Origin of the sequence: Lysobacter sp. (genome assembly GCF_035655815.1) — a bacterium.
Lineage (GTDB): Bacteria > Pseudomonadota > Gammaproteobacteria > Xanthomonadales > Xanthomonadaceae > Lysobacter_J.
The window spans coordinates 1-56185 of the sequence record NZ_DASRTS010000007.1 but is presented as its reverse complement, the minus strand read 5'-3'; the positions used below and the strand labels follow the sequence as shown (position 1 = coordinate 56185).

General features: G+C 68.7%; 54 protein-coding genes (1 of these 54 cut by a window edge). 20 read left to right on the top strand and 34 right to left on the bottom strand.

What is annotated here, in order from left to right; all coding sequences use genetic code 11:
- The 8 genes from VFE83_RS01180 to VFE83_RS01145 form a co-directional block, all read right to left on the bottom strand.
- A protein-coding gene (locus VFE83_RS01180) for a nitrate reductase subunit alpha (RefSeq protein ID WP_324903033.1) crosses the window boundary here: on the bottom strand, positions 1-3572 show its 5' portion. 184 nt of this gene lie to the left of the window's left edge; only the first 3572 of its 3756 coding nucleotides appear in the window; the start codon lies at positions 3570-3572; its stop codon lies off the left edge, out of view.
- A gap of 47 nt (positions 3573-3619) precedes the next feature.
- Positions 3620-5041, bottom strand: coding sequence for a NarK family nitrate/nitrite MFS transporter (locus VFE83_RS01175; RefSeq protein ID WP_324903032.1), 1422 nt, complete (start codon positions 5039-5041; stop codon positions 3620-3622).
- Positions 5042-5209: 168 nt separating this feature from the next.
- Entirely contained in the window at positions 5210-5542 is a 333-nt protein-coding gene (locus tag VFE83_RS01170) for a hypothetical protein (RefSeq protein WP_324903031.1), read from the bottom strand.
- A complete protein-coding gene (locus VFE83_RS01165; RefSeq protein WP_324903030.1) occupies positions 5539-6018 on the bottom strand; it encodes a molybdenum cofactor biosynthesis protein MoaE in 480 nt (159 codons plus the stop codon). The genes VFE83_RS01170 and VFE83_RS01165 overlap by 4 nt, the downstream gene beginning before the upstream one ends.
- A gap of 1 nt (position 6019) precedes the next feature.
- Positions 6020-6262, bottom strand: coding sequence for a thiamine biosynthesis protein ThiS (locus VFE83_RS01160; protein ID WP_324903029.1), 243 nt, complete (start codon positions 6260-6262; stop codon positions 6020-6022).
- 7 nt (positions 6263-6269) lie between these two features.
- Positions 6270-7544 (bottom strand): gephyrin-like molybdotransferase Glp, encoded by a 1275-nt coding sequence (glp, locus tag VFE83_RS01155; RefSeq protein WP_324903028.1) that lies wholly within the window; start codon positions 7542-7544, stop codon positions 6270-6272.
- A 288-nt stretch (positions 7545-7832) separates the two neighbouring features.
- Positions 7833-8597, bottom strand: a complete 765-nt coding sequence (locus tag VFE83_RS01150) for a cyclic nucleotide-binding domain-containing protein (RefSeq protein WP_324903027.1) — start codon at positions 8595-8597, stop codon at positions 7833-7835.
- A gap of 3 nt (positions 8598-8600) precedes the next feature.
- Complete coding sequence (locus tag VFE83_RS01145) at positions 8601-9881, bottom strand: hypothetical protein (protein ID WP_324903026.1); 1281 nt, start codon at positions 9879-9881, stop codon at positions 8601-8603.
- A 211-nt stretch (positions 9882-10092) separates the two neighbouring features.
- On the opposite strand from VFE83_RS01145, the gene VFE83_RS01140 reads away from it, so the two are divergent.
- Positions 10093-10647, top strand: a complete 555-nt coding sequence (locus tag VFE83_RS01140) for an isochorismatase family cysteine hydrolase (protein ID WP_324903025.1) — start codon at positions 10093-10095, stop codon at positions 10645-10647.
- Positions 10648-10659: 12 nt separating this feature from the next.
- Here VFE83_RS01140 and VFE83_RS01135 read toward each other — a convergent pair whose 3' ends face one another.
- The 9 genes from VFE83_RS01135 to VFE83_RS01095 form a co-directional block, all read right to left on the bottom strand.
- A complete protein-coding gene (locus tag VFE83_RS01135; RefSeq protein ID WP_324903023.1) occupies positions 10660-12525 on the bottom strand; it encodes a carboxypeptidase regulatory-like domain-containing protein in 1866 nt (621 codons plus the stop codon).
- Positions 12522-14717, bottom strand: coding sequence for a hypothetical protein (locus tag VFE83_RS01130; protein WP_324903021.1), 2196 nt, complete (start codon positions 14715-14717; stop codon positions 12522-12524). Before VFE83_RS01130 ends, VFE83_RS01135 begins: the two co-directional genes overlap by 4 nt.
- Positions 14714-15877, bottom strand: coding sequence for a BatA domain-containing protein (locus VFE83_RS01125; RefSeq protein ID WP_324903020.1), 1164 nt, complete (start codon positions 15875-15877; stop codon positions 14714-14716). The genes VFE83_RS01130 and VFE83_RS01125 overlap by 4 nt, the downstream gene beginning before the upstream one ends.
- Positions 15874-16788 carry a DUF58 domain-containing protein gene (locus tag VFE83_RS01120; RefSeq protein ID WP_324903019.1) on the bottom strand — a complete coding sequence of 305 codons (915 nt, stop codon included), beginning with the start codon at positions 16786-16788 and terminating at the stop codon, positions 15874-15876. The genes VFE83_RS01125 and VFE83_RS01120 overlap by 4 nt, the downstream gene beginning before the upstream one ends.
- 11 nt (positions 16789-16799) lie before the next feature.
- Complete coding sequence (locus tag VFE83_RS01115; RefSeq protein WP_324903018.1) at positions 16800-17795, bottom strand: MoxR family ATPase; 996 nt, start codon at positions 17793-17795, stop codon at positions 16800-16802.
- A gap of 160 nt (positions 17796-17955) precedes the next feature.
- The gene (locus tag VFE83_RS01110; protein WP_414674667.1) at positions 17956-18657 is read right to left on the bottom strand and encodes a DUF4159 domain-containing protein; all 702 of its coding nucleotides are present in this window, start codon (positions 18655-18657) and stop codon (positions 17956-17958) included.
- A complete protein-coding gene (locus tag VFE83_RS01105) occupies positions 18654-20279 on the bottom strand; it encodes a TldD/PmbA family protein (protein ID WP_324903017.1) in 1626 nt (541 codons plus the stop codon). Before VFE83_RS01105 ends, VFE83_RS01110 begins: the two co-directional genes overlap by 4 nt.
- 126 nt (positions 20280-20405) lie before the next feature.
- The gene (locus VFE83_RS01100; RefSeq protein WP_324903016.1) at positions 20406-21740 is read right to left on the bottom strand and encodes a TldD/PmbA family protein; all 1335 of its coding nucleotides are present in this window, start codon (positions 21738-21740) and stop codon (positions 20406-20408) included.
- Positions 21741-21762: 22 nt separating this feature from the next.
- A complete protein-coding gene (locus VFE83_RS01095; RefSeq protein ID WP_324903015.1) occupies positions 21763-23391 on the bottom strand; it encodes a TldD/PmbA family protein in 1629 nt (542 codons plus the stop codon).
- 316 nt (positions 23392-23707) lie between these two features.
- Here VFE83_RS01095 and VFE83_RS01090 point away from each other — a divergent pair, with 316 nt between their 5' ends.
- The 3 genes from VFE83_RS01090 (at position 23708) to VFE83_RS01080 (ending at position 24993) form a co-directional block, all read left to right on the top strand.
- Complete coding sequence (locus VFE83_RS01090; protein WP_324903014.1) at positions 23708-23992, top strand: DUF4031 domain-containing protein; 285 nt, start codon at positions 23708-23710, stop codon at positions 23990-23992.
- Between the two features lie 79 nt (positions 23993-24071).
- Complete coding sequence (locus VFE83_RS01085) at positions 24072-24308, top strand: DUF3297 family protein (RefSeq protein WP_324903013.1); 237 nt, start codon at positions 24072-24074, stop codon at positions 24306-24308.
- A 109-nt stretch (positions 24309-24417) separates the two neighbouring features.
- On the top strand, positions 24418-24993 hold the full coding sequence (locus tag VFE83_RS01080; RefSeq protein ID WP_324903012.1) for a DUF3016 domain-containing protein: 576 nt from the start codon (positions 24418-24420) through the stop codon (positions 24991-24993).
- A gap of 10 nt (positions 24994-25003) precedes the next feature.
- Here the strand turns inward: VFE83_RS01080 and VFE83_RS01075 are convergent, their stop codons facing one another.
- From VFE83_RS01075 to VFE83_RS01060, 4 genes are all read right to left on the bottom strand, one after another.
- Entirely contained in the window at positions 25004-25765 is a 762-nt protein-coding gene (locus VFE83_RS01075; protein ID WP_324903011.1) for an ABC transporter permease, read from the bottom strand.
- Positions 25762-26235: a hypothetical protein gene (locus VFE83_RS01070; RefSeq protein ID WP_324903010.1), complete on the bottom strand. Its 474-nt coding sequence runs from the start codon at positions 26233-26235 to the stop codon at positions 25762-25764. The genes VFE83_RS01075 and VFE83_RS01070 overlap by 4 nt, the downstream gene beginning before the upstream one ends.
- Positions 26232-27185 carry an ABC transporter ATP-binding protein gene (locus tag VFE83_RS01065; RefSeq protein WP_324903009.1) on the bottom strand — a complete coding sequence of 318 codons (954 nt, stop codon included), beginning with the start codon at positions 27183-27185 and terminating at the stop codon, positions 26232-26234. Before VFE83_RS01065 ends, VFE83_RS01070 begins: the two co-directional genes overlap by 4 nt.
- Positions 27186-27279: 94 nt before the next feature.
- Positions 27280-27546, bottom strand: a complete 267-nt coding sequence (locus tag VFE83_RS01060) for a DUF2798 domain-containing protein (protein ID WP_324903008.1) — start codon at positions 27544-27546, stop codon at positions 27280-27282.
- Between the two features lie 186 nt (positions 27547-27732).
- Between VFE83_RS01060 and VFE83_RS01055 the strand changes: the two genes are divergently transcribed.
- Positions 27733-28107, top strand: a complete 375-nt coding sequence (locus VFE83_RS01055) for a YciI family protein (RefSeq protein WP_324903007.1) — start codon at positions 27733-27735, stop codon at positions 28105-28107.
- Between the two features lie 621 nt (positions 28108-28728).
- Here the strand turns inward: VFE83_RS01055 and VFE83_RS01050 are convergent.
- Positions 28729-29118 carry a GFA family protein gene (locus VFE83_RS01050; RefSeq protein ID WP_324903006.1) on the bottom strand — a complete coding sequence of 130 codons (390 nt, stop codon included), beginning with the start codon at positions 29116-29118 and terminating at the stop codon, positions 28729-28731.
- Between the two features lie 357 nt (positions 29119-29475).
- On the opposite strand from VFE83_RS01050, the gene VFE83_RS01045 reads away from it, so the two are divergent.
- The 4 genes from VFE83_RS01045 (at position 29476) to VFE83_RS01030 (ending at position 31084) form a co-directional block, all read left to right on the top strand.
- Entirely contained in the window at positions 29476-29823 is a 348-nt protein-coding gene (locus VFE83_RS01045) for an RcnB family protein (RefSeq protein ID WP_324903005.1), read from the top strand.
- Between the two features lie 157 nt (positions 29824-29980).
- The gene (locus tag VFE83_RS01040; protein WP_324903004.1) at positions 29981-30187 is read left to right on the top strand and encodes a hypothetical protein; all 207 of its coding nucleotides are present in this window, start codon (positions 29981-29983) and stop codon (positions 30185-30187) included.
- A 17-nt stretch (positions 30188-30204) separates the two neighbouring features.
- Positions 30205-30381, top strand: coding sequence for a hypothetical protein (locus VFE83_RS01035; protein ID WP_324903003.1), 177 nt, complete (start codon positions 30205-30207; stop codon positions 30379-30381).
- Between the two features lie 115 nt (positions 30382-30496).
- Positions 30497-31084, top strand: coding sequence for a hypothetical protein (locus VFE83_RS01030; RefSeq protein ID WP_324903002.1), 588 nt, complete (start codon positions 30497-30499; stop codon positions 31082-31084).
- Between the two features lie 45 nt (positions 31085-31129).
- On the opposite strand, the gene VFE83_RS01025 is transcribed toward VFE83_RS01030, so the two are convergent.
- The 3 genes from VFE83_RS01025 to VFE83_RS01015 all read right to left on the bottom strand — a co-directional run bounded on the left by VFE83_RS01025 (position 31130) and on the right by VFE83_RS01015 (position 33221).
- A complete protein-coding gene (locus tag VFE83_RS01025; RefSeq protein WP_324903001.1) occupies positions 31130-31321 on the bottom strand; it encodes a hypothetical protein in 192 nt (63 codons plus the stop codon).
- 128 nt (positions 31322-31449) lie between these two features.
- Complete coding sequence (locus VFE83_RS01020) at positions 31450-32433, bottom strand: NAD(P)-dependent oxidoreductase (RefSeq protein ID WP_324903000.1); 984 nt, start codon at positions 32431-32433, stop codon at positions 31450-31452.
- Between the two features lie 80 nt (positions 32434-32513).
- Positions 32514-33221 (bottom strand): SDR family oxidoreductase, encoded by a 708-nt coding sequence (locus VFE83_RS01015; RefSeq protein WP_324902999.1) that lies wholly within the window; start codon positions 33219-33221, stop codon positions 32514-32516.
- A 195-nt stretch (positions 33222-33416) separates the two neighbouring features.
- On the opposite strand from VFE83_RS01015, the gene VFE83_RS01010 reads away from it, so the two are divergent.
- The gene (locus VFE83_RS01010) at positions 33417-33890 is read left to right on the top strand and encodes a hypothetical protein (RefSeq protein WP_324902998.1); all 474 of its coding nucleotides are present in this window, start codon (positions 33417-33419) and stop codon (positions 33888-33890) included.
- 412 nt (positions 33891-34302) lie between these two features.
- On the opposite strand, the gene VFE83_RS01005 is transcribed toward VFE83_RS01010, so the two are convergent.
- Complete coding sequence (locus tag VFE83_RS01005) at positions 34303-35271, bottom strand: YafY family protein (protein WP_324902997.1); 969 nt, start codon at positions 35269-35271, stop codon at positions 34303-34305.
- Positions 35272-35409: 138 nt separating this feature from the next.
- On the opposite strand from VFE83_RS01005, the gene VFE83_RS01000 reads away from it, so the two are divergent.
- The 6 genes from VFE83_RS01000 (at position 35410) to VFE83_RS00975 (ending at position 41878) form a co-directional block, all read left to right on the top strand.
- Positions 35410-36021: a hypothetical protein gene (locus tag VFE83_RS01000; protein ID WP_324902996.1), complete on the top strand. Its 612-nt coding sequence runs from the start codon at positions 35410-35412 to the stop codon at positions 36019-36021.
- Between the two features lie 23 nt (positions 36022-36044).
- Entirely contained in the window at positions 36045-39080 is a 3036-nt protein-coding gene (locus tag VFE83_RS00995; RefSeq protein ID WP_324902995.1) for a molybdopterin oxidoreductase family protein, read from the top strand.
- On the top strand, positions 39077-39292 hold the full coding sequence (locus VFE83_RS00990; protein WP_324902994.1) for a hypothetical protein: 216 nt from the start codon (positions 39077-39079) through the stop codon (positions 39290-39292). The genes VFE83_RS00995 and VFE83_RS00990 overlap by 4 nt, the downstream gene beginning before the upstream one ends.
- Positions 39293-39298: 6 nt before the next feature.
- Positions 39299-40132, top strand: a complete 834-nt coding sequence (locus VFE83_RS00985; RefSeq protein WP_324902993.1) for a 4Fe-4S dicluster domain-containing protein — start codon at positions 39299-39301, stop codon at positions 40130-40132.
- A 9-nt stretch (positions 40133-40141) separates the two neighbouring features.
- On the top strand, positions 40142-41116 hold the full coding sequence (locus VFE83_RS00980) for a dimethyl sulfoxide reductase anchor subunit family protein (protein ID WP_324902992.1): 975 nt from the start codon (positions 40142-40144) through the stop codon (positions 41114-41116).
- 105 nt (positions 41117-41221) lie between these two features.
- Positions 41222-41878 (top strand): DUF481 domain-containing protein, encoded by a 657-nt coding sequence (locus VFE83_RS00975; RefSeq protein WP_324902991.1) that lies wholly within the window; start codon positions 41222-41224, stop codon positions 41876-41878.
- Positions 41879-41894: 16 nt separating this feature from the next.
- Here VFE83_RS00975 and VFE83_RS00970 read toward each other — a convergent pair whose 3' ends face one another.
- The 5 genes from VFE83_RS00970 to VFE83_RS00950 all read right to left on the bottom strand — a co-directional run bounded on the left by VFE83_RS00970 (position 41895) and on the right by VFE83_RS00950 (position 45804).
- The gene (locus tag VFE83_RS00970; RefSeq protein ID WP_324902990.1) at positions 41895-42248 is read right to left on the bottom strand and encodes a hypothetical protein; all 354 of its coding nucleotides are present in this window, start codon (positions 42246-42248) and stop codon (positions 41895-41897) included.
- 102 nt (positions 42249-42350) lie between these two features.
- Positions 42351-43268 (bottom strand): hydroxymethylbilane synthase, encoded by a 918-nt coding sequence (hemC, locus tag VFE83_RS00965; protein WP_324902989.1) that lies wholly within the window; start codon positions 43266-43268, stop codon positions 42351-42353.
- A 43-nt stretch (positions 43269-43311) separates the two neighbouring features.
- Positions 43312-44052: a LytTR family DNA-binding domain-containing protein gene (locus VFE83_RS00960; protein WP_324902988.1), complete on the bottom strand. Its 741-nt coding sequence runs from the start codon at positions 44050-44052 to the stop codon at positions 43312-43314.
- 86 nt (positions 44053-44138) lie between these two features.
- Positions 44139-44837 (bottom strand): alpha/beta hydrolase, encoded by a 699-nt coding sequence (locus tag VFE83_RS00955; RefSeq protein ID WP_324902987.1) that lies wholly within the window; start codon positions 44835-44837, stop codon positions 44139-44141.
- 40 nt (positions 44838-44877) lie between these two features.
- The gene (locus tag VFE83_RS00950) at positions 44878-45804 is read right to left on the bottom strand and encodes an energy transducer TonB (protein ID WP_324902986.1); all 927 of its coding nucleotides are present in this window, start codon (positions 45802-45804) and stop codon (positions 44878-44880) included.
- Between the two features lie 113 nt (positions 45805-45917).
- On the opposite strand from VFE83_RS00950, the gene VFE83_RS00945 reads away from it, so the two are divergent.
- From VFE83_RS00945 to VFE83_RS00930, 4 genes are read left to right on the top strand one after another with little or no spacing between them, the layout of a single operon-like run.
- A complete protein-coding gene (locus VFE83_RS00945) occupies positions 45918-46289 on the top strand; it encodes a DUF2946 family protein (RefSeq protein WP_324902985.1) in 372 nt (123 codons plus the stop codon).
- A 55-nt stretch (positions 46290-46344) separates the two neighbouring features.
- Complete coding sequence (locus tag VFE83_RS00940; RefSeq protein WP_324902984.1) at positions 46345-47622, top strand: TolC family protein; 1278 nt, start codon at positions 46345-46347, stop codon at positions 47620-47622.
- The gene (locus tag VFE83_RS00935) at positions 47619-48872 is read left to right on the top strand and encodes an efflux RND transporter periplasmic adaptor subunit (RefSeq protein WP_414674666.1); all 1254 of its coding nucleotides are present in this window, start codon (positions 47619-47621) and stop codon (positions 48870-48872) included. Before VFE83_RS00940 ends, VFE83_RS00935 begins: the two co-directional genes overlap by 4 nt.
- A gap of 31 nt (positions 48873-48903) precedes the next feature.
- The gene (locus tag VFE83_RS00930; RefSeq protein ID WP_324902983.1) at positions 48904-52074 is read left to right on the top strand and encodes a CusA/CzcA family heavy metal efflux RND transporter; all 3171 of its coding nucleotides are present in this window, start codon (positions 48904-48906) and stop codon (positions 52072-52074) included.
- Positions 52075-52582: 508 nt separating this feature from the next.
- On the opposite strand, the gene VFE83_RS00925 is transcribed toward VFE83_RS00930, so the two are convergent.
- From VFE83_RS00925 to VFE83_RS00915, 3 genes are all read right to left on the bottom strand, one after another.
- Positions 52583-53173 (bottom strand): hypothetical protein, encoded by a 591-nt coding sequence (locus VFE83_RS00925; RefSeq protein WP_324902981.1) that lies wholly within the window; start codon positions 53171-53173, stop codon positions 52583-52585.
- A gap of 9 nt (positions 53174-53182) precedes the next feature.
- Positions 53183-55369 (bottom strand): xanthine dehydrogenase family protein molybdopterin-binding subunit, encoded by a 2187-nt coding sequence (locus VFE83_RS00920; RefSeq protein ID WP_324902980.1) that lies wholly within the window; start codon positions 55367-55369, stop codon positions 53183-53185.
- Positions 55370-55553: 184 nt separating this feature from the next.
- Positions 55554-56015, bottom strand: a complete 462-nt coding sequence (locus tag VFE83_RS00915; RefSeq protein ID WP_324902979.1) for a (2Fe-2S)-binding protein — start codon at positions 56013-56015, stop codon at positions 55554-55556.
- Positions 56016-56185: the final 170 nt, after the last annotated feature.

The following is a 56185-nucleotide window of genomic DNA, read 5'->3' as shown; positions in this document are numbered from 1 at the left end:
CGCGTCACGGAGTTGTGGATGCCGCCGCGCGTGCCGGTGATCTGCGACCCGGGCGTGTTAACGATGCGCTCCTGCGCGTGGTACATCATCGCCATGCCGTCCATGACCCGCTGGCTGACGACCGCGCGCGCGGCGATCGCGCCGTTGACGTTGAACAGCTCGATCCAGTCGTTGTCCTCGATGCCCGCCCGGCGCGCGTCGTTCTCGCTCAGCCAGACGATCGGTCCGCCCCGGGACAGCGTCAGCATGATCAGGTTGTCGGAATAGGTGCTGTGGATGCCCCACTTCTGGTGCGGCGTGATCCAGTTGAGGACGATTTCCTGATGGCCGTTGGGGCGCGTGCCCAGCAGCGGAAGCACAGTGCGTGTGTCGACTGGCGGCCGGTAGCCCATGAAGCCCTCGCCGAAGGCGAGCATCCACTCGTGGTCCATGTAGAACTGCTGGCGCCCGGTGAGCGTGCGCCAGGGAATGAGTTCGTGGACGTTGGTGTAGCCGGCGTTGTAGCTGACGTGTTCGTCTTCCAGCCCTGACCAGATCGGCGAGGAAATGATCTTGCGTGGCTGGGCCTGGACGTCACGGAAGCGGATTGCCTCGTGCTCCTTGCCGCGGGCGAGATGAGTGTGGTCGCGGCCGGTGAATTCACCCAGCGACTTCCACGCCTTGACGGCCACGTGGCCGTTGGTCTCGGGTGCCAGGTGCAGGATCACTTCGGCGGCGTCGATGGCCGATTCGATGCAGGGGCGTCCTTCGCCCACGCCTTCCTGTGTGCTGCGGTGGTTGAGCTGGCCCAGGAACTCCACTTCTTCCCGCGTATCCCACGACAGGCCCTTGCCGCCATTGCCCAGCTTGTCCAGCAGCGGGCCCAGCGAGGTGAACTTGCGGTAGAGGTTGGGATAGTCGCGCTCGACCACCGCCATCGCCGGCATCGTCTTTCCCGGAATGGGCTCACATTCGCCCCGCTTCCAGTCGGTGACGCCGAAGGGCATGGCGAGTTCGCCGGGGGTGTCGTGCAAGATGGGCGAGAGTACGAGGTCCTTTTCCACGCCAAGCACGCCGGGCGCCAGTTCGCTGACGGTGCGGGCGATGCCCTTGAAGATGTCCCAGTCGCTGCGCGCCTCCCATGCAGGATCCACCGCCTTGGACAGCGGATGGATGAAGGGGTGCATGTCGGACGTGTTGAGGTCGTACTTCTCGTACCACGTGGCGGTGGGAAGCACGATGTCGGAGTACAGCGCCGTCGTGCACATGCGGAAGTCCAGCGTCACCAGCAGGTCGAGCTTTCCTTCGGGCGCGTCGTCGCGCCATACGACCTCCTGCGGCTTGACGCCACCTTCTTCGCCCAGGTCCTTGCCCTGCACGCCATGCCGGGTGCCCAGCAGGTGCCTGAGCATGTACTCGTGGCCCTTGCCCGAGGAGCCGAGCAGGTTCGAGCGCCAGATGAACATGTTGCGCGGATGGTTCTGCGGCGCATCCGGATCCGCGAACGCGAAGTCGAGGTTGCCCTCCTTGAGCTGCTGCACCGCGTACTGCACCGGGTCGACTCCGTCTGCCTGGGCCTGCCTCACCAGTTGCAACGGGTTGACATTGAGTTGCGGCGCCGACGGCAGCCACCCCATGCGTACAGCACGCAGGTTGAAGTCGACCAGCGAGCCGCTGTACTTCGACGCATCCGCCAGCGGGGACACGATCTCCGCCACGTCGAGCTTTTCGTATCGCCACTGGTCCGAGTTGAAGTAGAAGAACGAGGTTCCGTTCATCTGGCGCGGTGGACGGCACCAGTCGGTGGCGAACGCCAGCGGAATCCACCCCGATTGTGGACGCAGTTTCTCCTGGCCGACATAGTGCGCCCAGCCACCCCCGCTCTGGCCGACACACCCGCACATGACGAGCATGTTGATCAGCCCGCGGTAGTTCATGTCGTTGTGGTACCAGTGGTTCATCGCCGCACCGACGATGATCATGCTGCGGCCGCGCGTCTTGTCCGCAGTGCGTGCGAACTCGCGCGCGATCCGGATGACTTCGGCACGCGGCACGCCGGTGATGCGTTCCTGCCAGGCCGGGGTTCCCGGAACGTCCTCGTCGTAGCTGGAGGCCACGTGCTCGCCGCCAAAGCCGCGGTCCAGCCCGTACTGCGCCATGAGCAGGTCGTACGTCGTGGCGACGAGGGCGTCGTCGCCGTCGGCCAGGCGGACGCGGCGCACCGGAACATTCCTGCGCAGCACTTCCGGATGCGGGCTAGGGGTCCACATCGCATGCCCGGCTCCGCCAAAGTACGGAAAGCTCACCGCTTGAAGTCCGTCGTGCACGTCGGCCAGGCTCAACCGCAGCAGTACGTCGCGTCCGTGGCTTTCGCGCGGTTCGATGTTCCACTTTCCCTTCTCGCCCCAGCGGAATCCGACGGATCCGTTGGGAACCACCAGCGCATCGCTGCCCTCGTCGTAGGCCAGCGTCTTCCACTCCGGGTTGTTGGATTCGCCAAGTGCGCCGTCGATATCGCTGGCCCGCAGGTAACGGCCCGTTACGAGGGAGCCATCGTTCCGCCGGTCCAGGCGGACCAGCATGGGCATGTCCGAGTAACGCCGGCAGTAGTCCTGGAAGTAGGCGGAAGGGCTGTCGAGGTGGAACTCCCGCAGGATCACGTGACCGAATGCCAAAGCGAGGGCCGCGTCGGTGCCCTGCCTGGGATGCAGCCACACGTCGGTCAGCTTGGCGACTTCGGAGTAGTCCGGCGTGATCGCGACCGTCTTGGTACCGTTGTAGCGCGCCTCGGTGAAAAAGTGCGCGTCCGGCGTACGCGTCTGGGGCACGTTCGATCCCCAGGCGATGATGTAGCGACTGCTGTACCAGTCGGCCGATTCCGGCACGTCGGTCTGCTCGCCCCAGACCTGCGGCGACGCCGGTGGCAGATCGCAATACCAGTCGTAGAAGCTCAGGCACGCTCCGCCCAGGAGCGACAGGTAGCGGGCGCCAGCCGCGTAGCTGACCATCGACATCGCCGGGATCGGCGAGAAGCCGATCACGCGGTCCGGCCCATAACGCCGCACGGTGTAGAGGTTGGCGGCCGCGATCAGTTCGTTCGCCTCGTTCCAGTCCACCCGTACGAAGCCGCCCATGCCGCGCTTGCGCTTGTAGGAAGTGGCCTTGGCCTCGTCCTCGACGATGCTGGCCCAGGCATCCACGGGTGGGAACGTCCGGCGTGCTTCGCGCCACAACCGCAGCAGCGCGCCGCGCACCAGCGGATATTTCACGCGATTGGCGCTGTACAGGTACCACGAGTAGCTGGCGCCACGCGGACAGCCACGCGGTTCGTGGTTGGGCAGGTCGGGCCGCGTGCGCGGGTAGTCCGTCTGCTGCGTCTCCCACGTCACCAGCCCATTCTTGACGTATACCTTCCAGCTGCATGAGCCGGTGCAGTTCACGCCATGGGTGGATCGCACGACCTTGTCGTGCTGCCAGCGCTGGCGATATCCATCTTCCCAGCTGCGGTCTTCGCCGCGCGTTTCGCCGTGGCCGTCCGCGAAAGGTTCCGACGCGCGCCGGAAGAAGCTCAATCGGTCCAGGAAGTTGCTCATGGCTCAGGCTCCGGGGATACGGCGATCACGACAGGAGAAGCGGCGGATCAGCACGGTGCCTCCGCGCCCTTGCGGAAGTACCACCACCAGGTGATCACCACGCACGCCACGTAGAAGGCGACAAACCCGTACAAGGCTGCGTGCGGACCTCCGGTCATGGCGATCGACGTGCCGTAACTCCTGGGGACGAAGAAGCCGCCATAGGCCGCGATGGCCGAGCTGAAGCCCACCACGGCTGCCGATTCCAGGCCCGCCTGGCGCACCGCGAACTGGCGTGCCTGCTCATCGGCGGCGGCAACGCCGCGCTCGTGGAATGCGCGGAAGATCACTGGGATCATGCGGAACGTCGACGCGTTGCCGACGCCGGTTGCGACGAACAGCAGCATGAACATCGCGAGAAAGCCGGCGAAGTTGCCGCCACTGCCATGCGATGGCAGGAACCAGATCACGCCGAACACGCCGGCGATCATCGAGAGGAATACCCAGAACGTCATCGGCGCACCGCCGGTCTTGTCCGACAGCCAGCCGCCAACTGGGCGCGCCAGGGCGCCGACCAGCGGACCCAGCCACGCGTACGACAGCGGGTTCACCTGCGGAAACTGGGTCTTGATCAGCATCGGGAAGCCGGCGGAGAACCCGATGAATGAGCCGAACGTGCCCAGGTACAGCACGCACATCAGCCAGTTGTGCTTGCGGCGGAAGATCGCCGACTGCTCGGCCAGCGAGGATCTGGCGGCGGCCAGGTCGTTCATGCCGAACCAGGACAACAGCACGCACAGCAGCAGGAACGGCACCCAGATGAAGCCGGCGTTCTGCAGGTAGAGGATGCCGGCTGGCGCCTTCTGCGTGGCGGCGGTCACGACTCCGCCGCCACCGAGCGCGCCGAAGATGCCGCTTGCGATCACCAGCGGCACCACGAACTGCGTCGTGGAGACGCCCAGGTTGCCCAGGCCGGCGTTCATGCCCAGCGCATAGCCCTGCTTTTCCTTCGGGAAGAAGAAGGAGATGTTGGACATGCTGGAAGCGAAGTTGCCGCCGCCCAGTCCGCACAGGAGCGCGATGGCGACGAAATGCCAGTAGGGCGTTGCGGGGTCCTGCACGGCAACACCGAGCCAGAGGCATGGAAGGATCAGCGAGGCGGTGCTGATGGCCGTCCAGCGTCGCCCGCCGAAGACCGGCACCATGAACGAGTAGAAGATGCGCAGCGTCGCACCGGAGAGCGCGGGCAGCGCCGTCAGCCAGAACAGCTGGTCGTCGGTGAATGCGAAGCCGACGTCCCTCAGCTTCACCACGACCGCGGACATCAGCATCCAGACCGCGAAGGCCAGCAGTAGCGCCGGAATGGAGATCCAGAGGTTTCGCGTTGCGATGCGCTGCCCGGTCTCGTGCCAGAAGGTCGGGTTTTCCGGGCGCCAGTCCAGGAGGGTAGCGGCATTTCGGGAGGGATGATCGGAAGTCGTCGTGGACATGAGGAACACCCAGATGAGTGGAGGCCTCTGTCTCGTCGGCGGATGCCGCATCGGAATCGGGCCGATGCGAACTATCGATTCAGCCTCCTTGGTGGGCATTGATTGCAATCAACCGCATCCCACATTGCTCCTTTGTCGCAGCGATACGCGTGCATCGCGACCAGCGTTTCAACCGCGACGCATACGCACGCTGTCCCTCACGTCCACGTCGAAGCGGATCGCGAGCGCGCAACGTTCGCCATGGATCTCAAAGCGGATTCCGTCGCGCGACGGCAGCTCGCGCGCGTGATCGACGATCTGTCCGATCGGCAACGACAGACTCCATTCCAGCCAGTCCACTGCGAACCGCGGTGGCCCGGCATGCAGCCGAACAACGCGTCGAAGGGCGCGTCCATTGGGCAGCCTGGTCACGTCGGCGATAGCCTCGCCGGACAGCAGGCGCACCAGTTCGGATTCGTCCACGCGGAACCGGATCACACCTGTTTCGATCTGCACCCTCATGGTTCGGCGTCCTCGTTTCCGTGTGGCTGCTCGCCGCACAGCGAGCAGCCTTCGCTCCACTCGCTGTCTCCATCTGCGTAGTGCTCCAGCTTCCAGATCGGCGCGGAGTGCTTGAGCTGCTCGATCGCGCTGCGGCAAGCGCGGAAGGCCTCGTCGCGGTGGATCGTGCCCACCGCGATCACCACCGCGATGTCGCCCACGGCGAGGCGGCCACATGCGTGCGCCATGTACAGGCGCACGTCTGACCCGACCAGTCCGGTCAGCTTGCGGCGGATCTGGCGGAAGACGTTGAGGGCGAGTGGTTCGAAGATTTCATAGGTAATGCCCACGACGTCGCGCCCGCGGTTTTGGTTGCGAACGCGGCCCACGAACATGTTGATGCCGCCGTATCGCGGGTCGCAGACATGTGCCAGCGCGGCCGCCGGGTCGAGCCTGGCGCGGGCTGGGTCCACGATCCGGAAGCAGTCCTCGTGCATGTCAACCGCCGCTCACCGGCATCAGCACCGCGATCCGGCCATGGGCCGGCACGGGGTCGCGATCGCGCAGCAACGCCATGTCGTCGGCGAAGGCGCAACATTGCAGCGTTCCGGGTTGATATCGCGCCCAGCCCTGGAGGGCATGCGCCTCGAGGACACGACGCAGATCGGCGATGCATGCGCCGTCGCGGATCGTGAGGTGCACGCTGCCTTCTGGTTCCATCGCCCGCAGCGCACCGAACAATTCGATCTCAATCCTCATCGTCATTCCCAACGTGATCGATCTTCATCGCAGCGCCTGACGCGCCATGCACTGCGACCGGCGTGCCCTGGGCGATGGTTTCATCCGAACCGGCCACCACGATCCATGCGTTTGCCCTTGTCAGCGGGGCGATGCGGAACGACTCCTGGCCCGGCAACGGGTGTACCCAGAGCCGACCGTCCGCGTGTAGGCGGACGCTCGCCTTGAGGAAGTGCAGCCAGCCCGCCCATGCTCGTACCGGCTTGGCGAGCGGGAGTTGCCAGGGCCGCTCGACAGGAAGGCCCATGAGTTGGCGCAGCGCGGGCTCGACGAAGAAGCGCAGACCCGTGGCGGCCGACACGGGGTTGCCCGGCAGCCCGAAGAAGTGGGTACCGCCATCGAGCTGCGCGAAGAGGATCGGCTTGCCGGGCCGGACCCGCACCTTGTGGAAGACGATCCGCGCTCGCAGGGCGCGCAACGTGTCGGGGATGAAGTCGTAGCGTCCCATCGAGACGGCTCCGGTGCTCACGATCATCTGCGCACCAGCGGCGAGCGCCCGGCCGATGACGTCGACGAATGCCGCGGTCTCGTCGCCCACCGTTTCCGCAGAAACCACGCGCGCGCCCATCTGGACAAGGCGGTCGCACAGGAACACGCGGTTGGTGTTGCGGATCTCGCCGTCGCGCAACGGCCGCGCCGGGTCGTCTACCAGTTCGCGACCGGTGCAGATCACGGCGACCGCCGGCTGCGCGACGACGGCAACCTGGCACGCGCCCGCGCCGGCGAGCAGCATGCGCTGGGCGGGGCCGACCCATGTCCCGGACGGCAGCAGCACCTGGCCGCGGGCGACGTCATCGCCACGGCGACGAACGTGCTGCCCAAGCTTCGCGGGCGGTGTCAGCCTGACCCGCAAGGCACGGCCCTCGCCGTCGCAGGCGAGCACTTCCGACTGTTCGACAGGGACGACCGAGTCCGTGCAGGCCGGCAGTCGCGCGCCGGTCATGATTTCCCAGACGCCCTCGCATTCTTCCGTGCGCCCGGCGCCGGCCGCCTGCTCCCCACATACCTCCAGCACCGCATCCGGCCGGGTGAAAAGATCCGCCAGGCGCAGCGCGAAGCCGTCCATGGCCGCATTGTCGAACGGCGGCAGATCGCCCGGACTGATCGTCACGCCCGCGGTGCAGCGTCCCAGCGAGTGCGCGAGGTCCACCGTGTCGCTGGGCAGGCGACGGCACTGGCTGGCGATGAGCGCCAACGCTGTTTCGTAGGGTATGGGCTCGGCCATGGCTTCCTCGATGGCGGATATCCGCGTGAGCCGCCGCTGCGACCGTGCCGATCCGACAGCGGGGCCGTCAACATTCGTACCCGGCGCGACGGGGGGCATGTGCGCGGCAGCCAGTGACGAGTCCGCTTCCGCAAGCCGGCGCGTCGGGGCAAGGGCACGGTGTTCGGGCGCGCCCGGCACCGTGCCGGGCGGCGCATTCTGTGATGCGCTGCGGGCGCGTGGCATTGACTGCGATCAACCGCTGCGACCCGTGCTGTCGCGGGTGTCGGCGCCGCGATGTCGCGACGGCTACGGAACGACGTTTGCGATCGCGCCGATGCGACGCCGGTCGAGCAGCTCGATCTCGCGCTTGTCGATCCGCGCCAGCCCGTCATCCTGGAATCGCTTGAGCACGCGGCTGACGGTTTCGGGTGCGAGGCGAAGGTAATTGGCGATGTCGATGCGCGACATCGTGAGTTGGAAGCGCTTCTCGGAAAAGCCGCGCATCGCCAGGCGACGCGAGAAGTCCATCAGGAACACCGCCATGCGCTGGTCCGGCGACCAATCCCCCATCATCAGGGTTGCGTTGCCGATCTCGCGGCTGATCAGGCGGAACAGTTGCTGCTGCAGGTCCGGCACGCGCGTGGCGAGCGCGGAGATCCTGTCGAACGAGAACTGGCAGATCATCACCGTGTCCAGCGCCACCGCGGTGCAACGGTAGTGGCTTTCGTCGATGGCGCTGAGCCCGATCACCTCGCCGGGCAGGTGGAACCCGAGCACGTGCTCGCGCCCCTCGCGGTCGATCACGCAGGTCTTCACCGTGCCCGCGCGGACCGCGGCGATGGACTTGAAGCTGTCGCCCTTGCGGAAGATGACGTCGCCGGCCTTCAGCGGGCCGACGTGGTCGATCAGCTCGTCCAGTTGGGCCAGGGCCTCCACGCCGATGCCCTGGGACAGACAGACATGCGAGAACGCGCATGCCATGCAGAAGTTCAGCCGTGCATCGTCGACCGCTCCGTCGCAGGCGGTGGCAGCGCACTGGCGCCTGGCGAACCTGGCTTCGCGAGGATGCATGACTCAGGCCTGCGGCGGTTCGAAGCACATGGCGATGCGACGCAGCCACGGACGTCCCTTCTCGGTAACGGTGATCCGTGTCGGCCCGATGCTTACCAGTCCGTTATCCGCCATCGGCTCCAGACGCTTCATCGCATCGGCGAAATGCTCCCTGAAGTCGAGGCGGTGCACGTGCTCGATCGTGTCGATGGTGATTTCGCCATGCAGCATCAGCTGCAGCGTGAGCTCCATGCGGATGACGTCTTCCTCGCTCAGCCAGAGCCCGCGGTGCACCGCCAGGCGTCCTTCGTCGAGGGCGGCCTCCCAGGCGCGCAGGTCCGGTGCGTTCTGGCTGTAGCAGTCGGCGATCTGGCTGAACGCACCGGCGCCGAAACCGAGCAGGTCGCAGTCGCCGCGCATGTCCAGCCCGAGGAAGTTGCGGTGATGTTCCGGCCGCAACTCCACCAGCCCCGTGCGGACATCCGGCAGGACGAACTGATGGATGCTGGTGCGGTGATAGCCTGCCGCTTCGAGCTGCTCGACCGTCGCGCGCAGCAGATCCTCTCCGGCTACGGGTTGCGGCAGCAGATTGCCCAGGTGCTCGCGACCGTGTTCGATGATGCGGTGTGGGCGCGCCGCCGTGATGGTGGTCAGGAATTCGGACAGTTCCCGGCCGGTCTGGCCCGGCAGTCCATGAAACACGTGGGCAGCGACGACGCGGATGCCTTGCGCATGGCAGTCGTGGATGACCTCCGCGCAACTGCGCGCGATGCGCATGCGCTCCGCATGGCCCTCTGCAAGCGACTTCAGCGTGTCGGTGATGATGGTGATGCGGGTAAAGCCCGCTTCGGCAAGCCTGCGCACGTCGTTCCGTGCGACGCGTTGCGGATCCAGTTCGATGGCGACGTCGCCGTCCTTGGACAGGCGGAAGTGGCTGCGCAGCGTCTCCAGCGTCTCGATGATCTGTCCGACGTCGAGGAAGGCGCTCGCATCGATGCCCAGCAGCACTTGCCATACCTGCCGGTCGCGTTCGAAGGACGCCGCGACGAGCGACACCTCGCGATACAGCCGCGCCAGGTAGGCCTCGGCGCGCTGGCGCGCCGGCGTTCCGTCGCAGGTGGGAAACCGGATGCGGATCGAGAGCCGGCGCGGGATCAGGTCGCCGTTGCTCGCGGCGATGGCGCGACGGAGATCGGACTCGCCGAACTGCGTGCTCATGCGAGACATGAACGGCGACAACCCGTATTGCCATGCGGACCCGTGGTTGCGGAGCAGCGCGATGTCGAGGGCCTGGATTGCGTGCATCGCGGCAGCCTAGGGGCTCGGTTTTCGCAGGGGATTGACCCAGGTCAATCCGGGGGCGATCGGGCGGCCTGCGCCACTGCATTCGCGTACCGCGGCCACTCGACGTGCCTCTGCGCGTGCGCTGCGCGCGCGATACCGCGCACCGCTGCCATGCAATTGACGACGACACGATCACGACACCCCGCCGATGCTATGGCCGTCCAGTAACGGAATGCGCCGCGTGAAGGGTCATGCCCTGCTCATTGTCGACATGATCAACGCCCTCGACTTCCCCGAGGGCGGGAAGTTGCTCGCGACCGCCAGGCCCGCCGCCAGGCGCATCGCGACGCTGAAGGAACGGCTGAAGTCGCGGCGCGTGCCGGTGGTGTACGTCAACGACAACTACGGGCAATGGCGGTCCGACTTCAAGCAGGTGATCGAACGCTGCGGCCGCGACGGTTCGCGTGGTGCCCCATTGGTCGAGACGCTGCACCCGGACGCCGACGACTACTTCGTCCTCAAGCCCGAACGCAGTGGTTTTCGCGACACGCCGCTGCGGCGCCTGCTGCAGGATCTGGAGGCCGACACCCTGATCCTCACCGGCATCGCACTCGATGCATGCGTGATGGCGACGGCGATCGATGCCAACATGCACGGCTTCAGGCTGTTCGTGCCGGCCGATTGCGTCGCCGCCGAGACACCGGCACGCAAGACTGCCTCGCTCAAGCTGCTGCGCGATTCACTGCAGGCCGACGTCCGGCAGTCGCGATCGATCCTGGCGCGTTGAGGCGCTCGCTACTCAGGCGCGGCGACCCGATCGCGAACGCTCGAACCACCACAGCGCTCCGCTGGCGAACAGCCAGGCGAGAAACCATGGCCAGCGCGCACCCGGATGCCGCGGCGCGACAGCATCGGTCTTCTGCGCACTGGCAACGGGTGCGGCTGCCGCAAGCCTGAGCATGGCCTCGCGCGTTTCGCTGGCGAGCAGGCCTGGCGCGGCAGTGACCGTACGTACATGGAAGGGCTGCAGGTGATCGCCGGACTGCAGCAGGTGCCAACCGGCCTGCGTCGGCCAGAACGCCGCGCATGCGCGCGTGCCCGTGGCCGGGTCGCGTGCGATCCCGACGGCATGGCCACCCGGGCCCGACACCTTCGCGTCCGCCGCCACGCCGCACAGGGCGGCGCGGCGACCGACCCGCGGATCGCCGTCGATGGGCAGCATGGACATCTTCTGCGCGCGCGAGAGCGTTGCGAGGGTACCGCTCCACAACTGGCCGTACACGTCGTCACGACCAGCGAGCGCCAGGCGATAGCTGTCGCCGACCACCCACACACCAACGCGGCCGCGACCGTGCGCGCGCCACCGGCCGAGTACGGCACCGTCAGCGGCGCGCGCCAGGTCGACGCCATCATTGGCGCTGATGCGTACGTCGCGCCGGGACAATTCGGGGAGTGCATCGACCGGCGCATCGTGCGCGCGGGGCGCATCGCGCGTTCCGGGGCCGATGCGCGCACGTATCGCGTCGTCTTCCGATGCCGTCGCGAGGCGCATGACCAACGTGTCGCGACCGTCGGAAACGTCGAATCCCAGCGCAAGCAGTCGACGGCGATCCGTCTCCGACAGGCCCGCCGTCACGCGCACCAGCAAGCCGAGGCCATTGCGCACGGCTTCGTTCAGCGCGCCACGCTGAGCCTCACCAAGCGAGGAAAGCACGCGCTCGTCGACGATGACCAGATCGAACCGGCCCAGTGTCGCGGCATTCAACGCAAGCGGCGCGTCGCCCAGCTGCACGCCGCCACCGACGGCGATCTGCGTGTGCATGGAAAGGCCGGCGTCGCGGGCCCAGCGGCGCAGGTATTTCACCTCCGGTCCGGGCGCGCCAGCCAGCACCAGTACGCGCGGCGCGGGCAGCGATTCGACCAGCACCGGAACTTCGACGTCCTCGACCACGCGTTGCGCGCCATCGCGCAGGCGCAGAGTGAACACCGCGGCGCCGGGCATGCGCGCGAGGCCGTTCACGACGAAACGGCCCTGCGCATCGAGGGCAACACGATCGACGCGGCGGCGTCCGGGATCGAGCAGCTCCGCGTAACCTCCGCGCAGGTCGTTCGTACGGCCGCCGACCTGGAAGCCGGCGCCGGTTGCGACGAGTTGCGGTGCTTCGAGTTCCACCAGACCACGCGGAAGCGGAGCAGGATCGAACGCGACCGCGATGCCGCCACGCAGCGCATCTCGATCACGCGGCGACAGTCCCGCGCCGACGATGCGCACTTCGCGCACGCCAGGGTGTTGGCGCAGCGCGGTGGCGAGATCAGGCGTGCGAACCACGCCGGCCAGCGCCGGAGCTTCGGGCAACGCAACCACGGCCGAAGCGTCGCCGACCTCGCCCAAGGCCTGCCTCGAAGTGCCGCCGGTGGCGACGATCAGCGTGCCGGCCTTGCCCGGCAGCGTAGGCGGCCACAGCGTGAAATAAAGCAATGCAGCGCACAGCGGTTGCGCCACCACCAGCGCGGCGATGCGCCACGCACGCGAACGCTGCGCGGGCACGGCGCGCCACTGGCGCACGAGTACGCCGGCCCATCCCAGCAGCACGGCGAATGCCAGCACGCATGCGGTGACGAGCGGCGTGATGAAGCCCGGTGCCGCGGACAGGGAAGCGCTCATCGCGCAGCCTCCTCACGCAGTGCATCCAGGTAGCGGCGGCCGGCAGCATCCGCGTCGTCGCGACGCGGCACCGTGGCCGCGGGACGCGGCAACAGCGGCCACAGCTGCGCACGCAGATCGGCGCGGCAGCGCGCGCAGCCGGGCTCCGCGCGCAACGACTCCATCGCGGCCACGAACGACAACGGATCGGCGATGCGCGACTCGTTGGATCGCAGCCAGCGCTCCAGCGCGTCGAAGTCCACCGCTTCGCGCTCGCCTGCCGGTGGCGTGTCTTCCAGCGCGCGCCACAGGTTGGCCAGCGTGGCGTCAGGCGGCGTGGCCGCGACCAGCACGTCGTCGCGGCGTGCGATGCCGGCGCGGTCGCCGCCGAGGCGACGGCTTTCGTCGATCGGCGGAAGCTCGGGTCCCACGCGTGCCAGGTAGATGCGGCTGGCCTGCTGCACTTCCTTGATGCGTGCCAAGGCGCGGTACGCATGCGGCAACGCCTGTTTGGGATCGCCCTGGCGCAGGTGCAGCTCGGATTGCCACATCGCGTCCAGCGCGGCCTTCAGGATGGTGCGCGTTTCGGGATCCAGCAGCGTCGCGGCCTCGGCATGGTCGTGCGTATGGCCGTATTCCTGGAGCACCGCACCCTCCTGGCCGAACGTGCCGGTCGCGGCGCTCTGCGCGTGGTCGTGGTCGTCATGGCCGTCTTCATGACCATGGTCGTCACGGGCTTCTTCCGCGTGTTCACCGCCGACTTCCGAGTCGGACTCGGTAACGTCGATCGAGTCGCTGGTCGGCGGCGGCTTGGGCTCGCCTTCGGCCTCTTCGCCGAGGAACTGGCCATAGCGCAGGCGCAGGATCCGCTGGTCCACGCCAATGGCGTCGCTGCGCTTGAGGAAGGTCTCGCCATCCAGGCGCTTCTTATCCCTCAGCAGGCCTTCGGCGTCGATGATGATCTGACGCTGGCTGCGGAAGTACGCGGGCAGCACCTTCTTGACCATGCCTTCCAGTGCGCTGGTTTCCGTGCCGAGTTCCGAGGGCCAGCGCAGGATGAGGCTGGCGCTGCGCGCACTCTGTGGCGCGGGCGTGCGGTTGTCGTCCACGCTCAGTTGCACGATGAGGTCGTCACCCGCGGCCAGTCCCAGCGCGCCGAGATCCAGGCGGTGCGCGAAGCGTTTCACAGTGACGGTGCCGGTTCCGCGCAGGGTCATGGTCTGTTCGCGGAACGTGATGTTCTCGCCGCTGCCCTGTGCCAGCGTGATGCGCAGCCGCGCGTTGGCGGCCACGCCATGGTCGTCGCTGGCCTCGAACGCCACCGGCCAACTGCGCTGCCCGGGCGTGATCAGGCTCAGGCTGCGATCCGGTTCGATCACGCGCAACTGCGGTGGGCGATCGGCGATCGCATCGAGCCGATGGCGCCGCGGATCCTGCAGCGGTGGCGCGTCATGCACGACGATGCGGTACAGCGCCGACCTGGTGAGCACGTGATCACCGCGCCATTCGTCGCCCTGCCGGCGCAGTTCGACACGGCGGCCGTCATGGAAGGCCAGTTCCGCGGAGCCGGGCTGTGGATGGAAACGCAGCGTCCACTGCAGGCGCGAGGCCTGCGGCGCCTTCGCGTCGAGCGTGGGCTCATTGCGTGCCGGTTGCCGCGTGTAGGCCGGCGGCAGCACACGCAGCTGCTGCGCCTGCACGCGCGTGTGCGTGGGCGCTGCCGCATGGCCGGTCATGCGTGCGACAACGTCGTCGAAACGTGCGGCGGGGCCTGACGGCCAGGCTAGGATGGCGAAAGTCGCGACCGCAGCTGTTGCGAGGCCGGCGATCATCGGGCGCGTGGTCCAGCGTGGCCGCACGTCGGGCGGTGCGGCCTGCAGGCGCTGCTGCAGGCGCGCGCGTTGCAGGCGTTCGAGCCCGCTCAGGGAAGCGTCGTTGGCGAACAGCAGGTCGGTGCTGTCCTCCAGGTCCGCACGGCCTGCATCCAGCTGCCGCACCAGCCATTGGCGATCCAGCCGCTGCAGGCGTACGAGCGTGATCACCGCGATCGCCAGCGCGCCGAGTACTGCAGCGCAGGCTGCCGCCACACCGCCCCAAACGCGCCATGCAAGCACGACCGCCACCACCAGCCAAGGCAGTGCGAGCGCTGCGGTGTCGAGCGCACGCCGCACACGCGCGTCGCGCAGCGCGCGATCGAGCAGCGCGCCGCTCACGGCGCCACCGCCCGCCGCATCGCGGTCGCCAGTACGCGTTCGAGCAGGAACATCAGCGCGATCAGTCCCACCAGCCACGGCTGCAGGTCGTGCGGCGCAACCGGGAACGACGGGCCGCCTTCGATCGGCGCATGCGCGCGGCTCGGCACCCGCTTAGGTTCCGCCGGCGCCGGCGCGAATAGCGCACGCAGCCTGGTCGGGAACGACGGCTCGAGCAGCTGCGGCATGGCCTGCGGCACAAGCGCACGGCGCAACTGGAGCACGCGTCCACGCCCCGCCGCGGTGCCGTCGACCAGCACTGCCCCGGTGTCGTCACGCCACATCGCCGCGCGCTCCGGCAGGTCCGGCCACGCGGCTTCACTGTCGAGCAGGACGGTGCCGCCCTGCCGGACCCACTCCTGCACCTGCGCGGGTACCGGACCCGGCACCAGCCAGACCAGCGGGCCCTTGCTGCGCGGGAGCGGCTGCGTGGGCTCCGCGACATCGAGCGGTGCACTGGGCTTGTCCGCCTGCCACGCGGCGTGCGCGGCGCGCAGGTAACGCAGCGAACTGGCGCGCGTCTGGTCGTAGCGCACGCTCATGTTGAGCGGCGCGGCTGGAGTCGGCGTCGACGCGCGTTGCTGCGCAGCACCCAGCACGCGCCAGTCCACGCGTCGCGACAGCCGCACGCGTTCGCCATCGGCATTGTCGAGTACGTCGGGCACGAATACGGTCAGCGCAACGTCGGCCGGCAGCCCGGCGTCAAGTTCGCGCAACAGGCTGGTCGGCGAAATGGCGCCATTGGCCGGAACTTCGTCGATACGCGGGAATCCCGGTGCCAGCCAGTGCCAGCGCGCGTCCGCGGCGTCGAGTTGCGCACGTGCAGCCTGCACGTCCACGCCCGGCGCCACTGCCACGTAGGGCGCATCGCTTTCGCCGCCAGTCAGAACGGGTCGCGCCAGCAGCAGGGCCAGCAGCGCAACCAGCAACAGGCGCACCAGCAGCAGCGGCCATTCGTCGAAGCGGATGCGATGGCGGGGCTTGGGCTTCTGCCGCAGCCAGCGCAGCGCGGCGAACGCGGTCGGACGCTGTTCGCTGCGCCGCGCCAGGTGGATCAGCAGCGGCAGCAGCAGCGCGGCGAGTGCGGCCAGTCCGGCCGGCAGCAGGAAGGCCAGGCTCACGCGTACTCCGCGGCGTCGCGCGCGCCGAACAGCCGCCGCAACGGCAGGTCGAGCGGCTGGTCGAGGAAGTACTCGGCATGGCGGATGCCGCTGGCGTCCAGTCGCGCATCCAGCTCGCGCCGGGCCTGCGTGAACCGCGCGAGGAAGTCGTTGCGCATCGCCGCACCGTCGCCGAGCAGTTCGTCGCCGGATTCGGGATCGTGGAAGCGATGCCCGCCCTGGAACGGAAAGTCGCGCTCCTCCGCAGTGAGGATGCGCACGGTCAGCACTTCGCGACGCGCCGCGGCCAGACGCGTCATCACATCGATGGCGCCTTCGTCGAAGCCGTCGCTGAGCAGCATCACCAGGTCGCCCGCACCGATGCGCTCCCACAGCGCGCGCAACTGTTCCGGCGCGGGCCATGCGCCGCGCGCCTGCAGGCCGTGCAGTTCGAGCAGGAAGCGGTCTCGCTGGCGCACGCCGGCACCCGGCGCGAGCAGGCGCATGCCGTCGTCGCGAAGCGCGACCAGGCCGAAGCGATCGCCCTGGCGCAGCGCGAGTTCGGCCACGCATGCGGCCAGCCCTTTCGCCGCGGACAGTCGCGACCAGCCCTTGCGCGCGGCGTCTTCCTGCGCCATCGAGGCGCTGGCATCGATCAGCAGCCACACCGCCAGCGGGCTTTCGCGTTCGGCTTCGCGCACGAAGAAACGGTCCGAACGTGCGTACAGCTTCCAGTCGATCTGGCGCAGTTCGTCGCCGGGTTCGTACGCACGGTACTGCGCGAATTCGAGACCCGCACCGCGGCTGCGACTGTGGTGCAGCCCCAGCCCCTGCAGCCCGACCGCGCGGCGCGAGGTCAGGCGCAGGTCCTTCAGCCGCGCACGCACCGGCGGCGGGATGAAGTCGGCGATGCGGGTACCGGTCTCGCTCACGCGCGGATCGATCAGGCCGGGAACGGCACGCTGCGCAGCAGCGCGGCGATCACGTCGTCAGCGCTCTTCTGCTCCGCCTCTGCCGCGAACGACAGCAGCAGGCGATGGCGCATGACCGGCGCGGCGAGTGCCGCGATGTCCTCGCGCGTGGCGGCCAGGCGGCCGTGCAGCAGCGCGCGCGCCTTGGCGGCCAGCACCAGCGACTGGCCCGCGCGCGGACCGGCGCCCCACTTCACCCATTGCCGCACTTCCGCGGGCGCGTTCTCGCCCGGGCGGCTGGCGCGCACCAGGCGCGTCACCCACGCCAGCAGGTCCTCGCCGAAGTGCACCTCGCGCACGCGCGCCTGCAGCGCGAGGACCTCATCGCCGTGCATCACGCTGGGCACCTGCGCCGAATGGGTGCCGGTGGTCTGTGCCAGGATGTCGTGCTCTTCGCGCTCGCTCGGGTAATCGACACGGATGTGCAGCAGGAAGCGATCCAGCTGCGCTTCCGGCAGCGGATAGGTGCCGGCCTGCTCCAGCGGATTCTGTGTCGCCAGCACGAAGAACGGCGCCGGCAGCGAATGCGTCACGCCGGCGTAGCTGACCGTGCGTTCCTGCATGGCCTCCAGCAGCGCGGCCTGCGTCTTGGGCGGCGTGCGGTTGAGCTCGTCGGCCAGCAGCAGGTTGGTGAAGATTGGACCGGGCTGGAAGCGGAAATGGCGATGGCCGGTGCCGTGGTCCTCTTCCAGCAGCTCGGTGCCGAGGATGTCGCTGGGCATCAGGTCCGGCGTGAACTGCACGCGGCGGAACTGCAGTTCCAGCGCCTGGCCGAGCGATCGCACCAGCAGCGTCTTGCCCAGGCCGGGCACGCCCTCGAGCAGGCAGTGCCCGCCGGCGAGCAGCCCGATGAGCAACTGCTCCACCACGGCCTCCTGGCCGACGATGGCCTGGGCGATGGCGTTGCGCAGGGTGCCGAGCCTGGCGAGCTGCGTCTGGATGTCGGCTTCGGTGGGGGTGTCGTTCATATGTGGATTCCGTTTTCGCTCTTGCCTGTCATTCCCGCGAAGGCGGGAATCCATGGACGTTTCGCTCGTGACCCGCGGATTGTGTCGCCCGAAAGGCAACGTCCATGGATCCCCGCCTTCGCGGGGATGACGCATGGAGGTTGGGCGGCGCGCAAAAGCATCAGCCGTTCAACGCATACATCACGATGTTGACCGCGAACTTCGTGTTGTCCTCGGCGAGGAAACGCTTGTTGCGCCAGTCGTAGTCCCACTCGCAGCCGTAGTCCTTGTTGCTGTACAGCACGCCCAGCCGGCCGTCGATCTCGATGCCCTGCAAATAGTCGTGCACCAGGTCGTCGCCCCAGCCGTTGAGTTCGAAGCCGGTCGCAGGCGGGCCTTCCTTGAACTCGAAGAAGCTGCGGTACAGCGCGTGGCTGTTGGGCAGCTTCTTCATGGCCTTCGGTCCGAAGATCGATGCCATCTGCGCCTCGAACGACTTGGCGAACAGGCCGTCGATGTCGTGGTTGCAGTCGTCCACGAACACGAAGCCGCCGTTGCGCACGTACCGCTCGAAGTTGCGCCGCTCGGCCGGGTTGAACTCCACCAGCTTGTGCCCGGCCAGGTAACAGAACGGCGCCGTCAGCATCTTCGGATCGGCTAGCGCCAGCACGTGTTCCTTGGGGTCCACGCGCAGGTTGGTGTAGTCGATCAGCGACGTGATCAGGTTGGCCGGCATGCGCTGGTCGACGTCCCAGTCGCCCGAGTCGTATTTTAGTCGCGTCAGCCAGAAGTCGTAATCGACCGCGGCCGCTCGCGCCATTGGCGACAGCAGCGCCCCCGCCGCGCCCATGAACATCAGGCGGAGGAACTGCGCGCGGTTCATATCGACCGCGCGGTGTTGATGATGTTGACGCCGTTGAAGCGCGTGGTGGCCGAACCGTGCGACACCGCCGACACCTGGCTGGGTTGCCCCTTGCCGTCGAAGAACGAACCGCCGAGGCGGAAGTCGCGCTCGTCGCAGATGGCCGCGCAGGCGTTCCAGAACTCCGGCGTGCGGATCTGGTACGCCGCATCCTCGACCAGGCCCGCGATCTCGCCGTTGCGGATCTCGTAGAACAGCTGGCCGCCGAACTGTGCGTTGTAGCGCTGCTGGTCGATGGAGTACGAACCGCGACCGTGCACGTACAGGCCACGCTCCACGTCCTTGACCATCTGCGCCACCGTCAGCGGCGCCTTGCCCGGCTTGAGCGAGACGTTGGCCATGCGCTGGAACTGCACGCTCGACCACGAGTCGGCGTAGCTGCAGCCGTGCGATTCGGTGTGGCCCAGGATATGCGCTTCGTCGCGCGTGGCCTGGTAGTCGACGAGGATGCCGTCGCGCACCAGGTCCCACTGCTTGGTCTTCACGCCTTCGTCGTCGTAGCCGACCGCGCCGAGGCTGCCGGCACGCGTCTTGTCGGCGACGAAGTTGACGATGTCGCTACCCCAGCGATACCCCTCGTCGCGCTTGTCCAGCGTGGCGAAGCTGGTGCCGGCGTAGTTGGCTTCGTAGCCGAGCACGCGGTCGAGCTCGAGCGGATGGCCGACGTTCTCGTGGATGGTCAGGAACAGGTTGGACGGATCGGCCACCAGGTCGTACTTGCCCGGCTTGACCGACGGCGCCTTGAGCTTGGCCCGCGCATCGCGCGCGGCGGCCACGGCATCGGCCATCACGTCGTAGCTGTGGCCGTAGCCGACCACGCCGCCGGGCAGTTCGTAACGGCCCGACGGATCGGCGTCGAGGAACTCGTAGCCCAGGCCCATCGGCGCGGACAACCCGTTGCGCGTGCGGAACTTGCCGCTGGCCTTGTCCACCGCGGTGGCGGTGATCGGCAGCCAGATGCGGTGCACGTCCTGGTCGATGTAGCTGCCATCGGTGGACGCGAAGTACTTCTGCTCGTTGACCAGGAACAGCGTGGAGTTGAAGAAGTCCGCACCGGCCTTCATCGCCGCGGCATTGACGCCCAGCAGCAGGTCGACTTTGTCCTTGATGGGCACGGCCATGCCGTTCTTGCGGATCGGAGTGGCCCACCGCACCTCGCCCACGCCCGGCGTGGGCGCCAGCTCGACCTTGCGCGTCTGGTTCTTCGCGTTGGCCTTGGCAATGGCCAGCGCCGTACGCGTGGCCTGCGCCACGGCCTCGGGCGTCTGCACGTGCGTGGCCGCGAAACCCCAGGCACCGTCGGCCAGCACGCGCACGCCGACGCCGGAGGATTCGGCGTTGACGACATTCTCGACACGCGCCTCGCGGGTGATCACCGACTGGCGCAGGTAACGGCCGACGCGCACGTCGCAGTACTGCGCGCCGCCGCCGCGTGCGGTGCTGAGCGCGGCGTCCGCAAGACTGCGGCGCCGCGCGTGGTCAACGGGTTCCAGCAGGGCTTCGGCGGCGATGCTGCGGCCATGAGGCAGCAGCACGCCGGCGAGCGACAAACCGGTGAAACTCAGGAAATCTCGGCGTTGCATTTGCGGTACCGCTGTTGATCGTCATCCCCGCGGAGGCGGGGATCCATGGACGTCGCATTCACGGATTGACGTCCATGGATTCCCGCGTTCGCGGGAATGGCGAGAGTCTTTGGAGTTCGCGGACCGTCAAACCGCATCCGACAGCGAGGTGAACGTGAAGTCGCGCAGCTTCATCGGCGGGATCATCATCACGAACGAGGACTCGTCGCCGGCCACGCGCACCGGACGGCCCAGCTCCTCGATGTTGTTGAGCATGATCACCGGCGATTCGTTGAAGCGGAAATTCTTCACCGGATGCTTGATCTGGCCGTTCTCGATGTAGAACGTGCCGTCGCGGGTCAGGCCCGTCAGCAGCACGGTCTGCGGATCGACCATGCGGATGTACCAGGTGCGCGTGACCAGGATGCCCTTCTGCGTGCCCGCCACCAGCTGCGCGGTCGACTTGTCGCCGCCGGACATCAGCAGGTTGCCCGGCTCGCCGACCGCGCGCTTGCCCTGCTTCTGCGCCCAGTAGCGCGAGTAGTTCAGCGCGACGACCTTGCCGTTCTCGACGATGGCCATCTTCTCGCGCGGCAGGCCGTCCTGGTCCCACGGCAGCACCGGCGCACGCTCGTCCCACGGATCGGCGGTGATGTTCACGCGCGGGTCGTAGACCTGCTCGCCGAGCTTGTTGCCGCCGCCCTTCTTCGACAGGAAGCTGCGGCCTTCGTCGGCCTGGCGTGCGTCGAAGAAATTCATCATGAACGAGATCAGGCCCGCGGCCGCGGCCGGTTCCAGGATCACCGTGTACTTGCCCGGCTCCAGCGCCTTGGCCTCGACCGATTCGCTGGCCTTGCGCATCGCGGTGCGGATGTCGGCGTCGGCCTTGAAGTCGGATGCGTCCTTGAGGTTGCGGCCGACCCAGCCCGAACCGCGACCGTCCTCGGTGCGCACCGTGCAGGTGTAGTCGAAGCGCGTGCCGCGCTGGTAGGCGAAGTTGCCGTTGCTGTTGGCGATGGCCGTGAAGCTCTGGCCGTCTTCCAGGAAGCCCGCCGCGATCAGCTTGTCGGCCTTGGCCGGCGCGATGGAATCCGCGGCCACCTTGGCGCGGTATTCCGGCGTGATGGCCGCGGTGGATTCGCTGAAGGTGGGGCTGGGCTTGTAGGTCTGCTTCGGAATCGCCGGCACGAACTCCGGGTTTTCAGGCGCCAGGCGGGCCAGGTCCTCGGCGCGGCGCACCACGCGTTCAAGCGAGGCGTCGTCGAACTCGTTGATGGTCGCCGTGCCCACGCGCTTGCCGAACGCCACTTCCACCGCCAGTTCGGTGTTGTCGACGATGCCGCTGGTGGAGATGTTGTTCAGCGCGAACCGGATGTTGCCGTCGATGGAGCCCGACAGCTGCGCGGTGCACTGGTCGGCCTTGGACAGCTTGATGACCTTGTCCAGGATGGCCTTGGACTGTTCTTCGGTGAAGATGCTCATGCGTTAGTTCTCCAGCGCGCGATCAGCCGAGGCTGCGGGCGGTGTTGATGACGTTGATGCCGTTGAAGCGCGCCGTGCTCGAACCGTGCGAGACCGCGGACACCTGGCCCGGCTGGCCCTTGCCGTCGAAGAACGAACCGCCGAGGCGATAGTCGCTTTCGTCGCAGACCGCCACGCAGGCGTTCCAGAATTCCGGCGTGCGGATCTGGTAGGCCACGTCCTCGATCTGCTTCGTGATCTGGCCGTTCTTGATCTCGTAGAACAGCTGGCCGCCGAACTGCGCGTTGTAGCGCTGCTGGTCGATCGAGAACGAGCCGTCGCCGATGATGTAGATGCCGTTCTCGACGTCCTTGATCATGTCGGCCACGGACAGCTTGCTCTTGCCCGGGGCCAGCGACACGTTGGCCATGCGCTGGAACTGCACGCTCGACCACGAATCGGCGTAGCAGCAGCCGTCGGACTCGGTCTTGCCGAGGATATGCGCCTGGTCGCGGATGGTCTGGTAGTCCACCAGCTTGCCGTCCTTGATCAGGTCCCACTTCTTGGTCTTCACGCCCTCGTCGTCGTAGCCGACCGCGCCGAGGCTGCCCGGCTGGACCTTGTCGGCGAAGACGTTGACGTTGGCGCTGCCGTACTGGAAGCGCTCCTTCTGCTTGTCCAGCGTGGCGAAGCTGGTGCCGGCGTAGTTGGCCTCATAGCCGAGCACGCGGTCCAGCTCCAGCGGATGGCCGATGGATTCGTGGATGGTCAGCCAGGTGTGCGACGGGTCGAGCACCAGGTCGTACTTGCCCGGCTTCACCGACGGCGCGGTGAGCTTGGCGCGCGCCTGCTTCGCCGCGGCCACCGCGTCTTCCATCATGTCGTACGACAGGCCGTAGTTGATCACGCCATTGGGCGAGACCACCTTGCCCGACTGCGCACCGTCGAGGTATTCGAAGCCCATGCCCATCGGCGCGGACAGTCCTTCGCGGGTGCGGAACTTGCCGCTGGCCTTGTCGATGGCGGTGACCGTCATCGGCGCCCAGATGCGGTGCACGTCCTGGTCGATGTAGCTGCCGTCGGTGGACGCGAAGTACTTCTGCTCGTTGACCAGGAACAGCATCGAGTTGACGAAGTCCGCGCCGGCCTTGATCGCCGCGGCGTTCACGCCCAGCAGCAGGTCGGCCTTGTCCTTCAGCGGCACTTCCATCGAGTTCTTGCGGATCGGCGTCTTCCAGCTCACCTCGCCCACGCCCGGGGCCTTGGCCAGCTGCACCGGCGTGGTCTGGACCTTCGCGTTGGCCCGCGCGATCGCCGCGGCCTGCTGCGCGGCCTTGGCTACGCCTTCGTTGCTCAGGTTGTTGGTGGCCGCGAACCCCCAGGCGCCGTTGACCAGCACGCGCACGCCCACGCCGGTGGATTCGGTGTTCACCACGTTCTGGACCTTGTCCTCGCGGGTGATCACGAACTGGCGCAGGTAACGGCCGATGCGCACGTCGCAATAGCTGGCACCGGCGCCGGTGGCGGCGGTGAGCGCGGCGTCGGCCAGGGCCTTCTTTTTGGCCACGTCGATGGTGCTGACCAGCTCTTCGGCGGCGATGGCGCGGCCGAAGGGCAGCATGAGCCCGGCCACGCCGATGCCGGACATCGTCAGGAATGAACGTCTATCCACAGTTGTAATACCCCCGGAAAGGCCCAGGCCGCGCACGTGACGCGTCGGGCAGGAACAAGGCGAAGCGTCCGGACTGTGGGCAGGGGCGTCGCACCCCGTCAAGTGACGTTCGGACTATATGGGCGACCCGCGCGCGGCCACGGCGCCCAAAACTGTGGACTGCGTCCGCGATGGCGGAAAGCCGACGCGACGCACGGCCACACTCGGCAAGATCGTCGCTGCCATGCTTTGGTCGCATGCGCATCGCCGGATCACGTCGCCGCCGGTAGCATCGCCTGTTCAGAGAACCTGTCAGCGCGCGAACAACCCCACTCCCATGGCCGTCTACGTCGACGATGCGGTGCACCTGTGGCGCGAACGGCGCTGGGCGCACCTCATGGCGGATACGCTGGACGAGCTGCACGCGATGGCGGCGCGGCTCGACATCCCGCGGCGCGCCTTCCAGAACAAGACCTCCGGCGCGCACTACGACGTGCCGGCCGAACTGCGCGAGCGCGCCATCGCGCTGGGTGCGGTGGCGATCTCGCGCCATCGCGACCGCGAGCAGGTGCGCGCGGTGATCCGCGTGGCCAAGCTGCAGGGCCGCGGCGAGCATCCTTAGGCGCGCCCAAAACGGCGGCGCCGCCCGTATCCTTATGCGCCCGCGGCCGGACCGCCGCCGCTGCACTGGAACCGAACCGATGACCGACACCCCGCCCGACCGCCTCTCCAACGATCCGCGCAGCCCGTTCTACGACGAGGCGCTGCTGGAGCGCGGCATCGGCGTCCGCTTCAACGGGCAGGAACGCCACAACGTCGAGGAGTACTGCATCAGCGAAGGCTGGGTGCGCCTGCCGGTGGGCAAGGCCCTGGACCGTCGCGGCAATCCGATGACGATGAAGGTCAAGGGTACGGTCGAAGCCTGGTTCCTGACCTGACGCACCCCGCGAAACCGCGGCTGTACGACGGCCGCCGCGACCGTGGCGCCACACCCGGCCGCGGCGGACAATCGGGACGTACCAACCGGGTACTCCATCGGAGCGTGCCATGACCCTGCGGCCTCTCCTTCTTGGCCTCGCCATCGCACTGGCCACCGCCTGCAGCACCACCGGCGTGCGCACGGTGACCGACCCCGACGCACCACGCAGCCTGCCCGAACAAGGCCCGGTGACGGTGCGCTGGCAAGACCCCTCCGGCTTCAGCGACCTGCGCTACAGCGGCAACCGCTACGAGGCGGCGCGCGGCAACTGGGTGCAGGAACTCGCGCAACACCTGCGCGACGAGGCGCAGACGCGGCTCGCACCGGGCCAGCGCCTGGACGTGGACATCCTCGACATCCGCCGCGCCGGCATGTACGAACCCTGGCGCGGACCTGACCTCGACGACGTGCGGATCATCCGCGACTTCTATCCGCCCAGCATGACGCTCAACTTCCGCCACACCGACGCCGACGGCCGCGTGCTGGCGCAGGGCGAGCGCAAGCTGCGCGACTCGGGGTTCCTGATGGGCGATTCGCCGATGGACACCGATCCGCTGCGCTACGAGAAACGCATGATCGACCGCTGGGTGCGCGAGATCACCTCGCCGGGCCGCGTGACTTCGAGGTCGACGCCGGGCGCGTGATCCGCGCCCGTCAGGCCTTGAGCTTCCAGCCGGTGCGGAAGATCCACCACACCACGAACAGGCACAGCAGCAGGAAGCCCACGATCGCCGCGGCACTGATGCCGACGTTGACGTCGGCCACGCCGTAGAAGCTCCAGCGGAAACCGCTGATCAGGTACACGACTGGATTGAACAGCGCGATCTTCTGCCACACCGGCGGCAGCATGCTGATGGAATAGAACGCGCCGCCCAGGAACGTCAGCGGCGTGACGATCATCAGCGGCACCACCTGCAGTCGCTGGAAGCTGTCGGCCCACAGGCCGATGATGAAACCGAACAGGCTGAAGGTCAGCGCGGTCAGCACCAGGAAGCACAGCATCCAGAACGGATGCTGGATCTCGTACGGCACGAAGAAGCGCGCGGTGACCAGGATCAGCGTGCCCAGGATCAGCGATTTGGTCGCCGCCGCACCGACGTAGCCGATCACGATCTCCATCGCCGATACCGGTGCGGAGAGCAGTTCGTAGATCGTGCCGGCCCACTTGGGCATGTAGATGCCGAAGGATGCGTTGGAGATGCTCTCGCTGAGCAGCGACAGCATGATCAGCCCGGGGATGATGAAGGCGCCGTAGCTCACGCCGTCGACTTCGCCCATGCGCCCGCCGATGGCCGCGCCGAACACGACGAAGTACAGCGACGTGGACAGCACCGGCGAGACGATGCTCTCCATCAGCGTGCGGAAGGTACGCGCCATTTCGAAGCGGTAGATGGCGCGGATGGCGTAGACGTTCATGCGCGCATCTCCGAGAAGCGAATCCCCCTGTATCCCCCTTTTTCAAAGGGGGAACTCCGGTGAGCGTCACGCGAGAAGGAAGGCCTGGATGCAACTTGGCCATTCGCCGGCGCGATCATCAACTCCTCGCCGCTTGCTCTTCTCCCCTCTTTGGAAAAGAGGGGCTGGGGGAAATTGAGCTTCATGCCTTCCGCTCCCCTCCCCTCTTTGGAAAAGAGGGGTCGGGGGAGATTGAGCTTCATGCCTTCCGCTCTTCTCCCCTCTTTGAAAAAGAAGGGCTGGGGGAGATTGAGCTTCACGCCTTTCGCTCTTCTCCCCTCTTTGGAAAAGAGGGGCCGGGGGAGATTGAGCTTCATGCCTTCCGCTCTTCTCCCCTCTTTGAAAAAGAAGGGCTGGGGGAGATTGGGCTTCATGCCTTTCGCTCTTCTCCCCTCTTTGGAAAAGAGGGGTCGGGGGAGATTGAGCTTCATGCTTTCACCTCCCGTCCCTGCCGCACCAGGCTGACGAAGATCTCCTCCAGCGAACTCTCGCTGGAGTGCAGGTCCTTGAAGTCGATGCCGTGGTCGTGCAGGCGGCGCAGCAGCGCGGCGATACCCGTCTCCTGCGCCTGCACGTCGAAGGTGTAGACCAGCGAATGGCCGTCCTCGGTCAGTTCCAGCGGATACGCCGACAGATCCTCGGGTACGCGTTCCAGCGGCGACTGCAGCGTCAGCGTCAGCTGCTTCTTGCCCAGCTTGCGCATCAGCGTGGCCTTGTCCTCCACCAGCACCAGCTCGCCCTTGTTGATCACGCCGATGCGGTCGGCCATGTCCTCGGCCTCCTCGATGTAGTGCGTGGTCAGGATGATGGTGGTGCCGTTCTCGCGCAGGCGTCGCACCATTTCCCACATGTCGTGGCGCAGTTCGACGTCGACGCCGGCCGTGGGTTCGTCGAGGAACAGGATCTGCGGTTCGTGCGCGAGCGCCTTGGCGATCAGCACGCGGCGCTTCATGCCGCCGGACAGCGCCATGATCTTGCTGTCCTTCTTGTCCCACAGCGACAGTTCGCGCAGCACCTTCTCCAGGTAGGCGTCGTCGCGCGCCTTGCCGAACAGTCCGCGCGAGAAGCGCACCGTCGCCCACACGCTTTCGAACGCGTCGGTGGACAACTCCTGCGGCACCAGCCCGATCTTGCTCCGCGCGGCGCGGTACTCGTGCACGATGTCGTGGCCGTCGGCCTGCACGCTGCCCGCGCTGGCGTTGACGATGCCGCAGATGATGCTGATCAGCGTGGTCTTGCCGGCTCCGTTGGGGCCCAGCAGCGCGAAGATCTCGCCGCGCCGGATCTGCAGGTCGATGCCCTTGAGCGCCTGGAAGCCCGACGCGTACGTCTTGGTCAGCCCGCGGACATCGATGATCGGCGTATCGGCGGCTGACGGCATTCCGGGTTCCCTGCTGGAGGATGGACCCGCGGCATCGTACCGGAGTGCCTGTTCGCTGCCGTGTCGTTCCATGCCGCGCTCCTTCGTGCCGTGTTCAGCCCAGCCGGCCCGCGCTGCGCGAGGGCGCACTTTCCGTGCAGGCGCGCGTGGCGCGTGCCAGCAGCGTGCGCACGCCCGGCAGGATCACCCATGCCGCGGGCAGCGCCACCGCGAATGCCACCGGCCAGCCGCGCAGCCACTCGTGCATGAGGCCGGGACCGAAGCCGCTATGCAGCGCGGTCATGGCGAAGCTCATCACGCCTGACATCAGCGTGACCACCAGAGGTACGAATGCGAACTGGGCCTGTCTGGGCGAAAGCATGGCGGCGTTCCGTGCGATGCGGGGGAGGCGAAAGATTAGGAACATGCGCATCGCGCGATAAGCCCATGGATGGGGGAAGAATCATCCCGTCAGCGGGCGAATGCGCATGAGGTGCCTTCCGGTACACGGAAACGCCATCGCCCTGGGTCACAATGCCGCCTTCGCGATCACGCCTCCGGGAGCGCCATGAAGTTCATGCTGATGGTCTACACCGACCCCGCCCTGATGGCCGAACTGCCGGCCGGCGAGTTCGACCGCCTGATGAAGGGCTGCCTGCACAAGGCCGACGAATTGCGCGCCGCGGGCATCCTGCTCGACGCGCAGCAACTGGAAGAGCCCGTCACCGCGCGCTCGGTGCGCACGCGCAACGGCAACACGCACGTGCTCGACGGCCCGTTCGCCGAGGCCAAGGAAGTCTTCGCCGGCTTCAACCTGATCGAAGCGGCCAGCATCGAGGAAGCGGTGGAAGTGGCCCACCAGTTCCCGTGGTCGCGCTTCGGTTCGATCGAGGTACGCCCGGTGCGCGACATGGAGCTGGTGCGCGAGCGCGTGGGCGCATAGGCCCGGGCAAGGGTCGGGTGATGGCCCTTTCCCGTTGTCGGAGAGGGTGGCGCGCAGCGCCGGGAGCGGGGTTGCACGCACGCGCCCTGCTGACCACTCGCATCGCTGTTTGACGAGCACCCGCTGGCCTTCGCGAACCCGGTCGTGTGCCCTCTCGCACCCATCGGAGTGCCTGCCCGAACGCGCAGAGGCGCCCTCGCGAACCCACCTGGGTGCCCTCGCGACCCCACCCGGGTGTCCGGTCGACCCCATCCGGGTGCCCTCGCGAACCCATCCGGGCGCCCGCTCGACCCCATCAGGGTGCCCTCACGATCCCACCTGAGTGCCCTCACGAACCCATTTGGGTGCCCTCGTGAACCCACCTGGGTGCCCTCGCGACCCCACCCGGGTGCCCGCTCAACCCCATCCGGGTGCCTCACGATCCCACCTGGGCGCCCTCGCGCACCCACCCGGGTGCCCGCTCGAACCCACCGGGATGCCCTCGCGCACCCAGCGAGATGCCCGCTCGAACCCCTCCAGGCGCCCTCGCGAACCCAGCCAGATGCCCGCTCGAACCCATCCAAGTGCCCTCGCGAATCCATGCGGACGTGGGCGCCACGGCCGCCCGCCGCGTGGCCTGTCCTACGGATGCTCCACCAGCGCCGCCGCCAGCCTCGCCCAGGGCGGGCGCTGCCCGACGAACAGGGCCTCCGTAGGCTGAAAGTCCCTGCAGTCCTCCAGGCTGCCCGCGTAGATCGTCACCAGGTCGGGCGCCGACTCGGGGGTGCCGAACAGCAGGCTGCCGCATTCGACGCAGAAGTTGCGGACCGCCGGCTGCCCGCTGCCGCCGGTGGTGCGCGCCTGCCGGATGGGTCCTGACGAGGTGAAGGAGGCCTTCGGCACGCCCAGCACGGGGACGCCGCCGCTGCCCGAAGCGCGCTGGCAGTCGCGGCAGTGGCAGACGACGGAGAACATCGCCGGCCCGGTCGAGTGGTAACGCGCCGCGCCGCACAAGCATCGACCGGTGAACATCCGCCCACTCCTCGATCCCAGGGTCCCCACGGGCAGGCGACGTTAGCACCGGCCGGGTCGACCGGGTGGTGCGTCTCGGCCGGTGCGACGGATGGTGCGGACACTGGTCGCCTCCTCGTCAGGGAGACCACCGGAGCGGCGCGCGGACTGGGCCCCGCGCGCCGCTCACGGTTTCCGGGCCGCGATGGCGTCCGTCCAGAGGCGCTGGAAGCGCTTACCTAAAGGCCGCGTGAAGCCGTCCCCCGGCAAAGGGCGACGCCCGTCATGTTTCGGCAACGCTCCCACTTGCCCATGCCCGCGGCCGCGTCAGGATCGGCACGCAGTCGCATTCATCTGCACATCAACCAGGGGAGTTCCATGAAGCACCTTCTGTCTGCCCTCGCGATCGGCGTCCTGCTGCTCTCGCCGGTGGCCGCCTCGGCCAAGGGCAAGCACCACGACCATGACCGCGACCGGCATGACCACCACGATCATGACGACGACCATCACCACGGCCACGACCGCGGCCGCAAGAACGGTCACTACAAGCACGACTATCGCCGTGGCGTGATGTACGTGGAACGCCGGGTGTACGTGGACGACTACGACCGCTACCACCTGCATGCGCCGCCGCGCGGGCACCGCTGGGTGCGCAGCGACGACGGCCGCTACGTGCTGATCGCGGTGGCCACCGGCATCATCGCCGACGTGCTGCTGCACCACTGAGCGCGCGATCCGTGTCGCAACGAAGGCCCGCCCGTGCGGGCCTTTGTTTTTGCGGGACGTGAACAACTGCACGGAGTAACGTCGCGATCACGCGCAGGTACGCGGCATCTAACACCGGCGGGCCTAACGTGGCCGTTCCTCCAGACGGAACCTCGCCATGGGCAGCAACAAGCACGCACAGGAACGGGTGAAGAGCGGCCACAGCACGCCGCCTTCCGGTGGCAACCGCAACACCGACCGCGACCACGCCATGCGCGCGGGCAAGGACGGGCCCACGCAGCGCAAGTCCGCCGTACACCGCGAACCCTCCACGCGCGACGAGGGGCGCGACGACCACCGCACCGGCAGCGACAAGCGCCACTGAACACGGGAGAACGATCCATGCGATCCGACAAGCAGAAGCTCCAGGCCCAGCAGAAGGAAGGCGGCAAGCGCGAGCAGAAGGACGTGGAAAATCGCCGCCAGCCGAAAGCGGCCTCCAAGCGGGGGCACGAAGAGAAGCCAGGCGGCGACGCCCTGACTCGCCGGCGCGACCAGAAGGGCCCGACCCTGCACTGAGGCGCGAGGCGGCCACACCGGTCCTTCACTTCGGCATGAGCACACTGAACGCGGCTGCCTGGGGGCGGCCGCGCCGGTTTCGCATCCGCAGTCCCACTGCTCATGGAGGAATGCCGTGAAGACATCCCGCTCGGTTCGCCTGCTTCCGCTTGCGCTCTGTTTCGCCTTCGCCGCCGGCTGCGCGTCCACGCCCGTCGACGAAGGTCCCAGCGAAACCGCCGCCGTGCAGGTCACCGCCGAGGGCCAGGTGATCGCGCTGGATTCGCCGTCGCGTCTGATCACCTTGCGCGACAGCGCCGGCAACGAAGTCCAGGTGCACGCCGACGAGACGGTGCGCAACTTCGAGCAGATCCGGGTGGGCGACGTGGTGACGCTGGACTACGTCCGCGCGGTCACGGTGGACATCCAGCCCGCCGGCAGCGCCGAACCCGGCGCGTACATCAAGCAGGACCAGGACGTGGCCAAGACCGGCGAGCGCCCGCGCCTGGGCACCCGCGAAGTGGTCACCGTGCTGGCGCCGATCCGTGCCATCGACACCGCCAACAACACCGTGACGGTGGAAGGTCCGCGCGGCAACGTGGTCACGCTGGACGTGGTGCGGCCCGAACACCAGGCGCGCCTGGGCCAGCTCAAGGTAGGCGACATGCTGCGCGTCGCGTTCACCGAGGCCGCGGCCGTGCAGGTGCGTCCGAAGGGACGCTGAAGGTTCGTTCGCATGCGGCGCACCAGAACTACCGTGCGCCTGCACTCACGGCCGGGTCTGCGCGGAAACGGTCGATGGGTGCCGCGCATGGTGCACCCAGGCGGTGGCCGCATGCGGGCGCGGCAGTTCCATCGCCGGCAGCGGTGCCCCGTCGTCGCGAAGCAGTTCGTCGTCGGTGTAGAGGCGATCGGCGAGCCGGTCGATGAAGTACTGCGCTGACTCGGTGGGCTTTTGCATCGCACGCATCTCCCGCAGGCCATTGCCTGCGGGGATGCATCGTGGGCGTTGCATGCCGCACCTGCCTTGAGCGGCCTCAAGGCGTCCGTCGGCGCTCGCGCGACTTTGTGGAAGCCGATGGCGTGGTGTCACGCCACCGGGTACGGGCCTTCCGCGAACTGCGTGTCGTGATAGCCCTTGCTGCCCACGGCGTCGGCGAGTTCGCTGCGGAAATCCAGGCCCTCGCGCAGTGCGCGCAGCGCGCTGGCGAAGTCGTAGCGCGGCCGCCAGCCCAGCACTTCGCGCGCGCGGGCATTCACGTACACGCGGTCGATGTGCGGAAACATCCGCCAGCCGCGCGCCACGTACAGCGCGGCGAACTCGGGGAAGCGGCGCGCGACGACGGCCGGCGCGTCGCGGCGCAGTTCCGGCAGGTCGTCCGCCTTGAACGGCGTGGTGGCGGAGATGATGAAGCGGCCGAAACCCACCGCCCGTGCGCGCTCCAGCGCCAGCAGGTGCGCAGTCACCGCATCGGCGATGTCGACGCGGCGATAGAGCAGCTCGTTGGCCTGCGCGTTGGCGGTGGAAAATCCGTTGCGCACGTCGATGCTGTCGTCGGCTTCGGGGAAAAAGCGCGACGTGCGCAGTACCAGCACCGGCAACCGGCGCTTGCGGTAGAACAGCTCGCACAGCTGCTCGGCCGAGAGCTTGGTCACGCCGTAGATGTTCTTCGGGATGGGCGTCACGTCCTCGGTGATCCACGCGGCCGGCTCGCCAGGCGCCGGCGTGAGTGCCGCGCCGAACGTGCTGGTGGTGCTGGTGAACACGAACGACTCGACGCCCGCCGCCACCGATTCTTCCAGCAACGCCAGCGTGCCGCTGATGTTGGTGTCGACGAACTCCTGGTGCGCGTGCGTGGCCACGTGCGGCTTGTGCAGCGTGGCGGCATGGATCACCGCATGCACGCCGCGCATGCTGTCGCGCACGAAGCCGCGATCGACGATGGAACCGATGCGGTCGGTGAAGGCGGACGGCTTGATGTCGATGCCGCGCACGTCGCGGCCGGCTGCACGCAGCTCCCGCATCAATGCTTCGCCCAGATGGCCGGCGCTGCCGGTCACGAGAATGGTCATGGCGCAGGTTCCGGGGGAGGAGTGAAACCCATTATGTCCACGGCCACGTCGCGCAGGCAGGCGCGACGCGCCGTCGTCGGCTAACCGCCAGCGGGGGCGAGGTATGCGGCCTGTTGGCTCGACAGGCTGGCCTTGACCCGGCGCGAGGTCTCGTCGGCCAGCACTTCGTTGTGCCCCTGCGCGACCGCCTGCACGATCTGCGCGGCCACGTCCTGCGGCGCGATCTTTGGCACGTCCACGCCCGCGGTCATGTCGGTGTCCATCAGGCCGATGTGCACGCCGATGACGAGGGTGCCCTGCCCCGCCAGTTCGTGGCGCAGGCCGTTGGTCATCGACCATGCCGCGGCCTTGGACACGCAGTAGGTGGACGTGCCGGGCAGGCTGATCCAGCTGAGCACGGACAACACGTTCACCAGCGCGCCGCCGCCGTTGCCCGCAAGCATCGGCGCGAACGCGGACGCCACGCGCCAGGCACCGAACAGGTTGGTTTCCAGTTCCTCGCGTGCCCGCGCTTCGCCGTCCGTGGCGAGCAGCACGCCGCTGCGCGAGATGCCGGCGTTGTTGACGACCACGTTGACGTCGGCGCATTCGCGCGCGGCGGCATGGATGGAATCGGCCGAGGTCACGTCCAGGGCAACCGGAATCGCACCCGGCACGTCCACCGACGCGGGATGGCGTGCGGCCGCGTAGACCTTCCCCGCGCCGGCTTCGCGGAACGCTTCCACCAGCGCGCGGCCCAGGCCGCGATTGGAGCCGGTGACCAGGACGACGGCGTCGCGGATGTCCATCTTCGTCTCGCTTGGGAGGGCGGGTGTGATGAGGCTGCCCGCGCGGCCCGCGGGACGAATAGGACATCCGGGCGCATCGAGGGTTGCCGGGACGACGCGGGCATTGGCCCCATGCATCGCGCGCACAGTGGCTCTCGAATGGGGCCGCTTGCGGGCCTACCGTCGTCCTGCCTCCCCCACGTCGAGGACACGACGATGACCCAGCGCCACCGCACCCTGCTCCGCTCCCTGTTGCTCACGGCCGCCACGCTGTTGCCGCTGGCGGCGCTCGCCGGCGACCACGACGGCGACCGCGCGCGCGGCTGCGCCCGCCAGTTCGAACTGGCGCAGCGCATGGACATGGAATCCTTCCGCGACTACGACGCCGAGACCTTCCGCGCCGTGCACGACGAACGCGCCATCACCGTATTCGCCAGCGGCGCCGTGCGCACCGGCATCGACTCGATCATGACCACGCTGGCCAGCCATTTCGCCAATCGCGAGGCGCTGTGGAGCTGGACCGAGGTGTATCGCGTGGTGGACGGCTGCAATTCGGCGTTCATCCTGTACGAGACCGTGTACGAGATTCCGCGCATCGGCTACCGCCAGCGCGCGTACACCGGCGTCACCTACAGCCACGACGGGCACCGCTGGCTGGCGATCGCCGACCAGGGCACGCCTCTGCCGTGAGCGCGGACGCGGTCGTTTCGGACTGATCCCATGGAGACGGCACCCGCCGCCACCTAGCCTCGCGCCACTTCCCGGCGCGAGGCTTCCATGTCCCATTCGACTGCACTGCCGGTCTGCGGCGCACTGCTCGCGCTGCTCGTGGCCTGCGCGTTCGAGTGGCGGCAGCGTCGCGGCTCGCGCGACCTGACGAGGCCACATGCGCCGCGCTGTCCATTCTCGATCCGCAGCCCGCTGCTCCGCGGCTCTTATCGCGCAGACGACGCCGGGTAGAGCCGACTAATTCGCATGGCCGCGCGTCGCGCGCCTGCGGAAGCTTGTCGGCGGCCGGGGCGAGCCGGCCGGGCATCCCACGGGTGCCTCTCCCAACTGACCCCCACAGGCTGCGGCGCGTTGCCGCAGCCTTCTTTTTGCCTCAGCGCTCGTAGTTGCTCAGCGCCAGCTGCAGCAGCGCTCGCGCCTGCTCGCGCAGCGACGCGGGCTCGAGGATCTCGGCGTCGCTGCCGTAATGCATCACGTCCATCAGCAGCTCGCGGCCGGCGCTGTACGGCACCTTGAGCTCGTAACGGCCGTCCGGCAGGAAACGCCCCTGCTGCTGCGAGTGCCAGTGCTCGTCCGCCACCCAGCGCGCGGCCTTCGGGCTGAAGACGATGGTCGCCCAGCCCTTGGGCGTACCGGAAAAGATGCCGTAACTGGACGCCAGGTGCTGGTCGAGCTCCTCGTCGGGCACGTCGCGCGCGGTCTCGTCGCTGAGCCTGGCGGCACTGATGCGGTCGACGGCGAAGCTGCGCAGCGCCTCGCGGCCGTGGTCCCAGGCGTCGAGGTACCAGTTCTCGCGGTAGTGCGTGAGGCGCTGCGGCGACACCGTGCGGCGCGTCTGCTCGTCCGTGGAGCGCGCGCGGTATTCGAAGCTGAGCTGCTTGCGATCCAGCACCGCGGTGGCCACGGTGCGGAACGCGGTCTCGTCCAGGCGCCGGGTACGGTGCGGAATCACGCGCACGCGTTCGACCGGAACGCGGCGTCCGCCGGCGTGTTCGTCCAGCAGCTTCTCGATGCGGTGCTGCAGCGGCGCCAGTGCGTTCGACAGCACGCCGCCGCCGCTGCGCACCAGCAACTGCTGCGCGGCCAGGAGCGAGTGCAGTTCCTCGGAACTCAGCCACAGGCCGGGGAGTTCGAAGCGGTCGCCATCGCTGTGGTCATAGCGGAAGCCGGCTTCGCCGTTGCCGACCACCGGTGCCATCAGGTAGTCGCGCAGGTAGGCCAGGTCGCGATAGACCGTTGCCCGGGAGCATTCCAGATCTTCCTGAAGACGCTGCACCGTCACCGGATAGCGCGCGGCGCTGAGGATGCGGTGCAGGGCGTGGATGCGTTCTATGCGTTCCATGATCGCGGGTAGGGGATTTCGGACGGAAAGGATCGCACCCCGCCCCGGGCATCGCCAGCACCGGCGCGGGCCAACTCCGGCGTAACTGGGGTTTAACCGGGCCCCCACGATACTGCGGCCGCATCGCCAGGGGGTGTGATGGATTCGACGCAGGGAACGCGCAGCGAGACATGGCTGGCCGCCACGGTGGCGGTGCTGTCCACAACGGCGATGTTCTGGGGACTTTCGCGGATGATGCGGCCGATCCTGGTGCCTGCGCTCGTCGATGCGCCGCTGCAGGTGGTGTGGATCGAACGCGAACCCGTCACACCGCACGATGAATCATCGGCAACAGCCGGTCGCGTGGCCACCGCGTCAGCATCGCGCCCGATGCCGCGGGCGCGCGTGGAAGTTGCCGCTGCGGCCATCGCTCCGGCAGCCACCGCGCGCGAACCGGAGCCCGGCCATCCACTCTCCGCCGTGTACCTGATGCAGGCGCGCGATGCGGCCGCGACGGACCCGGCGCAGCCGCCTGACCCCCTGGCCGATCGCCAGGTACGCCTGCCTGGCGAAGGCGCCGAGCGCTTCCGCATGCGCCGGCAGACCAGCGTGGCGACCGTGGTGTCGGGCATTGGCCGGATGTTCGGCGCACGCGATCCGGACGAACCCTGCCGCGAACATCGCCGCAACATCGACGATCTGGCGCTGGACGGCGACAGCGCCGCACTGCAGCAGCAGATCGATTACGAACGCAGGCGGTGTCGCCCCTAGTGCCGCGCAGGCACAATGTCGGGATGCGCGCGCCCCAGACGTCGTACGCCGACGAGCCAGCCATCGACACCTCGCCCGAGATCGGCGACGAGGTCAAGACCACCACGTGCTACATGTGCGCGTGCCGTTGCGGCATCAAGGTGTGGCTGAAGGACGGCCAGATCCGCTATATCCAGGGCAATCCGGAGCACCCGGTGAACCGCGGCGTGCTGTGCGCCAAGGGCTCGGCCGGGATCATGCAGCACTACTCGCCGGCGCGGCTGGACAAGCCACTGCTGCGCGTGGGCGAGCGCGGTGCGGGCGAGTTCCGCGAGATCGAATGGGACGAAGCGCTCGAAATCGCCACGTCCTGGCTCAAGCCGATCCGCGAGCGAAACCCCGACGAACTGGCCTTCTTCACCGGCCGCGACCAGTCGCAGGCGCTCACCGGCTGGTGGGCGCAGCAGTTCGGCACGGTCAATTACGCCGCGCACGGCGGCTTCTGCTCGGTGAACATGGCCGCCGGCGGGCTGTACACGGTGGGCGGCAGCTTCTGGGAGTTCGGCGAGCCCGATTGGGAGCAGACGCAGTACCTGATGCTGTGGGGCGTGGCCGAGGACCACGACTCCAACCCGATCAAGCTGGGGCTGGGGCGACTGAAGGAACGCGGCGCCAAGATCGTCGCGGTGAATCCGGTGCGCAGCGGCTACGGCGCCATCGCCGACGAATGGATCGGCATCCGGCCGGGCACCGACGGGCTGTTCGCGTTCGCGCTGGTGCACGAACTGCTGAAGGCCGACCGCATCGATCTGGATTACCTGGTGCGCTTCACCAACGCGCACTGGCTGGTGGTACGCGAGCCGGGCGGCGCCGACGACGGGCTGTTCGCACGCGACCTGGACGGCCACGTGCTGTGCGCCGTGGAGGCGCACCGCTTCGCCCGCGCCGACGACATCGGCATCGCGCCGCGCGTGGTCGGCGAGTACACGCTGCGCGACGGCCGCCGTGCCGTGCCGGTGTTCCACCTCATCGTCGAACGCTACCTCGACCCGCAGTACGCGCCCGACGCGGTGAGCGAACGTTGCGGCATTCCCGCCGACACCATCCGCCGCATCGCGCGCGAACTGGCCAATGCGGCGTTCGAGCAGGCGTTCGAGCTGCCGATCGCATGGACCGATGCGTGGGGCCGCGAGCACACGCACATGCAGGCGCGGCCGGTATCGATGCACGCGATGCGCGGCATCAGTGCGCACAGCAACGGCTTTCACACCTGCCGCGCGCTGCACCTGCTGCAGATGCTGCTGGGCGCCGTGGATGCGCCGGGTTCGTTCCGGTATCAGCCGCCGTTTCCCAAGCCGCTGCCGCCGCCGAACCGTCCGGGCAAGTCACGCCAGGCCAACGGCGTGCTGGACGCGGCGCCGCTGGGATTCGTGCACGGCCCGGAAGACCTGGTGGTGGACGGCGACGGGCAGCCGCGCCGTATCGACCACGCCTTCTCGTGGGCCTACCCGCTGGCGGCGCACGGCATGATGCATACGGTCATCCGCAATGCGTGGGCGGGCGATCCGTACCGCATCGACACGCTGATGATGTTCATGGCGAACATGAGCTGGAATTCGTCGATGAACACCGCGCAGACGATGGCGTGGCTGACCGACAAGGACGACGCGGGCGAGTACCGCATCCCGCGCATCATCTACGCCGATGCGTACGCGTCGGAAATGGTGGCCTACGCCGATCTGGTGCTGCCGGACACGACCTACCTGGAGCGCTTCGACGCGATCAGCCTGCTCGACCGGCCGATTTCCGACGCGGATGGTGCCGCGGATGCGATCCGCCATCCGGTCCTGGATGCGTCCAGGCAACGCGAAGGCCGCGACGTGCGCGGCTTCCAGTCGGTGCTGATCGAACTGGGCGCGCGCATCGGCCTACCAGGCCTGTCGAACGAGGACGGCTCGCCGAAGTACCGCGACTACGCCGACTACATCGTGCGGCACGAGCGCGCGCCGGGCGTCGGCCTGCTGGCCGGCTGGCGCGGCACGCATGGCGAGAGCGAGGCGAAGGGCCTGCCGAACCCGGAACAGTTGCAGCGCTACATCGAAAACGGCGGCTTCTGGCGCAGCGAGATCCCCGAGCACGCGCGCTATTTCAAGATGGCCAACCGCGGCTACCTGGACTGGGCGCAGCGGATGGGCTTCCTGGCCACGGCCGAGCCGATCGTGCTGCAGCTGTATTCGGAAACGCTGCAGAAGTTCCGCCTCGCCGCGCAGGGACACGGCGCGATGCAGCCGCCGGACGAACACCGCGAGCGCGTGGCGACGTATTTCGACCCGTTGCCGATGTGGTACGAGCCGTTTGAAGGCGCGCAGGTCGACTCAGGAAAGCACCTCTCCCCCCGGGAGAGGGGTTGGGGTGAGGGCCGGGACGCGCGGGACGTTGCCGATGATGCGGCGCTGTGCACTTCACCCCTCCCCAACCCTGCCCTGCAGGCACGAGAGGGGGCGAAAGGCGGAAGCCAAAGCCCGGATCAAGATCAGAGCCACTCATTCCCCCTCAGCGCCGTCACCCAGCGCCCGATGTTCATGTACCACGCATGGGGTTCGCAGAATGCGTGGCTGCGGCAGATCGCCGCGCGCAACTGGCTGTACCTGCATCCCGACACCGGCGCGCGGTACGGCATCGGCGACGAGGACTGGATCGAGGCGGTCTCGCACCACGGCCGCATCGTGGTGCAGGCGAGGTTCGCCGCGAACGTGCAGCCCGACACCGTGTGGACCTGGAACGCCATCGGCAAGCGGCGCGGTGCGTGGCGCCTGGGCAAGGATGCGCCGGAAGGACGCCAGGGCTTCCTGCTCAATCACCTGATTTCCGACATCACGCCACGGGGCGATTACGCCAACGCCGACCCGGTGACGGGACAGGCGGCGTGGTTCGATCTGCGCGTGCGCATCGCGAAGGTGGCCGACGCCAGCGCGAGCGCGCCGCAGTTCGCCGCGCTCGAGCTGGGCGAGGCCGACGACCGGCCGCTGCGCTACGGCGCCCAGTTCCGCGCGGCCAGAGAGAAAGGCACGAGCCGATGAAATCCATACGACTGTTCGCCGGCTGGCTGTGCATCGTGCTCGGCTTCGCCGTGATGATCCTGATGAGTTTCGGCCTGTTCGATCCGGTGCATACGCCCGGTTCGGCCACGTCGATGACGCCGCTGCTCATCGGCATGCTGCCGAGCGTGAGCTTCGGCATCGCCCTGTTCGCGATCGGCGTATGGCTGATCAGCACCGCCAAACGCCGCTGAACCCGCATGACCGACCTGCCTCCGCCGTCGAAGAAGAAACTGGGCCTGGTGATCGACCTGGACACCTGCGTGGGCTGTCACGCCTGCGCGGTGAGCTGCAAGGAATGGAACGCCGGCGGATTCGCCGCGCCGCTCACGGACGAGCAGCCGTACGGCAAGGATCCGACCGGCGTGTGGTTCAACCGCGTGCACAGTTACGAGGTGGCGGCGACGGACTTCACCACGCCGGCGTTCGACCCGCACGCCTCCGCACCGGCACGCGAAAGCGCGTGCAGCGGCACGACGACGCTGGCGGCGATGGCCTCGCAGCCCGCGATGACGCTGCATTTCCCGCGCTCGTGCCTGCACTGCGAGCAGCCGGCCTGCGTGACCGTGTGCCCCACCGGCGCCAGCTACAAGCGCGCCGAGGACGGCATCGTGCTGGTGGACGAGGACAAGTGCATCGGCTGCAAGCTGTGTTCGTGGGCGTGCCCGTACGGCGCGCGCGAGTACAGCGCGGTCGAGGGCGTGATGAAGAAATGCACGCTGTGCATCGACCGCATCTACAACGAGAACCTCGACGAGGCCGAACGCCAGCCGGCCTGCGTGCAGGCCTGCCCGACACGTGCGCGCCACTTCGGCGATCTGGGCGATCCGGAATCTAAGGTCTCGAAGCTGGTGGCCGAGCGCGGTGGCGTCGATCTGTTGCCGCAACTGAGCTACCGGCCCGTGAACAAGTACCTGCCGCCGCGTCCGCGCCGCGCCGGTGACGCGAACGCTTCGAACACCGCCACCGAAACCCTCGACACGAGCGCGCTGCCGCCGGTGCTGCGCTGGCTCGATCGCGTCCTCAGCCGCTGAGTCTCACGCATGCATCCTGCGTTCTCCGTCATCCTCTTCACGACGCTGTCGGGCGCGGGCTACGGCCTGCTGCTGTGGGCCGGCGGGCTGATCCTGCTGCCCGCGCTGCAGGGCCGGGCGCCCGCGCACGGCGCGGTGGCGCTGCTGTGGGGCGTGCTGCTGGTGCTGGGCTTCGTGCTGACCACGCTGGGGCTGCTCAGCTCGATGTTCCACCTGGGCAAGCCCGGGCGCGCTTGGCGTGCGTTCTCGCAATGGCGCAGTTCGTGGCTTTCGCGCGAGGGCGTGTTCGCGGTGCTCACGGCGCTGGTCGTGCTGTGCATGCTGGGCCTGCTCGGTGCCGCGCTGATCGGTCGCGCACCGGCCGCGATCTGGTCGGCGATGGCGTGGCTGGCCGGCCTGATGATGCTGCTGGCGCTGTGCACCATCGGCTGCACCGCGATGATCTATGCCTCGCTCAAGCCGATTCCCGCGTGGCGGCAGGCGCTGGTGGTACCGCTGTATTTCGCCTTCGCCGTGCTCAGCGGCTGGCTGCTGATGATGGCGCTGGCCAACTGGGCCGGGCTGTCGGATGAAGCGCTGGCGGTGAACCTGCTGGTCACCTTCGCGCTGACCGCCGCTACCGCGGTGATGAAGCTGGCGTACTGGTTCCGCATCGACCGCCAGTCGCTCGGCGCCACGCGCGGTGATGCAGTGGGCCTGCCGGGACGCGACGTCACGGTGTTCGAGCGCCCGCACACGCAGGACAACTACCTCAATCGCGAGATGGGCTACGTGCTGGCCCGCAAGCATGCGCGGCCGCTGCGGGCCATCGCGGTGCTGCTGTTCGCTCTGGTGCCGGCCGTGGCGGCTTGGCTGGCCTGGGCGCATCCGGACTGGGCGGGGCCGGTGTTCACGCTCGCCGCGGCGTTGGCGCTGATCGGCGTGGCGGTGGAACGCTGGCTCTTCTTCGCCCAGGCCCGGCATGTCGTCACGCTTTATTACTGACGCGCCGGCGGGTTCGAAGCCAATTCATCCAGGTTCTGGCAAACTGCCCGGGCGCGACTGGAAGCGTTTTCAGCGCGTTTTCCTCCGCATTCATACAGCCTGACCATGCTCGGTGCACTTGGGCTCGCCTTGAGCGGCGCCTTCCTCACCCTGCCGTCGCCAGCGTTGAATGGCGACCCGACGCTGATCGCCATCGCGAGCGATCCGGCGCAGATGCGGCTGTACTGCTTTTCCACCCGCTGCGGCGACGCGGAGTGGCGGCTGGCGACGTCCGCCCCGGCCCCGGTCGAGCCGACCGAATCCCACCGCCGCACCCTGCGTCTGCCCGGCAGCCAGAGCTATGCGCCGCTGGGCGCGCCGGCCACGCCGCGCGACCGCAGCTCGCTGTACTCCAACGACTTCCGCATCGGCACGCGCTACGAAGTCGATGCCGTGCGCGACGGGCCGACGCGGATCGGCCTGGCGCTCGGTGCCGGCTACCGACTGGCGCCGCTGTACGACGACGGCATCAACCAGCCCGGCCCGGTGTTGCGCGGCGAACTCAACTTCGGCCAGCAGATCGGCGAACGTGCGCTGTGGACGCAGCGCGTGCAGTTCGAAAGCGGCCGCGGCGAGGCTTTCGTGAAGCAGTCGGTAAGCCTGGACGTGAACCTGTGGCCCAACTGGACGCTGGAAAGCGACTTCGCGATCCGCCACGACACCCAGTCGGGCGGCGGCAAGGAAACCGCGGAGAGCCGCATCGAGTTGCGCCGCCGGTTCTGACGAACGCCGTCGCGGATCAGTCCCCGCCGAACGCGGCCAGCAACAGCAGGATCAGGCCCGTCGCGGCCACCAGCGCATGCGTCAGCACGAGCCATGCCGGAAGCAGCCGTTGCCGCCATTTGTAGGCCAGGCTGAGGATCGCGCCGCCCGTCGCGGCCAGCAGGAACAGCACCAGCGCGAGCACCGCCAGCGATGGCACCGGTTGCGTGCAGGCCGCATACACCAGCAGCGTAAGGCCCGACGCTGCGAGCAGTCCGTGCAGCATCGCCAGCCAGGCGGGGGGATTGTGTCGCGTCGCGAAACGGATGCCCGCCATCAGCAAGCCGCCCAACGCGGTGATGACCAGCAGGATCGATGCGGTCTGGAGCATGCCGCGCTCCTCATCTGAACCGGTGCCAGCCTAGGCCGGCACCGGTGAGCCCGCCGTGTCGACGATGTCGATGCGACGTCAGGGCGCCCCGTCGCCTGGCCTTCAGTGTGATGCGGAAATCAGCTCGCCCGCGCCTTGCGCCAGCAGCTTCTGCGCGACGTCCAGCCCCAATGCGTCCGGCGCATCGCCGCGACCTTCGGCTTCGGCGCGCACCAGGCGACCTTCCGATGCCGAACCGACCAGGCCGGCCAGGTGCAGGTGCTCGCCGTTCAATTGTGCGAATGCCGCGACCGGCACGTGACAGCTGCCATGCAGCGCGCGGTTCATCGCCCGCTCGGCTTCGGCACAGGTGCGCGTGGCGGCGTCGTCCAGGCGCGCGCACAGTTCGCGCGTCGCCAGGTTGTCCTCGCGGCATTCGATGGCTACCGCACCCTGCGCCGGCGCGGGCAGCCACTGCGGCGCCTGCATGCGCGAACGGATGCGCGATTCGAAACCGAGCCGCTGCAGGCCCGCGCAGGCCAGCACGATGGCGTCGTACTCGCCGGCATCGAGCTTGGCCAGGCGCGTGTTGACGTTGCCACGCAGGTCCAGCAGTTGCAGGTCCGGGCGCCGCGCGCGCAGTTGCGCCTGGCGACGCAGCGACGATGTGCCCACCCGTGCGCCCTGCGGCAACGCGGCGATGTCGTCGTAGCGGTTGCTCACGAACGCATCGGCGTAGTCGGCGCGCGCCAGGATGGCCGGCAGCGCGAACCCGGGCTCCAGTTCCATCGGCACGTCCTTGAGCGAATGGACCGCGCAGTCGGCTTCGCCGCGCAGCATCGCCAGCTCCAGTTCCTTCAGGAACAACCCCTTGCCGCCGATGGCCGCGAGCGAACGGTCCAGCACCTCGTCGCCGCGCGTGCTCATCGGCACCAGTTCGACGTGAAGCCCCGGAAAGACCGCCCGCAGGCGTTCGGCGACGTGTTCGCTCTGCCACAGGGCGAGCGGACTCTTGCGGGTAGCGATGCGCAGCGTGTTCATCCGCGCATTATCGCCGATGCGGCGCATGCCCCGACCGACCGCATCACAGGTGCTTGAGCGTTTCCTTCAGCCCCGCGACGCAGCGGCGGCTGACTTCCAGCGGCGCCTTGCCGTGACGGAGCACCGCCTGCACGTGGCCGTCGGGGGCGCGGCGCAGTTCGATGATTTCGTGGCGCGCGACCAGGCAGTTGCGGTGGATGCGGACGAAGCGTTCGCCGAACTCGTCCTCGAGCGATTTCAGCGACTCCTCGATGAGGTCCTCGCCGCGCGCGTGGTGCACGACGACGTACTTCTCCTCGGCGTGCAGGTAGTGCACGTCCTCGACCGGAATCAGGCGCAGGCTGCCGCGCAGGCGCGCGCACAGGTGGCTGCGGCGCTGGCCGCCCTGCGGGGCACCCGTCGCGGCGGCGGTGCGTTCGCGGCCGGCCGCGAAGGTGCGCACGCGCTCCAGCGCGGCCGCGAGGCGCTCGGCGCGCACCGGCTTGACCAGGTAGTCGATGGCTTCGGCCTCGAAGGCCGACAGCGCATGCGCGTCGTAGGCGGTGCAGAACACCACGGCCGGGCGCGGCTCGAATGCGGCCAGGTGACGCGCCGCTTCCAGTCCGTCGATGCCCGGCATGGCAATGTCGAGCAGGACCAGGTCGGGGCGGTGTTCGGCGCATGCATGCAATGCGTGCTGGCCGTCGGCGGCTTCGGCGACGACTTCCACGCCGCGCTGCTCGGCCAGCAGTCCGCGCAGGCGCTCGCGCGCCAGCGGCTCGTCATCGGCAATCACTACCCTCATCGGCGCCTCCATTCCCCTGTAGGCAGACCACGCACGCATGGTAGCCCCGGCCCGGGTCCGGCTGCCAATGGGGCGGTGGACTGCCCTCAGCCGGCGAAGCGGCGGTCCAGCCAGTCGCCCAGGGCCTGGATTTCCTCGGCGCAGACCTGGTGCGCCATCGGGTACACGTGCCATTCCAGGTCGAAGCCCATCGCTTTCATCGCCGCGGCGCCGCGCTCGCCGATGGCGGCGGGCACCACCGGATCGAACTGGCCATGCGCCATGAAGAGCGGCTGGGTAATGGCGGCTTGCTGCAGCGCGGCGGCGGCTTGCTCCGGCGCTTCCGGCAGGTAGGTCGACAGGCCGGCCAGGCCCGCCAGCGGCACCTTGCGGCGCAAGCCGGCCGACAGCGTGATCGCCCCGCCCTGCGAGAAGCCGACCAGCACGATGCGTTCCGGCGGCACGCCGCGCTCGCCTTCGCGCGCGATCAGTGCCTCGACCTGCGCCACCGACTCCGCCACGCCCGCGGCATCGGCGCGCTTGCCGGCGTGTACCGCGTCGAAGTCGAAGCTGACGATGTCGTACCACGCACGCATGCGCATGCCGTTGTTGATGGTCACCGGCCGCACCGGCGCGTGCGGGAACACGAACCGCAGCGCGGGCCAGTGCCGGCGCACCAGCTCGGGCACGATCGGTCCGAAGTCGTGGCCGTCGGCGCCCAGGCCGTGCAGCCAGAGCACGGTCCAGCGGGGATCGGAGCCGGTTTCGAATTCGACGGCGTCGAGCAGCGTGGCGGTGTCGTTCATGCGGGCATTGTCGCCGCTGCCACCGCGCGTCGCCAGCGCGTCAGCCGTTCTTCTCCGGCGGCAGGTTGAACATCACCGTGCGCACCGTGCCCAGGCGTTGGCCGGTGGCCTCGAAACGCCAGCGCGAAGCGGCGGCCAGGGCAGCCTCTTCAAACACGCCCTGCGGCTGCGCCGACACGGCGCGCGCATCGGCGACGGTGCCGTCGGGCTGGATGGTGAAGGCGACCTGCACGCGCCCCTCGATGCGCCGGTTGCGCGCGCTTAGCGGATAGCGCGGTGCGGCGTCGGCGATCAGCTTGGGCAATGCGCGCGGCGCGGGTGGCGGCGCCTGCACCTTCGGTGCTTCGATCTTCGGAGCGGGCGCAGGCGGCGGCTCGGCAGCGGCTACGACGGGAACCGGCGTCGGCGCTGCGGGCGGCGTCTGTACCGACTGCGTGCGTGCCGGTGAGGGAGCCGTCGCAGGTGTGGGTGGTACGGTGCGTGCGAGCGAGGCGGCGGCCTCGCGAGCGCCTTCCTCGCGATCTGCAAGCGCCTGTGCAAGTCGCAGGCCCTCGCGCAGGCGTGGCAGCGCGGGCGCGCCGGCGTCCATGCGCGCCAGCAGCGCGAGCAGCCGGTTCGTTTCCTGCAGTTCGTTGCGCGACAGCGCCTGCTCAGCGGCGATCAGCACGTACGGCTGCAGCTCGGTCAACGCACTCGCCACGCCCGCCGCTTCGGGCGAACGCTCGCGCAGTGCGAGGTAGTAGTCCACCGCGCAATCGCCCGCGGGTGAGTGGATGCGCTGCTCGCGCAACGCCTGTTCGGCGCGCGTGCGCAGGCTGTCGGCATCGAGATCGTCCAGCACCGGCCGGGGCAGCTGTGGCGTTTCCTGCACGGCCTGCGCGCCTGCATCCACCTGCTGCGGCGCCTGGCTGCACCCCGCAATCGCCAGCGCGAACGCCAGCGCACCCCACTTCCAGCCGTACTGCATCTCACTGCCCCTGTCGAAAAGCGCGCACAGGGTAGGAAGCGCGTGTGACGGCAATGCGGCAGCGCGGCGTTCGAAATTGTGTATCGCCCTCGGACACGCGTACGCTTGCGGCGATGCCTCGTGCCTTCGCCCCCGTCCTGCGATTCGTGCTGCTCGGCCTGCTGCTGGCCGGCGTGGCGCTGAAGCCGTCGCTGGCGATCGCCGAGGAAATGCACGAACTGCTCTCGCATGCCGTGCTGGCCGGCGACGGCCATACCCACGAGGACGCACATGCCGTGCAGAGCGATCCTTCGACGGATGGCCAAAGTCCGCACGACGACAGCCACTTCCACCTGACCCATTGCTGCGGCCAGCAGGCTGCCGTGCTGCCGCGCCTGGACCTGGTGCTGTCCGCACCCGCCACCGCTTCGCCGATCCGGGCGCATGCGATGGCCTTCCGTCCGGCGCCGCACGCCGCACCGTTCCGGCCTCCGATCGTGGCGTGAGCGTTCCGCCGGCCCAGGCGCCGGCGTTCCGTCCACACGACATCGGAGCGTTCCCATGTTTTCGCGACTCGCGGCGTTGGCCGCGCTGGTCGTCGTGCCTGCGTTGGCCCCGCCCGCGCATGCCGTCGACCGCCTGACCCTGGACGATGCGTTCGCGCGCGTCGCATCCGTCCATCCCGACCTGCGCCTGACGCCGCTGCGCGGCCAGGCGCTGTCGGCCGAACTCGACACCGCACTGCAGCGTCCGCCGCTGCGCGCCGGTGTCGAGATCGAGAACGCCTTCGGTAGCGGCGGGTACGCCGCGCTCGACGGCGCCGAACTCACCCTGAGCCTGGCTTCCGTGCTCGAACGCGGCGGCAAGCGCGAGGTACGGCGCGCGATGGCGCAAAGCCGCATCGATGCGCTGGCCCTTGAGCGCGAGACCGCGCGCCTGGACCTGCTGGCCGAAGTCGCGCGGCGCTACCTCGCCGTGGCCGCCGCACAGCGCCAACGCGAGCTGGCCGACGCCGACATCGTGCAGCGGCGGCGCACCGTGGCCGCCGCACGCCAGCGACTGGATGCGGGCGCGTCGCCGGAGTCCGTATGGCTCGCCGCACAGGCCGCGCTTGCGCGCGCCGAGTTGGACCGGCGTCGCGCCGAACAGTCCGCGGTGGCGGCGCGCCAGCACCTGGCCGCCTTGTGGGGCCAGCGCGAACCGGATTTCGAACTGGCCACCGTCGACCTGCTGGACCTGCCGCACATCGCCGACTTCGACGTACTGGCAGCGACGCTGGAGCGCACGCCAGAACTGCTCCGGTTCGCGGACCAGCGCCGCATCGGCGAGGCGCGGCTGCAGCTGGCCCGCACGCAGTCGCACGCCGACGTCGACTGGCAGTTCGGCGTACGCGCACTGCGCGAGAGCGACGACGTGGCGCTGGTGGCTGGTGCGTCGTTGCCGCTGGGCCAGGCGCGACGTGCCCGGCCGGAGATCCGCGCGGCGGAAGCCGAACTCGCAGTGCTGGAAGTCGAGCGCGAGGCGCGCGGAATGTCGCTGTATTCCACCCTGGTCGAAGCGCACGGCCGCTACCGCGTGGCGCAGATGGAAGTGGTGCGCCTGGGCGAGGACGTCCTACCGCGCCTGGCACGCGCCGAGGCCGCCGCCGAACGCGCGTATCGCGCGGGCGCCATCAGCTATCTCGAATGGGCGCAGCTGCAGTCCGAACGCAGCGCACTCGCCCGCCAGCAACTGGACACCGCGCTGGAAGCACGGCGCGCCCTCATCGAAATCCAGCGTCTGACCGGCGAAGCCCTCGTGCAGCCGGCCGGCGCGACGCAACCGGGAGTCTCCCCGTGAACGCATGCTCGATCCTTGTTTCTTCGGCGTTGACCGCATTGCTGTTGCTCACCGGTTGCGGCGGCGGCGAAACGCCACACCCGCACGAAGGCGAAGCCGCCCATACGCAGGAAGAACCGGCGCGCGGCGCCCACGGCGGCCGGTTGCTGCAGCAGGACGGCTACACGGTGGAGCTGGGCATCGTCGAGGACGGCGTGCCGCCGACGTACGAGGCGTGGCTGTATCGCGACGGCAAGCCCCTGCCGGCAAGCGCGGGTGAAGTGGACGTGGCGTTGCTGCGCCTGGGTAACGTGCGCGAGACGCACGTACTGCGCGCGCGACGCGACGGGCGGCTCGCGGCGGCGGGCGTCGTCGGCGAACCGCACTCCTTCGACGTCACGGTCACCGCACGCCTCCAGGGCCGCACGCTGCGCTGGCAGTTTCCGAGCTACGAGGGACGCACCACCATCGCCGCGGCGGTGGCGCGCGAATCCGGCATCCGCGTGGAGCCCGCCGGCCCCGGCGTGATCGCGGACGAGCACGAGGTGCAGGGCCTGCTCACGCCGGTGGAAGGCCGGGTCGCCAGCGCGATGGCGCGCTTTCCCGGTCCCGTGCGTGCGTTGCGCGCCAAAGTTGGCGACCGCGTACGCGCGGGCCAACCGCTGGCCAGCATCGAGAGCAACCTCAGCCTGACGCAGTACAGCGTCACCGCGCCGATCTCCGGCGTGGTGCTCGCGCGCAACGCGACGGTGGGTGCGGTGGTCGCAGAAGGCGCGCCGCTGTTCGAGATCGCCGACCTGTCGAAGCTGTGGGTGGACCTGCACGTGTTCGGCGCCGACGCCACGCACCTGCAGCCCGGCGCGCCGGTCACGGTGACGCGCATGAGCGATGGCGTGCAGGCGCAGACGACGCTGGAACGCGTGCTGCCCGGCACCGCCACCGCCAGCCAGAGCACGGTGGCGCGCGCCACGCTGGACAACGCGGACGGCCGTTGGCGTCCGGGTTCGGCAGTGACCGCGCGCGTCACGGTGGCGCGGCAGTCGGTGGCGCTGGCGGTGCCGCTGACCGCGCTGCAGACGTTCCGCGACTGGGACGTGGTGTTCGTGCGCGTCGGCGACACCTACGAGGTGCGGCCGATCGAAACGGGGCGCCGCGACGGCACGCACGTGGAGGTCCGTTCCGGCCTGCGCGCCGGCGACGCCGTCGTCGTCGGGCAGAGCTACCTGGTCAAGGCCGACATCGAGAAGGCCGGCGCTTCGCACGATCACTGAGCGGGCGACGCCCACGCTTCGAGGAACAGACATGCTCGAGAAGATCATCCGATTCGCCATCGCCCATCGCTGGCTGATGATGGCGCTGACCCTGGCGCTGGTCGCGCTGGGCGTCTGGAGTTTCCAGCGCCTGCCGATCGACGCCACGCCCGACATCACCAACGTGCAGGTGCAGATCAACACCGAGGCGCCGGGCTATTCGCCGCTGGAGGCCGAACAGCGCATCACCTTTCCGCTGGAGACCGTGCTGGCCGGCATGGCGCGCATCGACTACACGCGCTCGCTGTCGCGGTACGGCCTGTCGCAGGTGACGGTGGTGTTCGAGGACGGCACCGACCTGTACTTCGCGCGGCAGCAGGTAGCCGAGCGTCTGCAACAGGTGAAGTCGCAGCTCCCCGAAGGCGTGGAACCACAGCTTGGCCCGGTCGCCACCGGCCTGGGCGAGATCCTGATGTACACGGTCGAAGCGGACCCGAAGGCGCGCAAGCCCGACGGCACCGTGTGGACTTCGACCGACCTGCGCACGCTGCAGGACTGGGTGGTGCGGCCGCAGCTGCGCAACACACCGGGCGTGACCGAGGTGAACACCATCGGCGGCTACGCGCGGCAGATCCACATCACACCGGATCCGGCGCGGCTGGTCGCACTCGGCTTCGGGCTGCGCGACATCGTCGATGCGGTGGCGGCCAACAACCGCAACATGGGCGCGGGCTACATCGAACGCAACGGCCAGCAGTTCCTGGTGCGCGTGCCCGGGCAGGTGGCCGACGCGGAGGCCATCGGCGACATCGTGCTGGCCCGCCGTGATGGCGTGCCGATCCACGTGCACGACGTCGCCAGCGTCGGCGAAGGGCCGGAGCTGCGCAACGGCGCGGCCACGCAGGACGGACGCGAGGTGGTGCTGGGCACGGTGTTCATGCTGGTCGGGGCCAACAGCCGCGAGGTCGCGCAGGCCACGGCGGCACGCGTGGAAGCGGCCAACGCCAGCCTGCCTGCCGGCGTGCGCGCCGAGCCCGTATACGACCGCACCGCGCTGGTGGACCGCACCATCGCCACGGTCAGCAAGAACCTGGTCGAAGGCGCGCTGCTGGTGATCGCGGTGCTGTTCCTGCTGCTGGGCAACCTGCGCGCCGCGCTGATCACCGCCGCGGTGATCCCGCTGTCGATGCTGTTCACCATGACCGGCATGGTGCGCGGCGGTGTCTCGGGCAACCTGATGAGCCTGGGCGCGCTGGACTTCGGCCTGATCGTCGATGGCGCGGTGATCATCGTGGAGAACTGCCTGCGCCGCTTCGGCGAGGCACAGCGCGCGCTGGCGCGTGAACTCAGCGACGAGGAACGCTTCGACCTCACCGCCGCGGCCACGGTGGAGGTGATCCGGCCCAGTCTGTTCGGCGTTGGCATCATCACCGCGGTGTACCTGCCGGTGTTCGCGCTGACCGGGATCGAGGGAAAGATGTTCCACCCGATGGCAATCACCGTGGTGCTGGCACTGACCGGCGCGATGCTGCTGTCGCTGACGTTCGTGCCGGCGGCGATCGCGCTGTGCCTGCGCGGGCGCGTCGCGGAACAGGAAGGCCGCGCGATGGCGTGGCTGCAGCACCGCTATCGGCCGGTGCTGGCGTGGACGCTCGCACATCGTTCATGGGTCATCGGTAGTGCCGCGGCGCTGGTCGCGCTGTGCGCGCTGCTCGCCACGCGGCTGGGCACCGAGTTCATCCCCAGCCTGGACGAAGGCGACGTGACCGTGCACGCGATGCGCATTCCCGGCACCAGCCTCAGCCAGGCGGTGACGATGCAGGCGCAGCTGGAACGCAGCTTCGCCTCGCTGCCGGAGGTCGAGCGCGTCTTCAGCAAGATCGGCACCGCGGAGATCGCCAACGATCCGATGCCGCCGTCGGTCACCGACACCTACGTGATGCTCAAGCCGCGTGCGCAGTGGCCGGACCCGCGCAAACCGCGCGCGCAGCTGCTGGCCGAACTGGAAGCCGTCGCGCAGCGGCTGCCCGGCAACAATTACGAGTTCACGCAGCCGATCCAGATGCGCATGAACGAACTGATTTCCGGGGTGCGCGCGGACGTCGCGGTGAAGGTGTACGGCGACGACCTCGCCACGCTGGAGCGCCTCGCGCAGCAGGTGAAGCGCGTCATGAGCCAGGTACCAGGCGCGGCGGACGTGAAGGTCGAACAGACCAGCGGCCTGCCGTTGCTGTCGGTGACGCCCGATCGGCGCGCACTGGCCGGTTACGGCCTCAACGCGGGCGACGTGCAGGACACGGTCGCCACGGCCGTGGGCGGTGAAGTCGCGGGGCAACTGTTCGAAGGCGACCGCCGCTTCGACATCGTCGTGCGCCTTCCGGAGACGCTGCGCAGCGATCCCGCACGCCTCGCGGACCTGCCGGTTCCGTTGCGCGACGACGCCAACGCCGACGAATCCAGCCGCGCCGCCGACTGGACGAGCGGCACGCCGCGGACGGTGCCGCTGCGCGAGGTCGCCCGCGTCGAAACCGTGCTGGGCCCCAACCAGATCAACCGCGAGAACGGCAAGCGTCGCGTGGTGGTCACCGCCAACGTGCGCGAGCGCGACCTGGGCGGTTTCGTCGACGAGCTGCAGCAACGCCTGCAGCGCGAGGTGACGATGCCGGCCGGGTACTGGATCGGCTACGGCGGCACGTTCGAGCAGCTGATCTCGGCCAGCCGGCGCCTGGCGGTGGTGGTGCCGGCCACGCTGGTATTGATCTTCGCGCTGCTGTTCTGGGCATTCGGTTCGGCGAAGGATGCGGGCATCGTGTTCAGCGGCGTGCCGCTGGCGCTGACCGGCGGCGTGGTCGCACTGGCGCTGCGTGGCATTCCGCTCTCGATCTCGGCCGGCGTGGGCTTCATCGCGCTTTCGGGCGTGGCGGTGCTCAACGGGCTGGTGATGCTGTCGTTCGTGCGGCGCCTGCGTGCGCAGGGCGTGCCGTTGCAGCGCGCGTTGTCCGACGGCGCGCTGGGGCGGCTGCGTCCGGTGCTGATGACCGCACTGGTCGCGTCGCTCGGCTTCCTGCCGATGGCGTTCAACGTCGGCGCGGGATCGGAAGTGCAGCGACCGCTGGCGACGGTGGTGATCGGCGGCATCGTCTCCTCGACGCTGCTCACCCTGCTGGTGCTGCCGGCGCTGTATGCGTGGTTGCACGCGCGCGATGGCGGGGCACGGTCGTAGGAGCCGGCTTTCCAGCGACTGCGCGGTGTGCCCGTCGGAATGGCCTGGTTCGACGCGTTGCATTGGTCAGAGGAAGACCAGGGCGGATGTCGATCGCCCTGCCTCATTCCTGCGGCGCTTCGTCGCGAGCGAGCTCGCTCCTACGAAATCCACCAGACGTTTTCCCGTAGGAGCCAGCTTGCTGGCGACCGCTCGCCATCATCGATATGTGCCGGGTAGTGCTCGTCTCGTGTCCATCCGCAAAGTCGCGAGAGAGCTCGCTCCTACGAAATCCACCAGACGTTTTCCCGTAGGGACCACCTTGCCGGCGACGCGCGAGCAAGCTCGCTCCTACGAAATCCACCACACGTTTTCCCGTAGGAGCCAGCTTGCTGGCGACCGCTCGCCATCATCGTCACGTGACGGACGTGTCGCGTCTAAGTCGCGAGCAAGCTCGCTCCTACATAACGTCGATGTGAGGGTTGCAGGAGCCGGCTAACCGGCGATCGTCGCCGATGAATCGCGCGGCTCAGGAGCCCTGCGCGCCCGGACACGGCGCACCGTTGTCCATCCACGTGCGGAACGCGGCGACGAACTGGTCGTGCGGCACCGGTACCGGCTTGCGGTTGCCGCCCGGCGCCCAGCCCCACAGCACCAGCTTGTCCTCGGCGACGTGCTTGAACATCGCGTCGAGGTCGCGGTCGCCGTTGCGCGCGCGGTCCTTGATCATCGCGCACAGCTCGCGGCCGGGCACGCCGATCCAGGCCATCTTCTGGTCCGGCGGCGGCAGTGCCCAGTGCGGTGCGCCCGGAGGCGCATTCGGTCCGTAGCTCGCCGGCAGGTTGGCCTCGCCGTGGCACGCAGCGCACGGCAGGCCGGCCGCGCCCTCGCCTTTCGGGCCGCGCACCACGCCCATCATGTGCGGCGTCTGCGTGTCGAACTGCAGCGGCTGGTCGCCCGGGATGTGGCAGTTGCTGCAGCGCGGATGCTGGAACACGCGCTCCACCGTGGCGAAGGCCTGCAGTCCCTCGGCCTGCTGCTCCGGGCTCACGCCCTGCGAGCAGGCCGCCAGGATCAGCAGCGTCGCGGCGGAAACCGCGCGGAAAATGGCTGTGCGCATGATGGGTCCTCAGGCGGAAGGCAAACGCAGCGGCAGCTCGCGCAGCCTCTGCCCGGTGAGTGCGAAGATCGCGTTGGCCACGGCCGGCGCGATCGGCGGCGTGCCGGGTTCGCCGGCGCCGCCCATGCGGTCGGTGCTGGGCACGTTGTGGACCTCGACCTTCGGCATCTCGTCCAGGCGCAGCACCTGGTAGTCGTGGTAGTTGGACTGCTGCACCTGTCCGTCGCGGAAGGTCACCTCGCTGTGCAGCGCGGCGCCCAGGCCGAAGGCGATGCCCGATTCCATCTGGGCGCGCACGCCTTCGGGATTCACCGCCAGGCCGCAGTCGATGGCGCACACCACGCGGTGCACGCGGATCGGATACCGCGCCTGCGGTGAACGATCCACCGATACCTCGGCGATCTGCGCGATGAAGCTGCCGAACGATTCATGCACCGCGACGCCGCGCGCGCGGCCCTGCGGCAGCGCCGAACCCCAGCCGGCCTTTTCCGCCGCCAGGTTCAGCGCGGCCAGGTGGCGCGGGTGTTTCTCCAGCAGCGTGCGCCGGTACGCGACCGGATCCTGCCGGGCCGCATGCGCGAGTTCGTCGACCAGGCTCTCCATCACGAAGCCGTTGTAGCTGTGGCCGACCGAACGCCACCACAGCACGGGAATACCGGTCTGCGGCGAATGCAGCTCGACCCGGTGGTCGGGCACGTCGCGGATGTAGGGCGAATCGGCGACGCCTTCGACGGACGTCGCGTCGATGCCGTTCTTCAGCATCGCCGCCTCGAAGGGCGAGCCGGCGATGATCGACTGGCCGACCATCACCTGGTGCCAGGCCACCGGCCTGCCCTGCGCGTCCAGCCCGACGCGCGCGTGCTGCACGTACATCGGGCGGTAGTACCCGCCACGGATGTCGTCCTCGCGCGTCCAGACCGTCTTGACCGGCGCGTTGGCGGCCTTCGCCACGTGCACCGCTTCGGACACGAAGTCCGACGTCGGCGTCGCGCGGCGGCCGAACGCGCCACCGAGGAAGGTGGTGTGGATCTGCACCTGTTCCGGCGCCAGTCCGGTGATCTTCGCCGCGATCTGCTGATCCAGCGTCTGGAACTGCGTGCCGGTCCAGATCTCGCAGCGGCCGTCCGCGATTTTCACCGCGCAGTTCAGCGGTTCCATCGGCGCATGCGCCAGGTACGGCACGTGGTATTCGGCCTCGACCGTGGTCGCGGCCTTGCCCAGCGCGGCCTTCGCATCGCCGGCCTGGGTCGCGATGGCGCCGTCGGTGACGATAAGCGTGCGGAACTGCTCGCGCAGCGCGGCGCTGTCCAGGCCGGCCGCATGCGGCCCGAGGTCCCATTCGACCTTCAGCGCGTCGCGTCCCAGCTTGGCCGCCCAGTAATGGTCGGCGACGACCGCCACGCCGCTGGGCACCTGCACCACGTTGCGCACGCCGGGCACGGCCTTCGCGGCGGTGGCGTCGAACGACTTGACCGTGCCGCCGAACACCGGCGCGCGCGCGACCAGCGCGGTGAGCAGGCCTTCGAACTGCACGTCCATGCCGAACTGCGCGCGCCCGCTGATCTTCTCCGGCGTATCCAGGCGCCTGGTCGGCTGGCCGATGAGCTTCCAGTCCTTCTGGTCCTTCAGGGCGACCGTGGCCGGCGCGGGCAGCTTCGCGGCCGCCTCGACCAGTTCGCCGTAACGCGCACGCCGCTCGCCGGCGATGGCGAAGCCGTTCTCCGTGCGCACCTGCGCGGCGGGCACGCCGAACTTCGCGGCGGCCGCGGCCACCAGCAGCGCGCGCGCGGTGGCGCCGGCCTGGCGATAGCGGTCGAACTCGGACCACGTGGTGGTGGAGCCGCCCGTCATCTGCATGCCGAACGCGGTGTGCGCGTACGGTGGCGCGGCGGGCGCGTGTTCCACCTTGATCTTCGACCAGTCGGCGTCGAGTTCCTCCGCGATCAGCATCGCCAGCGTGGTCCAGATGCCCTGGCCCATCTCCGAATGCGCGATCAGCACGGTCACGCTGTCGTCGTCGCCGACGCGCAGATATGCGTTGGGCGCCAGGCCGGTGGAGGCCGCAGCGGCCGCTTCGGGCGCGGCCATCGCGAAGCGCTTCGCGCCCGGCACGACGAAGGCGACCACCAGGCCCGCGCCGAGCGTGGCGGAAGCCTTCAGGAAGGTGCGACGCGAGGGATGCATCGGTGCGTTCATCGGAAAGCTCCGCGGTTCTTCAGGTCTTCCTTCCCGTGTGGGGAGAAGGCAGTGCATTCGGGTTGGCTGGCGTGTCGCATCCGGCGTCCAGCCAGCATCGGTGCAGATCGGCGCTGCGGTTCGAAGGCGTTGCGCGTCGCTCACCGCCCGGCCGCTCCCGCGACCGGATCGGTGGCGGACGTTCTCAGGCCTTGTCCAGCTCCGCCGCGCGATGCACTGCCGCTCGGATGCGCTGGTACGTGCCGCAGCGGCACAGGTTGCCGGACAGCGCCTGGTCGATGTCGGCATCGCTCGGCGCCGGCACCGTCGCCAGCAACGCGGCTGCGGACATGATCTGGCCGGACTGGCAGTAGCCGCACTGCGGTACCTGGAGCTTGACCCAGGCGTCCTGCACGGCCTTGCCGGGCTTGCTCTGGATACCCTCGATGGTGGTGACGCGCTTGCCGGCGACCGCGGAGACCGGCAGCACGCAGGAACGTACCGCGGTGCCGTCCAGCTGCACGGTGCAGGCGCCGCACTGGGCCATGCCGCAGCCGAACTTGGTGCCGTGCAGGCCGGCGCTTTCCCGGATGGCCCAGAGCAGGGGCATGTTGGGATCGACGTCGAGGGTGACGTTCTTGCCGTTCAGGACGAGCGAGGTGGGCATGCTGATTCTCCACGGAAAGGCCCGGGCAGGGCGTTATCTCTTATCAGGCAGGGATGCATCGGGCGAAGTGTGCGCGAAGGACGAAACGGGCGCCTTGCACGATCCTGCGAAAGTCTAGATCAATCCTGCCGAGCGTCCCGGCGGGCACGGCGCGGAAACGCGGCGAAACA

Coding starts and splice junctions, on each gene's coding strand:
- VFE83_RS01040 (WP_324903004.1), top strand. CDS start 29,981: ATGGGCAGCAACAAGCACGCACAGGAACGGGTGAAGAGCGGCCACAGC.
- VFE83_RS00945 (WP_324902985.1), top strand. CDS start 45,918: ATGCCTCGTGCCTTCGCCCCCGTCCTGCGATTCGTGCTGCTCGGCCTG.
- VFE83_RS01070 (WP_324903010.1), bottom strand. CDS start 26,235: ATGAAGCTCAATCTCCCCCGACCCCTCTTTTCCAAAGAGGGGAGAAGA.
- hemC (WP_324902989.1), bottom strand. CDS start 43,268: ATGAACACGCTGCGCATCGCTACCCGCAAGAGTCCGCTCGCCCTGTGG.
- VFE83_RS01010 (WP_324902998.1), top strand. CDS start 33,417: ATGACCCAGCGCCACCGCACCCTGCTCCGCTCCCTGTTGCTCACGGCC.
- VFE83_RS01080 (WP_324903012.1), top strand. CDS start 24,418: ATGACCCTGCGGCCTCTCCTTCTTGGCCTCGCCATCGCACTGGCCACC.
- VFE83_RS01135 (WP_324903023.1), bottom strand. CDS start 12,525: ATGAGCGCTTCCCTGTCCGCGGCACCGGGCTTCATCACGCCGCTCGTC.
- VFE83_RS00990 (WP_324902994.1), top strand. CDS start 39,077: ATGAAATCCATACGACTGTTCGCCGGCTGGCTGTGCATCGTGCTCGGC.
- VFE83_RS01055 (WP_324903007.1), top strand. CDS start 27,733: ATGAAGTTCATGCTGATGGTCTACACCGACCCCGCCCTGATGGCCGAA.
- VFE83_RS00955 (WP_324902987.1), bottom strand. CDS start 44,837: ATGAACGACACCGCCACGCTGCTCGACGCCGTCGAATTCGAAACCGGC.
- VFE83_RS01000 (WP_324902996.1), top strand. CDS start 35,410: ATGGATTCGACGCAGGGAACGCGCAGCGAGACATGGCTGGCCGCCACG.
- VFE83_RS01035 (WP_324903003.1), top strand. CDS start 30,205: ATGCGATCCGACAAGCAGAAGCTCCAGGCCCAGCAGAAGGAAGGCGGC.
- VFE83_RS01115 (WP_324903018.1), bottom strand. CDS start 17,795: ATGAACGACACCCCCACCGAAGCCGACATCCAGACGCAGCTCGCCAGG.
- VFE83_RS01050 (WP_324903006.1), bottom strand. CDS start 29,118: ATGTTCACCGGTCGATGCTTGTGCGGCGCGGCGCGTTACCACTCGACC.
- VFE83_RS01145 (WP_324903026.1), bottom strand. CDS start 9,881: ATGCACGCAATCCAGGCCCTCGACATCGCGCTGCTCCGCAACCACGGG.
- VFE83_RS00950 (WP_324902986.1), bottom strand. CDS start 45,804: ATGCAGTACGGCTGGAAGTGGGGTGCGCTGGCGTTCGCGCTGGCGATT.
- VFE83_RS00970 (WP_324902990.1), bottom strand. CDS start 42,248: ATGCTCCAGACCGCATCGATCCTGCTGGTCATCACCGCGTTGGGCGGC.
- VFE83_RS01165 (WP_324903030.1), bottom strand. CDS start 6,018: ATGCACGAGGACTGCTTCCGGATCGTGGACCCAGCCCGCGCCAGGCTC.
- VFE83_RS00915 (WP_324902979.1), bottom strand. CDS start 56,015: ATGCCCACCTCGCTCGTCCTGAACGGCAAGAACGTCACCCTCGACGTC.
- VFE83_RS01060 (WP_324903008.1), bottom strand. CDS start 27,546: ATGCTTTCGCCCAGACAGGCCCAGTTCGCATTCGTACCTCTGGTGGTC.
- VFE83_RS01100 (WP_324903016.1), bottom strand. CDS start 21,740: ATGAGCATCTTCACCGAAGAACAGTCCAAGGCCATCCTGGACAAGGTC.
- VFE83_RS01025 (WP_324903001.1), bottom strand. CDS start 31,321: ATGCAAAAGCCCACCGAGTCAGCGCAGTACTTCATCGACCGGCTCGCC.
- VFE83_RS01085 (WP_324903013.1), top strand. CDS start 24,072: ATGACCGACACCCCGCCCGACCGCCTCTCCAACGATCCGCGCAGCCCG.
- VFE83_RS01045 (WP_324903005.1), top strand. CDS start 29,476: ATGAAGCACCTTCTGTCTGCCCTCGCGATCGGCGTCCTGCTGCTCTCG.
- VFE83_RS01090 (WP_324903014.1), top strand. CDS start 23,708: ATGGCCGTCTACGTCGACGATGCGGTGCACCTGTGGCGCGAACGGCGC.
- VFE83_RS01175 (WP_324903032.1), bottom strand. CDS start 5,041: ATGTCCACGACGACTTCCGATCATCCCTCCCGAAATGCCGCTACCCTC.
- VFE83_RS00940 (WP_324902984.1), top strand. CDS start 46,345: ATGTTTTCGCGACTCGCGGCGTTGGCCGCGCTGGTCGTCGTGCCTGCG.
- VFE83_RS00995 (WP_324902995.1), top strand. CDS start 36,045: ATGCGCGCGCCCCAGACGTCGTACGCCGACGAGCCAGCCATCGACACC.
- VFE83_RS01020 (WP_324903000.1), bottom strand. CDS start 32,433: ATGACCATTCTCGTGACCGGCAGCGCCGGCCATCTGGGCGAAGCATTG.
- VFE83_RS00930 (WP_324902983.1), top strand. CDS start 48,904: ATGCTCGAGAAGATCATCCGATTCGCCATCGCCCATCGCTGGCTGATG.
- VFE83_RS01140 (WP_324903025.1), top strand. CDS start 10,093: ATGCGCCGCGTGAAGGGTCATGCCCTGCTCATTGTCGACATGATCAAC.
- VFE83_RS01015 (WP_324902999.1), bottom strand. CDS start 33,221: ATGGACATCCGCGACGCCGTCGTCCTGGTCACCGGCTCCAATCGCGGC.
- VFE83_RS00985 (WP_324902993.1), top strand. CDS start 39,299: ATGACCGACCTGCCTCCGCCGTCGAAGAAGAAACTGGGCCTGGTGATC.
- glp (WP_324903028.1), bottom strand. CDS start 7,544: ATGGCCGAGCCCATACCCTACGAAACAGCGTTGGCGCTCATCGCCAGC.
- VFE83_RS01110 (WP_414674667.1), bottom strand. CDS start 18,657: ATGAACCGCGCGCAGTTCCTCCGCCTGATGTTCATGGGCGCGGCGGGG.
- VFE83_RS00925 (WP_324902981.1), bottom strand. CDS start 53,173: ATGCGCACAGCCATTTTCCGCGCGGTTTCCGCCGCGACGCTGCTGATC.
- VFE83_RS01075 (WP_324903011.1), bottom strand. CDS start 25,765: ATGAACGTCTACGCCATCCGCGCCATCTACCGCTTCGAAATGGCGCGT.
- VFE83_RS01170 (WP_324903031.1), bottom strand. CDS start 5,542: ATGAGGGTGCAGATCGAAACAGGTGTGATCCGGTTCCGCGTGGACGAA.
- VFE83_RS00960 (WP_324902988.1), bottom strand. CDS start 44,052: ATGAGGGTAGTGATTGCCGATGACGAGCCGCTGGCGCGCGAGCGCCTG.
- VFE83_RS00920 (WP_324902980.1), bottom strand. CDS start 55,369: ATGAACGCACCGATGCATCCCTCGCGTCGCACCTTCCTGAAGGCTTCC.
- VFE83_RS01005 (WP_324902997.1), bottom strand. CDS start 35,271: ATGGAACGCATAGAACGCATCCACGCCCTGCACCGCATCCTCAGCGCC.
- VFE83_RS00975 (WP_324902991.1), top strand. CDS start 41,222: ATGCTCGGTGCACTTGGGCTCGCCTTGAGCGGCGCCTTCCTCACCCTG.
- VFE83_RS00980 (WP_324902992.1), top strand. CDS start 40,142: ATGCATCCTGCGTTCTCCGTCATCCTCTTCACGACGCTGTCGGGCGCG.
- VFE83_RS01105 (WP_324903017.1), bottom strand. CDS start 20,279: ATGCAACGCCGAGATTTCCTGAGTTTCACCGGTTTGTCGCTCGCCGGC.
- VFE83_RS01150 (WP_324903027.1), bottom strand. CDS start 8,597: ATGCATCCTCGCGAAGCCAGGTTCGCCAGGCGCCAGTGCGCTGCCACC.
- VFE83_RS01065 (WP_324903009.1), bottom strand. CDS start 27,185: ATGCCGTCAGCCGCCGATACGCCGATCATCGATGTCCGCGGGCTGACC.